General features: G+C 39.8%; 39 protein-coding genes and 9 pseudogenes (2 of these 48 cut by a window edge). 17 read left to right on the forward strand and 31 right to left on the reverse strand.

Annotated elements, in window-relative coordinates; genetic code table 11:
• The 6 genes and pseudogenes from FTU79_RS09660 to FTU79_RS09685 all read right to left on the reverse strand — a co-directional run.
• A protein-coding gene (locus tag FTU79_RS09660) for a Y-family DNA polymerase (RefSeq protein WP_179994477.1) crosses the window boundary here: on the reverse strand, positions 1-57 show its 5' portion. 1,242 nt of this gene lie to the left of the window's left edge; 57 of the gene's 1,299 nt are visible here — the first part of the coding sequence; the start codon lies at positions 55-57; its stop codon lies beyond the left edge, outside the window.
• Positions 54-626, reverse strand: a complete 573-nt coding sequence (locus FTU79_RS09665; protein ID WP_179994476.1) for a LexA family transcriptional regulator — start codon at positions 624-626, stop codon at positions 54-56. Before FTU79_RS09665 ends, FTU79_RS09660 begins: the two co-directional genes overlap by 4 nt.
• 673 nt (positions 627-1,299) lie before the next feature.
• Positions 1,300-1,971, reverse strand: coding sequence for a DUF4145 domain-containing protein (locus tag FTU79_RS09670; RefSeq protein ID WP_180049804.1), 672 nt, complete (start codon positions 1,969-1,971; stop codon positions 1,300-1,302).
• Positions 1,972-2,144: 173 nt separating this feature from the next.
• A pseudogene (locus FTU79_RS09675) lies at positions 2,145-2,549 on the reverse strand (HlyD family efflux transporter periplasmic adaptor subunit); the annotation flags it as partial.
• 13 nt (positions 2,550-2,562) lie between these two features.
• Positions 2,563-3,583, reverse strand: a pseudogene (istA, locus tag FTU79_RS09680) (IS21 family transposase).
• Between the two features lie 209 nt (positions 3,584-3,792).
• Entirely contained in the window at positions 3,793-4,092 is a 300-nt protein-coding gene (locus FTU79_RS09685; RefSeq protein WP_179989178.1) for a hypothetical protein, read from the reverse strand.
• Positions 4,093-4,248: 156 nt separating this feature from the next.
• Between FTU79_RS09685 and FTU79_RS09690 the strand changes: the two genes are divergently transcribed.
• Positions 4,249-5,583, forward strand: a complete 1,335-nt coding sequence (locus tag FTU79_RS09690) for an ISNCY family transposase (protein ID WP_103254392.1) — start codon at positions 4,249-4,251, stop codon at positions 5,581-5,583.
• 354 nt (positions 5,584-5,937) lie between these two features.
• Here FTU79_RS09690 and FTU79_RS09695 read toward each other — a convergent pair.
• Positions 5,938-7,097 (reverse strand): IS3 family transposase gene (locus FTU79_RS09695; RefSeq protein WP_154320140.1). Its coding sequence is split into 2 segments (ribosomal slippage): positions 5,938-6,863 and positions 6,863-7,097, totalling 1,161 coding nucleotides; the frame shifts between segments, so codons are not numbered across the junction.
• 23 nt (positions 7,098-7,120) lie between these two features.
• Positions 7,121-7,567, reverse strand: a complete 447-nt coding sequence (locus FTU79_RS09700; protein WP_228291712.1) for a Wadjet anti-phage system protein JetD domain-containing protein — start codon at positions 7,565-7,567, stop codon at positions 7,121-7,123.
• Between the two features lie 31 nt (positions 7,568-7,598).
• On the opposite strand from FTU79_RS09700, the pseudogene FTU79_RS09705 reads away from it, so the two are divergent.
• Positions 7,599-7,907, forward strand: a pseudogene (locus FTU79_RS09705) (transposase); the annotation flags it as partial.
• A gap of 49 nt (positions 7,908-7,956) precedes the next feature.
• Here the strand turns inward: FTU79_RS09705 and FTU79_RS09710 are convergent.
• The 9 genes from FTU79_RS09710 to FTU79_RS09750 all read right to left on the reverse strand — a co-directional run bounded on the left by FTU79_RS09710 (position 7,957) and on the right by FTU79_RS09750 (position 18,363).
• Positions 7,957-8,481, reverse strand: coding sequence for a hypothetical protein (locus tag FTU79_RS09710; RefSeq protein WP_154320138.1), 525 nt, complete (start codon positions 8,479-8,481; stop codon positions 7,957-7,959).
• Positions 8,482-8,975: 494 nt separating this feature from the next.
• Complete coding sequence (locus FTU79_RS09715; RefSeq protein ID WP_218944576.1) at positions 8,976-12,215, reverse strand: type I restriction endonuclease subunit R; 3,240 nt, start codon at positions 12,213-12,215, stop codon at positions 8,976-8,978.
• An 84-nt stretch (positions 12,216-12,299) separates the two neighbouring features.
• The gene (locus FTU79_RS09720) at positions 12,300-12,776 is read right to left on the reverse strand and encodes a hypothetical protein (RefSeq protein ID WP_070153126.1); all 477 of its coding nucleotides are present in this window, start codon (positions 12,774-12,776) and stop codon (positions 12,300-12,302) included.
• Positions 12,777-12,804: 28 nt separating this feature from the next.
• The gene (locus tag FTU79_RS09725; protein WP_167846516.1) at positions 12,805-13,338 is read right to left on the reverse strand and encodes a DUF2939 domain-containing protein; all 534 of its coding nucleotides are present in this window, start codon (positions 13,336-13,338) and stop codon (positions 12,805-12,807) included.
• A 55-nt stretch (positions 13,339-13,393) separates the two neighbouring features.
• Entirely contained in the window at positions 13,394-14,509 is a 1,116-nt protein-coding gene (locus FTU79_RS09730) for a restriction endonuclease subunit S (protein WP_104915058.1), read from the reverse strand.
• Complete coding sequence (locus FTU79_RS09735) at positions 14,506-16,053, reverse strand: class I SAM-dependent DNA methyltransferase (RefSeq protein WP_154320136.1); 1,548 nt, start codon at positions 16,051-16,053, stop codon at positions 14,506-14,508. Before FTU79_RS09735 ends, FTU79_RS09730 begins: the two co-directional genes overlap by 4 nt.
• 227 nt (positions 16,054-16,280) lie before the next feature.
• Positions 16,281-16,559, reverse strand: a complete 279-nt coding sequence (locus tag FTU79_RS09740) for a hypothetical protein (protein WP_070153138.1) — start codon at positions 16,557-16,559, stop codon at positions 16,281-16,283.
• Positions 16,560-16,664: 105 nt separating this feature from the next.
• Positions 16,665-17,576 carry a ParB/RepB/Spo0J family partition protein gene (locus FTU79_RS09745; RefSeq protein WP_070153141.1) on the reverse strand — a complete coding sequence of 304 codons (912 nt, stop codon included), beginning with the start codon at positions 17,574-17,576 and terminating at the stop codon, positions 16,665-16,667.
• Between the two features lie 13 nt (positions 17,577-17,589).
• Positions 17,590-18,363, reverse strand: a complete 774-nt coding sequence (locus FTU79_RS09750) for a ParA family protein (protein WP_094069344.1) — start codon at positions 18,361-18,363, stop codon at positions 17,590-17,592.
• 856 nt (positions 18,364-19,219) lie between these two features.
• Between FTU79_RS09750 and FTU79_RS09755 the strand changes: the two genes are divergently transcribed.
• Complete coding sequence (locus FTU79_RS09755; protein ID WP_094069347.1) at positions 19,220-20,392, forward strand: replication initiation protein; 1,173 nt, start codon at positions 19,220-19,222, stop codon at positions 20,390-20,392.
• A gap of 485 nt (positions 20,393-20,877) precedes the next feature.
• Here FTU79_RS09755 and FTU79_RS09760 read toward each other — a convergent pair.
• The 5 genes and pseudogenes from FTU79_RS09760 to FTU79_RS09780 all read right to left on the reverse strand — a co-directional run.
• Positions 20,878-21,989, reverse strand: a pseudogene (locus FTU79_RS09760) (IS66 family transposase); the annotation flags it as partial.
• Positions 21,990-22,050: 61 nt separating this feature from the next.
• The gene (gene tnpA / locus FTU79_RS09765) at positions 22,051-22,368 is read right to left on the reverse strand and encodes an IS200/IS605 family transposase (RefSeq protein ID WP_257229519.1); all 318 of its coding nucleotides are present in this window, start codon (positions 22,366-22,368) and stop codon (positions 22,051-22,053) included.
• A gap of 329 nt (positions 22,369-22,697) precedes the next feature.
• Positions 22,698-25,886: a tyrosine-type recombinase/integrase gene (locus tag FTU79_RS09770; protein ID WP_154320135.1), complete on the reverse strand. Its 3,189-nt coding sequence runs from the start codon at positions 25,884-25,886 to the stop codon at positions 22,698-22,700.
• Positions 25,870-28,140, reverse strand: coding sequence for a hypothetical protein (locus FTU79_RS09775; protein WP_070153152.1), 2,271 nt, complete (start codon positions 28,138-28,140; stop codon positions 25,870-25,872). Before FTU79_RS09775 ends, FTU79_RS09770 begins: the two co-directional genes overlap by 17 nt.
• Positions 28,127-28,564, reverse strand: a complete 438-nt coding sequence (locus FTU79_RS09780) for a hypothetical protein (protein WP_070153154.1) — start codon at positions 28,562-28,564, stop codon at positions 28,127-28,129. Before FTU79_RS09780 ends, FTU79_RS09775 begins: the two co-directional genes overlap by 14 nt.
• A 978-nt stretch (positions 28,565-29,542) precedes the next feature.
• Between FTU79_RS09780 and FTU79_RS09785 the strand changes: the two genes are divergently transcribed.
• The 4 genes from FTU79_RS09785 to FTU79_RS09800 are packed head-to-tail and all read left to right on the forward strand — an operon-like array spanning position 29,543 to position 33,324.
• A complete protein-coding gene (locus FTU79_RS09785; protein ID WP_070153163.1) occupies positions 29,543-29,833 on the forward strand; it encodes a helix-turn-helix transcriptional regulator in 291 nt (96 codons plus the stop codon).
• Entirely contained in the window at positions 29,823-31,172 is a 1,350-nt protein-coding gene (locus tag FTU79_RS09790; protein WP_179994267.1) for a type II toxin-antitoxin system HipA family toxin, read from the forward strand. The genes FTU79_RS09785 and FTU79_RS09790 overlap by 11 nt, the downstream gene beginning before the upstream one ends.
• Before the next feature lie 18 nt (positions 31,173-31,190).
• Entirely contained in the window at positions 31,191-32,195 is a 1,005-nt protein-coding gene (locus FTU79_RS09795; RefSeq protein WP_070153169.1) for a YecA family protein, read from the forward strand.
• 10 nt (positions 32,196-32,205) lie between these two features.
• Positions 32,206-33,324, forward strand: a complete 1,119-nt coding sequence (locus FTU79_RS09800) for a hypothetical protein (protein ID WP_179989052.1) — start codon at positions 32,206-32,208, stop codon at positions 33,322-33,324.
• 143 nt (positions 33,325-33,467) lie between these two features.
• On the opposite strand, the gene FTU79_RS09805 is transcribed toward FTU79_RS09800, so the two are convergent.
• Entirely contained in the window at positions 33,468-34,781 is a 1,314-nt protein-coding gene (locus FTU79_RS09805; RefSeq protein WP_070153175.1) for an ATP-binding protein, read from the reverse strand.
• A gap of 237 nt (positions 34,782-35,018) precedes the next feature.
• On the opposite strand from FTU79_RS09805, the pseudogene FTU79_RS16675 reads away from it, so the two are divergent.
• Positions 35,019-35,324, forward strand: a pseudogene (locus FTU79_RS16675) (transcriptional regulator).
• Positions 35,321-36,235: pseudogene (locus tag FTU79_RS09815) on the forward strand (type II toxin-antitoxin system HipA family toxin); the annotation flags it as partial. The pseudogenes FTU79_RS16675 and FTU79_RS09815, both read left to right, overlap by 4 nt.
• A 44-nt stretch (positions 36,236-36,279) precedes the next feature.
• Here FTU79_RS09815 and FTU79_RS09820 read toward each other — a convergent pair.
• From FTU79_RS09820 to FTU79_RS09830, 3 genes are read right to left on the reverse strand one after another with little or no spacing between them, the layout of a single operon-like run.
• Positions 36,280-38,688: a DEAD/DEAH box helicase family protein gene (locus FTU79_RS09820; protein WP_094069352.1), complete on the reverse strand. Its 2,409-nt coding sequence runs from the start codon at positions 38,686-38,688 to the stop codon at positions 36,280-36,282.
• A 25-nt stretch (positions 38,689-38,713) separates the two neighbouring features.
• Positions 38,714-39,085, reverse strand: a complete 372-nt coding sequence (locus tag FTU79_RS09825) for a type II toxin-antitoxin system HigA family antitoxin (protein ID WP_000354814.1) — start codon at positions 39,083-39,085, stop codon at positions 38,714-38,716.
• 31 nt (positions 39,086-39,116) lie between these two features.
• Positions 39,117-39,419, reverse strand: coding sequence for a type II toxin-antitoxin system HigB family toxin (locus tag FTU79_RS09830; RefSeq protein WP_154320130.1), 303 nt, complete (start codon positions 39,417-39,419; stop codon positions 39,117-39,119).
• Between the two features lie 390 nt (positions 39,420-39,809).
• Between FTU79_RS09830 and FTU79_RS09835 the strand changes: the two genes are divergently transcribed.
• A complete protein-coding gene (locus tag FTU79_RS09835) occupies positions 39,810-40,013 on the forward strand; it encodes a hypothetical protein (RefSeq protein WP_094069354.1) in 204 nt (67 codons plus the stop codon).
• Positions 40,014-40,035: 22 nt separating this feature from the next.
• Here FTU79_RS09835 and FTU79_RS09840 read toward each other — a convergent pair whose 3' ends face one another.
• Positions 40,036-40,917 carry a hypothetical protein gene (locus FTU79_RS09840; RefSeq protein WP_094069355.1) on the reverse strand — a complete coding sequence of 294 codons (882 nt, stop codon included), beginning with the start codon at positions 40,915-40,917 and terminating at the stop codon, positions 40,036-40,038.
• Positions 40,918-40,984: 67 nt separating this feature from the next.
• On the reverse strand, positions 40,985-42,538 hold the full coding sequence (locus FTU79_RS09845; RefSeq protein ID WP_167846514.1) for an esterase-like activity of phytase family protein: 1,554 nt from the start codon (positions 42,536-42,538) through the stop codon (positions 40,985-40,987).
• A gap of 474 nt (positions 42,539-43,012) precedes the next feature.
• Between FTU79_RS09845 and FTU79_RS09850 the strand changes: the two are divergent.
• A pseudogene (locus FTU79_RS09850) lies at positions 43,013-43,840 on the forward strand (TonB-dependent receptor domain-containing protein); the annotation flags it as partial.
• 268 nt (positions 43,841-44,108) lie between these two features.
• On the opposite strand, the pseudogene FTU79_RS16680 reads toward FTU79_RS09850, so the two are convergent.
• Together FTU79_RS16680 and FTU79_RS09855 are read right to left on the reverse strand one after the other, a co-directional pair.
• A pseudogene (locus tag FTU79_RS16680) lies at positions 44,109-44,195 on the reverse strand (HNH endonuclease); the annotation flags it as partial.
• Between the two features lie 38 nt (positions 44,196-44,233).
• Positions 44,234-45,466, reverse strand: a complete 1,233-nt coding sequence (locus FTU79_RS09855) for an ATP-binding protein (protein WP_094069408.1) — start codon at positions 45,464-45,466, stop codon at positions 44,234-44,236.
• 335 nt (positions 45,467-45,801) lie between these two features.
• Between FTU79_RS09855 and FTU79_RS09860 the strand changes: the two are divergent.
• Positions 45,802-46,104 (forward strand): annotated as a pseudogene (locus FTU79_RS09860) (transposase); the annotation flags it as partial.
• Here the strand turns inward: FTU79_RS09860 and FTU79_RS09865 are convergent.
• Positions 46,089-46,427 (reverse strand): transposase, encoded by a 339-nt coding sequence (locus FTU79_RS09865; protein ID WP_154320127.1) that lies wholly within the window; start codon positions 46,425-46,427, stop codon positions 46,089-46,091. The pseudogene FTU79_RS09860 and the gene FTU79_RS09865 overlap by 16 nt on opposite strands.
• A gap of 305 nt (positions 46,428-46,732) precedes the next feature.
• Here FTU79_RS09865 and FTU79_RS09870 point away from each other — a divergent pair, with 305 nt between their 5' ends.
• The 5 genes from FTU79_RS09870 to FTU79_RS09890 all read left to right on the forward strand — a co-directional run.
• Positions 46,733-48,490 carry a ShlB/FhaC/HecB family hemolysin secretion/activation protein gene (locus FTU79_RS09870; protein WP_154320126.1) on the forward strand — a complete coding sequence of 586 codons (1,758 nt, stop codon included), beginning with the start codon at positions 46,733-46,735 and terminating at the stop codon, positions 48,488-48,490.
• 86 nt (positions 48,491-48,576) lie between these two features.
• Entirely contained in the window at positions 48,577-55,620 is a 7,044-nt protein-coding gene (locus tag FTU79_RS09875) for a hemagglutinin repeat-containing protein (protein WP_179990510.1), read from the forward strand.
• An 18-nt stretch (positions 55,621-55,638) separates the two neighbouring features.
• Positions 55,639-56,259 carry a hypothetical protein gene (locus tag FTU79_RS09880; RefSeq protein WP_154320123.1) on the forward strand — a complete coding sequence of 207 codons (621 nt, stop codon included), beginning with the start codon at positions 55,639-55,641 and terminating at the stop codon, positions 56,257-56,259.
• Positions 56,260-56,495: 236 nt separating this feature from the next.
• Positions 56,496-57,571, forward strand: a protein-coding gene (locus FTU79_RS09885) for an IS3 family transposase (RefSeq protein ID WP_154320122.1) whose coding sequence is annotated in 2 segments (ribosomal slippage) — positions 56,496-56,748 and positions 56,748-57,571 — 1,077 coding nt in all. Because the reading frame shifts where the segments join, the coding sequence is not laid out codon by codon here.
• Positions 57,572-57,669: 98 nt separating this feature from the next.
• Positions 57,670-57,671, forward strand: partial view of a hypothetical protein gene (locus tag FTU79_RS09890; RefSeq protein ID WP_179990508.1) — a 2-nt sliver only. 853 nt of this gene lie beyond the right edge of the window; a 2-nt sliver of its 855-nt coding sequence is all that appears in the window; the start codon is cut by the window's right edge — 2 of its three bases fall inside, at positions 57,670-57,671; its stop codon lies beyond the right edge, outside the window.

Here is a 57,671-nt window from a genome sequence, read left to right on the forward strand (position 1 = left end):
ACTGACATAGCAGTTGTTAATATCAATCAGGGCATAAATCCGCTCGTAACTGCTCATCTGAACTTCTTGATCACACTGGTAACCACACCCCAAATCAGCATGGTTTGATTATCTTTCAAATGGATATCAGCAAAATCAGGATTAGCCGCCTGTAACCAGCATTGATTACCCTCAATCATCAAACGTTTAATCGTAAAATCATTGTCAATCAATGCCAGAACAATATCCCCATGCTTGGCTTCAATACTACGGTCAACGATTAGCTTGTCATTCAGATCAATCCCTGCATCACGCATGGATAAGGATTCCACTTCAACGATAAAGGTTGCCTGTTGGTTTTGAATAAGAAACTCGTTTAGATCAAGGGTCTTATCGATATAGTCCTGAGCAGGGGAAGGGAAGCCTGCAGCCACTTTTTGCAAAGCAACAGGAATCTCATAATGTGTTTTTGTCTCAAGCAATCTAATAGAGGAAATATCGTTAAACTTTGGAGTGTCATTTTTTTTCAGGTATTTCTTGATTTCCAATACACGAGACTCTGGCACCCGAATGACCTTGGTCGGTTCGTTATAGACAAAAGGACGGCCAGAACCTTTGCGTGCACCACCATGCTTATTTTGCGTCATTTTTATTATCAATCTTGATTATGTAACATAATTAAGATTATAGAAAACTCAGAATATAAAAACAAGATTGTCCGTTCTTTAATAAAGTATTATCCCAAATCTTGGGATTGCCATGATATTAGCAAAGCCACAAGATCAATCAGACGACACAATAAAGATTGTCTAATCCTTGATCGTAGAGACTTTATATTTGAAGCAACAGAAGACCTAAAGGGCTTTACTGGTATCCATTGATTGTTCAGCAACATTAAATAAAACTGTGGAACATTGTTCAGTTATTGATCGTGGAACGTGAACAATCATAAAAAAAGCCCATTCGAGGGTGAATGGGCTATAAAACTAGTATCAACACATGGAATTATAACACAATTTAAAAAGCATTTCGTATAATATTGATTATGTTAAATAGGATATCTAAACACAGCACCCTACAATAATATCGTTGGTGCTGCACTTGACGGTTGCAATAATAAATTATCTTACCGTCAAGTGTATCCCAAGTAACATAACATAAGTTATGCGGAAATCAGACCGCTACTCGACTTGCGTATCAGTCAAACCTACGCAAGTCTGCGTGGCTATGATTTCAATATCTGGAAAATAGATACTCTATTAGTCTCAAATTTGGAACTAGAGTCCACCATTAGATAACGTGGACTCTTTTTTTGTTGTATTAAGAAGCATATTCAAGTAAGAATCTTTCAACATCTCGGATCATATTCTGTACATCGTTATCATTAAATTCCTCAATCTCCCCATGAGCAGCTTTATTTCTTATATGTGCCAAAGTTAAAACTTGCTTATGTTGAAGAGCACTATAGATATTAGCATTTTTTAATTCAGAATTAAGAGCATCAAGTTTTTTAGGTTTAGTAGTACCTTCTTGGCAAATATCAATTCCGTTATTTTTAGCTAATTCTTTAATTGCTGTTTCTAAAACTACACCAGCAGTGACAGCAGAAGCTACTTTATAACCTGAATCAAGGAAATGCTGTGCTTGATCCAACTCACTATCAAAAACCTCTGACTGAATTAGTTTTTTGATTGTGATTGGAAAACCATTTTTTAAATCATCTTCTGCCGCTCTTAAAATTGGAATCACGCGATTTAATATTGCTTTTCTTGTATCCCCCATTCCTGCTTTAAGATTTTTATCAAACTGAGACAAATAATGTGACTTTTCACCACAAGTAATGCTTAATATATTTTTAGATTTCATTTGCCATTCGATAAAAGCTGATTGTAATTCAGGATTATAACCAGATCCAGCGGCTTCACATTTTTGATAGATTGAATCACCTTCTTCTATTAGTGAAGAAAATCGATCTAGTATTTTTTGGGTCATATTTATTCTCAAGTATTAGGTCATTCTGAAGTCGCATAACTTCATTTTATGTTAAATAAGATATCTGAAGATAGCACCCTGCATCGAGCTATGCGGTATTGATAAATATTCAATAAAGTGGAACGTTTTTTTAAAGAACGTTCCACTCAAAGAGTGTGGGGTTCAGCGGACGCTTACCTTTCTCTTAAAGCCTCTTGCGCTTTATTAAATGGTTTTATTAGATAATCTAAGATCGTTTTCTCCCCTGTTTTAATATCGACTGTTGCAACCATGCCAGGAGTAATACTGAATTGTTTGCCTGCTTTATTCATCAATTTTCCTGAATCCGTTCGAATATACACTCGATAATAAAATTGATCTTGCTTAACTTCATCTCTCAAGGTGTCTGGAGAAATAATAGAAACTTTTCCTTTCAACCCACCATAAATAGAATAATCATACGCGGTGATCTTCACCAGTGCATCTTGCCCAGGATGAATAAAAGCAATATCTCGCGGTGAAATACGTGCCTCAACCAAAAGTTGTTCATCCAGCGGAACAATTGTCATCAACTTGCCATTTTGAGAAATCACTCCGCCAATTGCAGATTCATCAGGAAACTCCCAGCAACTGGTCATATACTGATAATGGATGCTGCAAACTCTCGTAGGGCATCACATGCGGTGCCGCTGTAACAGGCACAATGCTGGAAACCGTATTTGATTGCGGTAATGGCGCGAATCTTTGCTGCTCTTGCTGCAGTCGAACAGCTGGTTTTTCTTGCGTGGTTGCATGAATCCGCTGATTGGCGGTTTCATGCAACCACCGACCAATGTGGGCATTAGCAACATCAACATCCAACAATAAGCCTGAAGTCTTAAGGCTTGCTTTCAATTGCACAATAAAGCTTGATTTGAGATATCCATTAAAGCGTTCAACTTTGCCTTTGGTCTGTGCGCGGTAGGGTTTACATACGCGGGAGGCGAAAGCCATATTTCTTGGCACAATCGAGCAGTTTGGGGTTCCATTTGTGCTGCCCCTCCTGATAGGCATCCCGTTCAATCATGATCGTTTTAGCGTTATCAAACAGGATTTCCTGAGGTACGCCCCCAAAGAACTGAAATGCATTTTCCAGACCATCGATCCATGCATCCGTCCGTTCATGATCATAAAATTTCACGAAGGTTGCTCTGGAATAACCTAATGTGGCCACAAAGGCTTTCAAAGTCGTATGGTGACGTCGAATCGTGGTGAAATCAACCTGCATTTGTTGACCAGGTTGGGTTTCAAAACGAATGACGGGTTCTGATTTGGCAACGGGTTTTAATGTTGCAAGATATTCCCTCAATATCCTGATCTTTCCTGGATATCCAAACCCTAAAATCTGCTTATAGAGCACAACGGCAGGAATCCATTCAGGATGAGCTGCATTTACACGTTCAAGCAAATAGGGTTTATATGGATCAAGAATACTTATTCTAGGTTGTGTACGCCGATACTGAGGTGTGGTGTTTTGCCGTAAATATTTACGTACGGTATTCCTGGATACCCCAAGTTCACGACTAATGGCTTTAATGGATTTACCTTGTTGATGAAGAATTTGGATGGTCACTGCTTGCTCCAAAGTTAACATGTTGAGCAGTCCAAAAAGACCGCTATATTAACCAAGGGGGTCAGTTTTAAAATGCCGTTAGAGGGTTATTTTTACACTGCTGCTAACACTTGTTATATTTATGGGACAGCAGTGGCCTTAAGCTCCCATTTTTACTGTATTTTTTTGAAATTTCGTATAACCACCATTATGTTAAATGGTAGGGGATTCTAAGTACGAGATTAGAAAATTTAGTCTTTAAGAGGAGAAATTTGTTCTAGCTTATCTTCAGGATTATTTTCTCTAATATGTATAATTCGATCATAATTTTCTACTCCTCGTAAGTGAGGTGGTGCAAATGCTGGATACTTGTTGAAAAAGTGCATTTTAATATTTAGTGCATGGTCTAAAATAAAAGCGCATTCAATTCCATAGTACTTATCATTAATAAAAAAATTGTCTGTAGTTTCTATTAGTTCTTGGATAGCTAAATCCAATTTTTGAATTTTTTCATTAATATCTTTAGTTTTATCTTCTATCTTTTTGTCCATTGGTATCACCTATAGAATTAAGTTCCCCTAAAATTAACATAATACACCTTATACGAAATCGAAATGTTAGAACCCATTTAAAGTGTCTGTATTCTCACCAATAAAAATGTCTAGTTTATGATGATTTAACCATCATGGACTGGATATGAAATATAGATGCTGATCACTATGTCTGACAAAGAAATTCAACGTCTTGCGGTTCTGCAAGACGTTCGAGATCATCGTATTACCCAAGTCCGTGCTGCTGAAATCCTGAATCTTTCCACCCGTCAAATTACCCGGTTATTGCAGAAGCTCAATCAAGATGGTGTTTCAGGTCTGGCTCATGCCAGTCGTGGTCAACCTGGCCATCGTCGCCATGATGACTTGTTAAAAGCAAAGTGCCTTTCCATTATTTCTGAACATCTGCTGGGCTTTGGGCCCACCTTGGCGCATGAGAAGCTCAGCAGCATGTTTGAGCTGAATATTCCTGTGGAAACAGTTCGTCGCTGGATGACTGCCAATGAGCTCTGGATTCCGCGATCCAAGCGTCTGAAACGTCCATATCAGCCTAGATATAACCGTGATTGCTTCGGTGAACTGATCCAGATTGATGGCTCCTATCATGACTGGTTTGAAGGACGATCCGCCAAATGCTGTTTGCTGGTTTATATCGATGACGCCACTGGAAAGCTGTTGCATCTGCGCTTTTGTGAGGCTGAAACGACCTTCGACTATATGCTTTCCACGAGAGCCTACATTAAGCAATATGGCAAGCCTTTGGCCTTTTATAGCGATAAACACTCAGTATTCCGAGTGAATCAGAAATCGAGCCAAGACAGCAAGATCACGCAATTTGGGCGGATTCTGAATGAGTTAAACATCGATATTATTTTTGCCAACTCACCACAGGCCAAAGGACGTGTGGAACGTGCTAACAGGACACTTCAGGATCGTCTGATCAAAGAGATGCGTCTGGAAGGCATCAGTTCGATTGCTGAAGCCAATGCTTGGCTACCCTGCTTCATTGAGCAGTTCAATCAGAAGTTCGCCAAGTGTGCGCGTAACTCAAAGAATTTACATCGACCATTAACCGAATCTGATCTTGAACTGGATGATATTTTTACCTGGCAGGAACCACGTAAGGTCACCAAGAATCTAACCCTGACGTATGACAAATGTATTTATATGCTTGAACCGACTGAATTGAACCAGAAATTAGTTGGACAATACATTTCATTTCTGGAGTACCCGGATGGCACTGTTGCGATCATGTATGAAGGACGGAAGATCAACTACAGTATCTTCAATAAACTGACTGGACTGCAGCAGAATGAAGTGGTTGAGAATAAACGGTTAGGCGCAGTTCTGGCCCATATCCAACAACAGCATGAAGAGTTGGAAAAACAGAATAAACGTTCCCGTGCCAAGAAAAGTATGCCGAGTCGTAAAGCTCAGAAAGCTAGCAATGAACAAAGAAATTTAAATCCTGTTCTTGACTCTTGCAGTTAAAAACAGGACATTTTAAATGGTTTATCGCATAGACATTTTAATTGGTGAATAACACACAAAAATCAAAAATGGGAGCCTTAAGCTCGCATTTTTATTGTATTTTTTTGAAAATTTCGTATAACGCCCATTATGTTAAATAGAATAGAATTTGAACGATAAAAAATTAACAGTCATACATTATCATTAACAAATAATAGGGGACATTTTTTATGGGTGATAAATTGAAAGAAATACCAGCACTTACTGGGTGTTTTATTGCGGGTACTCTAGTGCGTGTACAGAGGGATCTAAATTTACCACGGAGAATTTGGAAAAAAATCGAAGATATACAGGTAGGTGATCTAGTTTTTGATCCTAGACAGTATCGTGGACAACAAATCCCTCTAAATTCTTGAAATATTTCTGTTCAAAGGCTTCTGGGCTTAAACAGCCGTTTGCAGAATGTCTTCTGATTCGATTGTAATAAATCTCAATATAGTCAAACAAGACAGCATTCGCTTCTTTTCGAGTGGCAAATACACTGCCATGGACCACATGAACTTTCAATGTATGAAAGAAGCTTTCGGTCACTGCATTATCCCAGCAGTTTCCCCTGCGTGACATACTTTGAACGCAGTTATTCGTCAATAATAGCGCCCTAAAATCACGACTACAGTACTGTGAGCCTTGGTCCGAATGTACCATGACACCCATTGGATACCCCTGACGAGCCATTGCATAATGAAACGCATCACATACCAATTGACGGTCTATTCGATAGCTGGTTTGCCAACCGACAATACGACGGCTGAATAGATCCAGCATCACACATAAATACAGCCAACCTTGCTTAGTACGGATATAGGTAATATCTGTTGTCCAGATCTTATTGGGTTCATTGACCGTAAATTGACGATCTAACAAGTTAGGTGCTGTAGGCAAACGATGGTTTGAATCAGTCGTATGCTTGTATTTACGTGCAATCCTGCTACGTAAACCAAGCTTTTTAAGCATTCTTCCAACGGTTCGTTCGCTCATGCTGTAACCTAAATCATGCATGTCATGTACCAATGAAGGTGCACCCAATCGTGCATGATGCTGCCAATATACGGCTTTTAAATCATTATATTTCTGCGCTAGATTGGTCTGGCGCTTTCGCCAGGCATAATAGCCTGAAGTGCTGACACCCAGGCATTTACAGACAGAAGATACAGTGACTTCATTCACATCCAGATCTTGAATTACCGTGTACTTTTCTTGGCATGATCTGTCAGAAAGTACACATGCGCTTTTTTTAAGATGTCATTGACTTCCCTAAGCTGTTTGACTTCTTTCTCTAATTCCAATATCCGCTGTTGTTCTGGTGAAAGTTGACGTTTGCTTGAACCCACTGGATTGGCTTCACGAATCCATTTGTCTAAAGTTGAATAACCCACACCTAATTTCTGGGCGATTGCAGCTGTAGGCTCGTGTGAGTTTGAAAGTGCATAATCAATTGCTTGCTGTTTAAATTTGGGATTAAAACGTTTGGCCATTTCTTGGATCTCCAAAGTTAACGTTACGTTATCTTTAGAGGGAAGTACTGTCCATTATTTTGGCTAGGATCAACATGATGAAATAGCTCTCTTAAAATCAAAGGTTCAGCTTGATCAAATGCAATATCCCTAGTCTGAACGATCTGCTTCAAGAATTTATTCACATTGTTGTCGATATGAGTGACTGTGATCTCCTGCCAGATACTAGGCACAATCAGGGCTAAAGGACGTATTTTATAAAAATGAGAGGCAATATTAATCCCATACGGATCAAGATCACCATAAAATGCCAACAAGCAGTTATCCGATACTTGTTCTAATAATTTAACTACTGTTTTAATGTTGGCCCCATGCCCACGATAGACAAACAGGCTCGACTGCCACTCAAGAGGCAACTGCATATACCAATCAAATACCCTATTCATCATGGCACCATTTTCAATAATAATGATGCGCTGTATCGATTGTATGTCATCCCTGGATGAATTTGGTCAAAAGTGAGACGATAAATATCCTCAAATCAGTAAATCATGGCTTGCCAACTGGTCGAATCTCAACACGTTCTTTGCCTATCCAATGGACATTCGCAAGGCGATTTATACCACCAATGCAATTGAATCCTTGAACAGTGTCATTCGCCATGCCACCAAGAAAAGAAAAATCTTCCCAACCGATGAATCTGTGAAAAAAGTGGTATATTTAGCGATTATGGCAGCAAGCAAAAAATGGACGATGCCCATTCAGAATTGGAAAGCTGCCATGAATCGTTTTAGTATCATGTTTGATGAACGTGTAACCAAGTATTTTTAAAACCACATTTACACAGAATTATTTACACCCTCATTAAATAGTGTAATTATCAGTAGATACCAAATTTACAATCTTCAATGGCTTGCATTTTTTTAGTAGTTGACTCAGCCAACGTTTTACGTTGCTCTTGAATTGCAGGGTCACGAGTAAAAATAGGTAGTTCTTTAACTTTAGTCCGATATTCTGTTTCAATTTCATGACACACTTTAATATTTTCTATTGTTTTATTGACAAAATTTTCATCTACTTTTTTGTACTGATTTTTAGAAATACGTAATGTTTGACCATCATCAGATAAATGTAAGGGCATAGCAGCTAAACCATTATTAACCGCTAAAGTATCATCTTTTTTTTCCAATACGAGAGAACTTCCCTCTTTACCATTCACCACATTACTACGAGCAACCACATTTTCTTTAAGAATATAACTATCTTTACCCTCTTTAAAAATTTGCATAATGCGCTTTCCTTGCACATTTTCTAATTGCCAGTAGCCAACCATTTTGTCATGTTTATTACCACAAGCTGATAAAAAAACCGTCGACATTGATAATAAGATTACTAACTTTTTCATAAGTAAACCTCTGAAAATAATAAAGATTCTTCTAAGCACAACTTTTTATAACTATCACTAGTCGTTTTTAGGTTAAACTGAAATATATCAAAAAATAAATAAAATACATACATTTATTTTTAATTGAATTATTTCAAGTGGAAACTACACCCCAAATTTGCTAAATAGGTTTTCCAGCGTTTCAGTTATACAATGTTTTATGAGATCTGGACTAAATTCAACAGCATCATGAAAAGTTAGAACAACAAAATATCCGAAACTATTCCCAAAAGATGTCAAACAGGAAGCCCATTTGAAACTTTACTTAATGGAAAACGAATTTGGGCTGATAAGAATTTAGCCCAAATTTAACCTGACAGGCACAATAAAAAACGGGGAACTGTCAGATCAGTTTTGAGCTAGTATAAGTGAAGGGTTGTCCTTGTTAGCAGCAGTGTAAAAATGCCCCCTTGGTTATGGTTAATATAGCGGTCTTTTTGAACACTATCTGTACCCTATTCTTTTGAACTGGAAAGCTCTTCAGCCAACTGCTCAGCCTGTTCCAATACAGTTTCTGTAGCCAATAAAGCCATATCAGGTGGATAGCCATACTTCTTCAGCAATCTCTTCACGATGACTCTTAACTTTGCTCTAGCAGCTTCCTTGATCGTCCAATCCAAAGTCACATTCTTACGAATAGAATCAGTGAGTACGACTGCAAGTTCTCTCAATATGTCTTTCTGCATCAATTCTCGAGCACTGTCATTGTCTGCTACTGCTGAGTAGAACGCATATTCGTATTCAGTCAGGTTGAGTTCTTCAGCCAGTTTGTCTGACTCCTGAATTGTCTTAGCTAACTTGATCAGTTCATCAATGACTTCTGCTGCAGTAAGTACCTTGTTCTGATAACCCTTAATTGCTGAACTCAACATATCCATGAGCTTCTTACCTTGGGTGACACTGCGTTGCTCTCGTACCTTAATCTCATCACCAAGTAACTTCTTAAGTGTTTCAAGCGCAATGTTCTTATGCTTATAGTCTTTCATCTCCTGCATAAACTCATCAGAGAGAATCGAGATATCTGGTTTCTGAATCCCTGCAGCATCGAAGATATCTACCACTTGCTCTGTGACTAGAGCTTGGTCAATGGTTTGCTTTACCTTGGCTTCAAGCTCAGCATTACTTAAGCCAGAAATCTTGCCTGTACCATCACTAAACTTAGCAAGACGTGCTTTGACTGCTTGGAAGAATGCCACCACTGGTGCAGCTTCCATAGCATGTGGATGAGGTACAGCTAATGCGAATGCCTGTGACATCGCTGTGACTGCTGTCAGGAAGCGAGTCTTCCCTTCTCCTTGATCTACACCAAGGATATGCTCTTCCGCTTCTAAAATGATGTTGAGCTTACGAGAAGTATCTGCAGTGAAGTACTCTTGGTAGTTGAAGCCATGCAAAATGCCATCAAGCACTTCTAGCTTTTCTTGCAGGATCGTTGCAGCTTCATCCTGCACCAATGCAGGATCACCTTTACCACCTGCTTCTGAGTAAAACGATAAGGCTTCTTTCAAGTCAGATGCGATACCAAGATAGTCCACAACCAAGCCACCAGCCTTGTCTTTGTAGACACGGTTGACTCGTGCAATCGCTTGCATGAGGTTGTGACCTTTCATTGGTTTGTCGATGTAAAGGGTGTGCATACTTGGGGCATCGAAACCAGTCAGCCACATATCACGAACAATAACGAGTTTGAGCTTATCATCATTGTCTTTCATACGATCTGCTAAGCGTTGGCGCTGTTGCTTGGTAGTGTGATGTTTAGCAATCACCTCACCATCTGAAGCTGAGGCAGTCATCACAACTTTGATTACACCATCATTCAGATCATCACTGTGCCACTCTGGTTTGATCTTTACAATCTCGTTGTAAAGGTCTACAGCGATCCTGCGAGACATGCTGACGATCATGCCTTTGCCTTGGTTTGCATTGGCTTTAAGACGCTGCTCAAAGTGTTCTACGATGTCCTTTGCAATGGCTTTGATACGTTCTTTACTGCCGATCAAACCTTCGACTCTTGCCCACTTCGCACGTTCTTTTTGAGTTTGGTTTAAGTCATCTTCAGTAAACTGGTCATCAAAGTCTTCAATCAGCTCTTTGCCTTCCTCACTGATGGCAATCTTAGCTAGGCGGCTTTCATAGAAGATACGAACAGTTGCACCATCCTCCACTGCTTGCGAGATGTCATAGATATCTACATAGTTCCCGAAGACTGCAGGTGTGTTTACATCCGTCTTCTCAATTGGTGTTCCTGTGAAACCAAGGTAAGTAGCATTAGGAAGTGCATCACGCATGTACTTGGCAAAACCATAGACAGTACGTTTACCGACAACCTTGCCATCTTCATCTTTGACATCGACTTCCTTGGCATTAAAGCCATACTGAGAACGATGTGCTTCATCTGCAATCACGACAATGTTGGTTCGGTCTGACAGTTGCTCGTAGACGCTAGTGCCATCATCCGGTTGGAACTTTTGGATGGTGGTGAAGATCACGCCACCTGAACCCACCTTGAGTAACTCTTTGAGTTCTTCTCGGCTGTCTGCTTGTCGTGGTGTTTGTCTAAGGAGTTGGCTTGATGCAGCGAATGTACCAAAGAGCTGATCATCTAGATCATTACGATCTGTGATCACAACGACTGTTGGATTATCCAAAGCCAAGACAATCTTGCCTGTGTAGAAAACCATAGACAAAGACTTACCTGAGCCTTGGGTATGCCATACCACACCGGCTTTCTTGTCACCGACTGCTTGTTGCTGTACCAATTCGAGCTTACTTCTACCTTGATGTTGCATGGCAACTTCTGCTGATTTCGAGTCCGAGTTCACTGCAGACGCACGAATAGTCGAGAGGACTGCTGCATTCACTGCATAGTACTGATGATATGCAGCCATCTTCTTGATGGTCTTAATGGTGATTAAGCCATTGGTATCCTCGTGCTTCGTTGATTCATAGACAATGAAGTGTCGAATCATGTCGAGTAGTGTGACTGGATTCAGTAAACCATGAATCAGGACTTCTAGCTGTGCTTGTGTCTTCTTGGCTTTGGTTTGACCATTGTTTGTCTTCCACGCCATGTAGCGACTGTAGTCTGCTGAGACAGTACCTGCTTTCGCCTCTAAACCATCAGAGATGACGTTGAAAGCATTGTAGGTAAACAAGCTAGGGATTTGGCTTTGATAGGTCTGTATTTGCTTGTATGCGCCTTCTACAGTGGCATTCTCGTCTGTTGCATTCTTGAGTTCAATGACCACCAAGGGTAAGCCATTCACATACAAGATAATGTCTGGTCGTCTTGTCCAGCGATCTTCTTTGATGGTTACTTGATTGACGACAAGGAATTCGTTATTGGTTGGATTCTCAAAGTCAATCAACCAAGCATACTCACCTTGAGTGTTACCCTCTTTGCTCACCTCAATGTTAATGCCCTCAGTGAGCAGTCGGTGGAATGCTTGGTTATTACTGAGTAGATCAGGGGATTGAATATTGGTGACTTGCTTTAGTGCTTCAGTACATTTGTCTTGGCTTAAATGAGGATTTAAGCGTTGTAATGCATCAAGCACTTTGTCTTCCAAGATGACCTGCTTATAGCTTCGTAGAGGGTTAGTGCCCTTCGATTCAATCTCAGGTCCATACACATAGGTATAGCCCAATCCCTCTAGTTGCTCTATCGCCATCAGCTCAATGTCTGATTCGGTCATCTTAGTCACTTGATTATTTCCCCCTAAACTTATCCATATAACCTGGACTCATTAATTTTTTATATGATGTAAAGCTAAGAAACCTTATTCATCGTCCTGCACGTTATAGCCATACTTCTGCACAGCATTCTCAATAGCGCCCTCAAACTTATGGCAAACATATAGATAGAGTTCAGCATCTACCATCAGTACTCCAGGAACACCTAAACCATCATTGAGTGGAATCAGAGTCTTTTGTGAACCAATCTGAACTGTTGGTCGTTGGTATGAGCAATTCACAGTGACTTTATGTGGCGATCTATTCCAGTCAATTTTCTTGGCTTCCCACTCACGACTACCGCCCAGCAAGGTGACTTGAATCTTGGATTCAGTCGCTGTCTTATTCAGTTGTTTGTAAGAGACAAACTTGGCGACTGAACAAGGAGAGTGATAACAGGTTTCTATGACTTTACCTTTTTGTATGCCGCTATGATTGAATTTAGCCGGTGCTGCTTGAACGGTTGCAGCAAAGCTAACTACAGCAATCAAGCCAAATCCCATTTGAATCATGCGCTTTATCATTCTGTTTTTCCTCTTTGTTCTCTTTTACTTAATCCATCGGCACAGCGATCTTATTCACTTTCCAACTCAAACCATCACGAACCATTTTGACAGTGACGGCTTTGGAATCATTTGGATGTTGGATCACAACCTCAAAGTCACTGAATGAGGTATAGCGAGTTTTGTACTCTGCTTGATCTTCTTCTTTGGTTTCTGTTGTTGATGCTCCCTGTGATGAATGTGCTGCATCTTTAAGGTCTTTGCCTTGCATCATCATGGTCATCCCTTCAGGTGTGACAAAACCATCAATCATCTTGTCTACCATGGTAGATGCAAGCATGGCACCTAGTGCTGCGAAACCATCATCTTTATGGGTTGCCATCTCTTTCATCATCATGGCATTCATTTGATCTTTGAAGCTCTGACGCACACTTGGATAGTCGATGTACTTGGACACCTTTTCGCTATCACCTACTTGTGCAGCATTCTTGATGTTATTGATGGCAATGTATGGCGAAGCATACAAGTAGCCACAGATCACTACGACTAAGGCAATGATTGCCCCTATAATTTTTTTATTCAATTCAGCCCCCTGAATGTAAAAAAGGTGAAGCCATCAAATGACTTCACCTCAAATGTTATGCAACTTCTTCTGTTTGGTATTGGACTCTGACTTCGCCGCTCATCAGCTTAGGAAGCAAGGTATCTCGTAGTTGTTCAAGTGTTTGGATTTGCTTCTTGTTAGATGAAACCTTTTGCATCGAAGGAGTAATCAACAGCGAATACTCTTCAAGGTAGTCTAAACTTGGAGTCTTAAAAGAGATATTTAACATATCTTCTGGCTTAACCCTTTGATGACTGCCACTGGTTCCCGAAGCACTCATTGCTAATTCATCAATAACATCTCTTGAATTGAATAAGCTATACAAGAACATTAAATGAGATCCTACTTTAGGCTTCAAATTCTGAAACTCTGTTGAACATACATAATTATCTTTGACATCAGTTAATAACCATATACGAGGCACTCTTGGATTCAGCTTTGAGACTAAAATTGAGTTCTCACATACTCTGTACTTATTACTCAGAATTTCCGCACCCAATTCAATAGTAGGCTTTTCTCCTGAATCAAAAGCAGGCAAACTAAAATGATAGTATGTCTTAAGAGGATCTTTTGATGGGTTCACATTGTCTTTGATATGAGTAGCTATATCACTTACTAGTAAATCATCCCAATCCTCTTTCGCTTCCTCAATAAACCATTGACGAAACAGTGTTTCAGCCATGGCTTCCAAAGTCTTGTTCTGACAGTGCAGTAAGTCGATCTTGTCATCTAATGATGAAAGGATTGAGGCTATGGCTTTTTGTTCAGGGAGAGACGGAAAGCATATCTCTTCTTGATGAACATCATTACGGTTAACTCCAGGCACCGCACTTTTGTCACTAAATTTTTCCCAATCCAATGTTTGCAAAAAGTAGTAGATGAACTTTTTGTCATTCCCCTTAAAGTCGTTTACATAAAGAGATGTGTTTAATGGCCAAAATGGTACATCACTGAAAAAAACTGAACCAATGGTTCCATATCGGCCCGTCACAACACCTGATTCATTTACTTTGGCTTCATTATGAAAATCAGCAAAACCTGAAGAAGCAATGATGGGAACACTACCAGAAACACGAGATTGCTTTGGTAAGTCATAACCACGTTTTAGGGTAAAGAAGCTATCTAATCGCCCAACCTGCCACTCACTCATACAACCACCTTTGCTAAGTTCTCAGCAATGGCTTGGTTTAGCTTGGCTTCCTCAGCAAGCTGTGCTTCAAACTCTGCCTTTAAGCTTGTAAAGCGTACCTTGAAGTCGAACTCATCTTCATCATCAGCTAAACCAACATAACGACCTGGCGTCAGTACATAATCAAGCTCAGCGACTTTCTCAAGTGGTACAGATGCACAGAAGCCTGCAACATCCTCATACTCACCACCCTTGTTACGCCAATTGTGGTAAGTGTCTGTGATGAGCTTAATATCTTCATCAGACAAGACTTTGGTTCTGCGGTTAATCAGATGACCTAGGTTACGAGCATCAATGAACAGAATCTCATTGCTACGATCTTGGTATTGGCTTGAGTTAACACGGTCACGACGCATAAACCATAAAGCAGCAGGAATCTGTGTGTTCAGGAACAGCTTGGCAGGTAGGTTCACAATACAGTCGATGACATTGGCTTCTGAAACCAAGGCTTTACGAATCTCACCTTCACCACTGGTCTTAGAGGTTAATGCACCTTTAGCAAGCACAACGCCTGCCTGACCTTTAGGACTCATGTGATACAAGAAGTGTTGCATCCATGCGAAGTTCGCATTGCCTGCAGGTGGTGTACCTAGAGACCAACGAGCATCACCCACTAACTGCTCACCGCTCCAATCAGAGACGTTGAATGGTGGATTAGCAATGATGTAATCCGCTTTCAGGTCTTTGTGTGCATCATTCAGGAATGAACCCTCAGAGTTCCATTTCACATGCTCTGAGTTAATGCCACGAATGGCTAAGTTCATCTTGGCCAAACGCCAAGTTGTCTGGTTACTTTCTTGACCATAGATGGAGATGTCGTCCACTAAACCCTGATGCGATTCTACGAATTTCTCAGACTGTACGAACATACCACCTGAACCACAGCAAGGATCGAATACACGTCCTTTGTATGGCTCTAGCATTTCAACCAATAAGCTCACGATGGATTTAGGCGTGTAGAACTGCCCACCTTGCTTACCTTCAGCTAAAGCGAACTCACCTAGGAAGTACTCGAATACGTGTCCTAAAACGTCGGCAGAGCGATCTTTTGCATCACCTAGGGCAATGTTACCAATGAGGTCTATCAGCTCACCTAGGCTCGTAGGATCGAGATTTTGACGTGCATAGACTTTAGGTAGTACACCTTTGAGCTGAGGGTTCTCATTCTCAATGGCTTCCATTGCATCGTCTACAATCTTACCAATGGTGACTTGCTTTGCTTGGTTTAACAGGTATGACCAACGTGCGATCTCAGGAACGAAGAAGACGTTGTATGCAGTGTATTCATCACGATCTTCAGGATCAGCTCCTGCAAACTCTCCCTCACCTTCAACCAATAGGTTGTAGTGAGCTTCAAATGAGTCAGAGATGTACTTGAGGAAGATCAAACCAAGGACTACATGCTTGTACTCAGCAGCATCAATGTTCTTACGAAGTTTGTCTGCAGCTTTCCAAAGAATGACCTCAATGGGTTCTTGTTTGGTTTGCTTTGGAGTACGTGCCATGGAATTGTCCTGCAATGAATAGGTTATCTAGTTTTAGTTAAACCAATAGTACCCAATAATACGCTCGTGTGTAAGTATTGATACGTCATTTCTTGTCGTACAATTTAAGTATTAAAAAAGTGTAGCAAGTTGCTACACTTTTCAGACTAATCACAAACCCCACTTTAGCGATCGTTAAAGTGGGGGTATTTTCTAAACTTCTATCGCTTATTCATAGTGATTTATTTTTAAGCGTATTGATGGCTAAAAAATACAATAAAAATTAACTTCGATAAGTGCAAGGCGATTTTCTTCAAGTTTTGTGCTGTAACTGACAGTAAACATTGCTGCGTTACTTGCATAACAGAGACCCTGTAATTATTTTGCAACGGCAAAATTCGTTCAACAGTCTCCTTATCGGGACAATATAGATGCGCGACACGTTCATGAATGATATTGAGATCAATCGCTTTGTCTATTTTACGTATAAGATAATTTTTAGGAATAAACTCTTCTAGCGTAACCATATCAATTTCAGTTTGGGTGGTATAATTTTTCGCATGTGATAATTATAAAAAATTCTCACGTAAGTGTGAGAGTTTTATGAGCAAACTGAAAAGTGTAGCAAGTTGCTACACTTTTTCACTTTTCTGAATAAGCTGTTTTAAAAAATCTTCTAGTTGTAAAAGACTAGCTTCATCAATTTCTGAAATTTTAAGAGAGATATTGAGCTGTTTTTGATTCAGTTTGATATTTCCAGCAACCTTACCATCATATTCGATTTTTCTTACCACTGATGTCGTGGTTACTTTTTCTGGATCTTGACTCAATAGTTTTTCAGCATAAGAAGTAACTTTGCTTTGCTCCAGTTTTTTTTCTTTTAATTTCTCCCAAGCACCGAGTAAAGCTGTTTCCGCCTCCGAAAGTTGCTCTATATGATCCGATAAAAATTTCTTGAACGCTGTTGCAGCAGTACGACCGACTAGACCTGGCTCCAAATCCAGGTCATTCAACATTGCTTTAGGCAGCTTTTCATACGATAGATATTTGTACATATCTTCGCGATTTAAACCCAATGAATTAGCTAAACGTTGCTTGTTCTTCTTCAACTTTTCATCAAGTGAGTTCAAACCAATAAAAATTTCATAATCTGTCAGATCTTGACGCTTTAAATTTTCAGCTAGGGTTAACAAAGATGCTTCTTCATCATTAGCATCAATGATAATGGCTTCAATCACCGACTTGCCGAGTAATTGATGCGCCCGTAAGCGTCGCTCGCCTGCAATCAGTTCATATTTCAGATTATCAAGTTTACGCACTGTAATGGGCTGCAAAAGGCCGATTTCATTAATAGAATCCGCCAGTTCTTTTAATTGAGAATCTTCAAATACTTTACGCGGTTGGTTGGGACTGCGACTGATATCCTCAATAGGAACATTACGTCTAAATTCTTTTAGCTCTTTAATATTGTCTTTCTGTGCTTGCTGATGTTTTTCTGTATTTTGTTTCAATTTTTGAGCTAAAAGCTCTTTAGTGCTTGCCATAATACTCTCAGGTTTAAACTTTCGCTACAATTTCATAAGCAAGGCTTTCAAAAGCCTTACGTACTTTTGAATTTTTTTCTACTTTCAAAAGTGGCTGTTGCAGAATTGCTGCTTGATTAACTTTAGTACTTTGAGGAATGGTAGTTTGTAAAATTTTTCCAACCTGTTTTAAAGCTTCATCCCGAATCAATTTACAAACATTCTGACGTTCATCATGTTTAATCAGTAAAGCGCCTAAAAGCTCTAAATCTGGATTAATACGTTTTATCTTTTCAAGATGGTTTAAAAGATCTGTTACCCCATACAGTCCATATTGTGATCCAGATTCGATAGGGATAATGACATGTGTTGATGATGCTAAGGCATTACTGGTTAATAGTTTAAGACTAGGTGGGCAATCAATTAATATGAAGTCGTAAAGATCTTTTAACAGTTCTAGCTTGATGCTTAATTCTTCTGAAGGACGAGGAGCTTCTTCTTTAAGCTGGTCTTCAGTTTTTCCTAAATTTAATGAGCCATAAATTAATGATACTTTTTCAAAGTTTGTTTCTTCTTGTAATGCATCAGCTAATAATGAAATATCACCAACGAGTAATTCTGCTGAAGTAACAACAATTTCGCTTGGATGTTGGATCCCAATGTGTAAACTTGCGTTTGCTTGAGGATCTAAATCAATGACTAAAACTTTATTGCCAAGATTTGCAAGTTCAGAGGCTAGATGTACAACGGTCGTTGTTTTGCCACATCCACCTTTGTGGTTAGCAACCGTAATAATTTTTGCAGACATACGTGTCAGATGCTTCCGTATTTGAATGTTTAACAATATAAATAACTTTCACTCATCATACTATAGTTTTTAAATTTATAAATCTTATTTATTTAGGTGTAAAACAACTTAAAAAACTAATTTTTAAATAAGCTAGCTTAATTAATAATTAGTATAATTATTTATTTAGCTAATTAATAATTAAGACTGTTTTTTTGCTATATAAAACAAATGCTTATAAGTTTAAAAGTGGAGGGCTTGTCACCGTAAAGTGGAAGGTTTGTCACTCAAAGGTGGAAGGTCTGTCACTCAAAGGTGGAAGGTCTGTCACTCAAAGGTGGAAGGTCTGTCACCGTAAAGTGGAAAGTTTGTCACAAGAGTGGAAGGTTTGTCACTACTATTTTTAAAAAGGTTATATTTTTTAAAAAACTCTTGCAAAAATAAATACTTAATTTGTTGATAAAGTTGGCTAAACAATCTTTAAGGGTGGAAGGTTTGTCACTATGTGTTAGCACCCTGTGGATAAATTTTTTTTATTGGATATTTCCTGATGATTATCTATTCATTTATACCTTTCAAATCTAATGAAAGGTGGAAGCCTTGTCACATCTAGGTTTCTATCTGACATAGCATACCTAAATTTGGAAGAAATAAGTGAAAATGGGTATTTTGAACTGTTAGTTTAGAGCTAAAGGTGGAAGGTCTGTCACTATATGGTGGAAATAATATATTTCATTCCACTTTAAGGACAATAAATCGTCAAAAATGCATATTTCTGATGACAAGCCTTCCACTCTTAGATTCTTGTGGTGAAAGTCTTGAAAGTTTTTCCACTTTTGTATATAAAAATAGAATTAAATATATAAATATCACGGTTATGACAGAATCAGAATCATTGCAAGAAGAATTGAATCATATTCCTTACTGTATAGGCAATATTCGTCATAATGGCGTTGTTAGCACTAGTAACCGCTTAATTCGCCCAATTGAGTTATCAGCCAATGAATATAAGGCGCTCCTATATGCAATGGCTGTTGCAAATTATAGTGAGAAAAATAGGGTAAATGGTGAAATCACAGAACAAACCTATATTTATCTGTATAAGGATGATTTGGCAGATTTACTAGGATTGAATAAACGCAATTCGATTAATGTTGCAATAGACCGGATTTATAAAGAACTTTCATCTAGGGTGGCTCATTTTATTATTGAGGAACCTACTGATGATGGTAAGAGAAAGACTAAAAAAGTACATTCTGTCGTTCCTATTATCCGTGAGTTAAGATGGGAAGATGATTCTAAAAATGCCATTCAGATTCGTTTTACCAGTGAGGTGTTACCGTATTTCACGCAGTTGGCTGGGGGGAATTTCACCACCTATCAATTGAAACATCTGTTTGCCTTGGATTCTGTTGCTAGTATGAGTCTTTATACGTATTTCATTAAAAATGAATTCAAGTACGCAAGCCAAAAGAGTTATGAAGTCCCAATGCTTTTAGAAAACTTGAAAGCTCTGATTGATATTAATGAAACTAAATATGATCGCTGGGTAGATTTTAGACGCTATGTATTAGATAAAATAGTTGCAGAAATTAACGAAAATACAGATCTACAACTAGAGTATGAAACCATAAAAAAAGGGCGCCCAATTGTGGGGGTGAATTTTAAACTGCATCAGCGTATTACTGATAAAACACTAAATGAAACTGCTGTAATTGAAAAAATTTATCTTGATGTTCCATTTGAAGAGAATGCATTAGTAAAAGAATTGGGGGCAAAATTCGATACGAATGTACGTTCCTGGTACATTTTTAATAATGATGAAAAGTATTCGCAGTTCAAGAAGTGGTTTAAAAAAATTGGTTGTCTCACTGACTCTCAAGCAAATATTGTTATTAATGACACTTTATTCCAAATGGATTTTGCTGAAGTTGGTATGAGCTTGAATGACTTTAAACGTAATATGAAGCATAAACTAAAAAATAATCCGGAATTTGTACAAAGTATTCGTGATAGGCTGAATGATATTTTTGGTAAAGAGCTTGTCTAAGGAAAAGTGTAGCAACTTGCTACACATTTTTTAATGTATCACTGAAGAATTCAAGTACTAAGAAAATTGGATACAAAATATCTGTGTGTATAGCTGAATGAAAAATAGTTAAAAGAATAGATATTATTTTTAGATTTTACACTTTTGTTGTTCCTCATATATTTTTGCAGAAAAAAGTTTTTCAGTGCTCAAAAAATGGTGTGGTTAAGATAGGGAGATCAACCAAGTTTTAAGTATATAGAGTAATTTAGATAAAAAATTACTAAATATTTTTATAGCCTTTGTATAAAGCAGCGGATCATGAAAACTATTAAAATAGCCTAAGCTTATTAGCTTTGTTGTAAAAATTTACTCTGAGATGCTTCTTAAGCTAGATATTTGATGCTGTTGCGTCTAGCCACAAATGATAAGCTAAAGACCGTTTTAGCTAAAGATGATGACGATCAACTTGGCGATACCATTGATTTGTAAGTATCCTCTAAACTCTATGCCAATCTTTTAATTTGGATCACTTTGTATGTCGGCAACTTTTGCAGTACACCATTTAAATAGGCATACAGATCTAGACCATTCAACTTTGCTGACTGGATCAATGTCATGATGTTAGCAACTCGCTGACCACTGCGCAGTGATCCAACATACAACCAGTTCTTACGACTTAAAGCCCAAGGGTGCATTTGGTTCTCCACCAAATCATTGTAAATAGATAGATTACCATCATCTGAATAGCGGCTTAAGGCTTGCCAGCGCTTTAGAGTGTAATTGATTGCCTTAGCGGTGGTAGAACTTGATGGCACCATCAGATGATGTTGGTTGAGCAATTCATATAGTTGTTGCATCACTGGTTGACTATGCCGTTGCCGGTATTCGCAGCGTTGTTGCGCTGTACCGTCGGTCTTGTGCCTTAACTCTGCTTCTATCGCATACAATTTCTGAATCAGCACCAGTGCCTGTTCAGCAATCTGACTTTTCCCAGTGATATGCAGTTCATGGAATTTACGACATGCATGTGCCATGCAACCTACTTCAATGATCTGACCTGATTTGAAATGTGCTTTATAACCACTGTAATCATCACAGACCAGATGTCCCTGCCAGCCATTCAGGAATTCTTCTGCATGCAGACCTGAACGGTTTCTTGAAAGTCATAGATCACCCCCTTGCTGCAGCACCACCTGTTTTAAGGCATTGACCAGAGGTTCAAGTGTCTACACCACAGCGACCAATCCAATCTGACAGGGTGGATCTAGATAGATCTACACCTGCGCGCAGAAAGATCTGTCGCTGACGATACAGCGGTAAGTGATCAGCATATTTGGATACCAGCACATGGCTAAGTAACTCAAGTGTCGCAATACATTTATCGATCACATAGGCAGGCATCGTTTGCTGAGTCAGGGTGTCACATTGATCACAAACCCATTTACCACGCACATGCTGTTCTTTATAGAACTGCGCTGGTCTGAAATTCAATTTTTCACTGATATTCGCCGATACGACGCAGTGTGCACCCACAGATGTATTGCGTTGATGCAGATTCATGCTCAATACGTACGGTTGCTAAATGATCTGGGAGTAGTCGACGTTTATGTTTATTTATCCAATGAGCCGTAAAACACCCTCATTTATGGAGGTGATATAAGGCTCGATTTTTAATTCTAATGAGGTGATTGTTGTTGCTCGATGTATTGTTTAATAATTTCTAATGGCGCACCACCGCAACTTGAAGCAAAGTAACTTGGCGACCATAAAGAATCACCCCAAAGTTTGTTTTTAATTTCAGGAAAGTCTTTTCTAAGGTGGCGACTAGATAGACCTTTTAAGCTATTCACTAAATTTGAAATAGCAACTTTTGGTGGGTAATTAATTAATAAATGAACATGATCATCCTCCCCATTAAATTCAATCAATACAGCATCAAAATCCAAAGCCCGATATTGGCAATAGTCACCAACATAATATACATTAAATTGTATAAATTGCTGTGTATATAAGTACAATGAAATAAACAACTTACGTTTTCAAATATTTTTTATTGGAATTAATTTTTATTAAGATCGTTTAATTGTGGTCACATAAGTTTTTAAAAATTTACCAAATTATCACCAACATAATTTTGTGATGATTAATTAGGTAAACCGAATGGTAAAAAATCAGGTTGATGGAATTATATATGGCCAGCCTAGGCTTTTATCAGCATTAATTAACTGTATAACCCCCAAAAAAAATTAAAACAGACACTCACCATTAAAACTTAGGTGTAGCACGAGAGTTAAGCAGTATCCGTTACGATGATTTATTGAAGTCATTTTATTTCTAACTGCAATTGAGCAGGCCTACCAATGCAAGCCAGATGTAAACAAAATTTAAAAGCCGGTAGTGCTTTGCCTTGTTTTAAGGAATATAGCTGTAAGCGTGCATTATTTTCTTTTGTTGTTGGGTAACCTTCTAGTTTCTGATTTGCCTTGGCAAGTTTGAGTAGATTCGGCGTAATTTCTTTGTTTAAAAAATTAACCATATCTATTCCAAGTAAATGCCACATGTTGGCAGGAAACAGATCTTTGGCCGCATAGTAGAATTTTTCCAGATTCTGAATATTTTTCCGCGTTGAATGTAAACCTGTATGTGAAGCAGTTACGTGATTAATAAAGAATTCTAAGACATACCTAATATTTTCAGGTGACTTTTGATAGCAGGCTTGTAGATAGTTAAAAAAATGTGTGACCAATAAAAGGTCCTCATTAGTATCAATCATTGACGGTTTGATGTATTGCAGTTCGGTTATATGAAAAAGTCTTGGATTGTTTTTTCTAGATTTAAGTTGTTTGAGTTGGATTGCATTGTCATACCAATACTTGATGAGCTCATGAGATAGGCAAAGTTCTTGTGCTACGCGCTCCGTATCATATTTGTATAACTCTAATAAGCAGAGTGCCTTATAAAATAGATCAAGATCGATTTTAGATTCTGGAGTCGCGACAAAATAGTCAAAAATACAATGTTCTTGCGTTTGATTTACCTCTAATTCTGCATGTAGTGTGTGAGCATTGCTCGCTATCCATTTTTCTTGATTGTTTAGAAGGAGTTTACAGAGCGTTGTAGCATGCATTTCAAAATTGAATTCAGACTGATCATTGAGCGATTTTAGAAAATGTAACTCTTGTGTTGAATTGCTTATCCCCAGCATTTTCTTAACCAAACCATTGCTTAGTAATGGGCGATATTTGGAAAATTGATAACCTGCAATAAAGTAAGCTACATGAATATAACTTTTAAAGGTCTCGATGGGTTCGAGATGCCCCAAAAGATGTGCGATGATAATCCAATGATTTTGATCAATTGAATTACGTAATAACTCAGCCCTGAGCTGATTATATTCAACTTCCGTATAGTCTGTGAGGCTATCAGACAAAAAATGATAATCACATTTAAAAATTAATGCTAAATGATTTGCTGCAGAATGTCTAAATGAATGAAATGTATAGTGATGTTGCTTGAATAACTGATCCATAAAATTTTTAAAGGGTGCAGTCAGCATGTGCTGGCTGAGTTTCTTATTCTCATTGAACTGACTGAATAAATAATCATTCGGTTTTTTTGTTAACCGCTGTTTGACAACATATTGATGAAATTGTTGATACTCAGATGCTTTGAGTAAGCAATACACGGGCACGCTACGTTGCGCGCTGTCAGTCTTTAATCTGTGTTCATTGCCTATTTTTTCTGACCCATATGGCTTGACCAATAATGATATTCTGTTTAATCCTTCAGTATCTTTGATACGTAAACCAATCATTTCATTAATTCGCATCCCAGTTCTGTAAGCAAGCGTATAAATAAGACTAAGATTTTCATAGTCATGTTGAGAGATGATATTTTGTAGATGTGCTTGTTGAAGTTTTTTGATTAACAGTTGAAATGTGACTGGGCTGATAATACGTGTGCGTGGTCTGGTTTGTTGATCCAGCGTCTCTAAAGTGAATGCTGGGGCATCGAATAGTTGTTCTTGAAATTGATGAAAACGTTTGAGTGTTTTTACAATTTGAGCAGCCGATTTTTTAACAGTATCTTCGAGCAGACTTTCAGCAATACAGTTATTTTGATAAATCTGTGCATATATTTTTTGCAGGCGTGTTTCTTCATCGTCCTCAGAAAATTGATATTGTAAAGAATAGATTAGCCAAGGCTCACCAATTCGAGTGTAGTATGTGTAAATTGAGCTTTTGGCTAACTGGCTATTGTTGGAAATGATTTTAGCAAAAATTGTAGCGCAAAAATCAAATCTCTGAGCTAGCAGATCTATATCTTCTTGAGGTGGTTTAAAGAGACTAATTAACCACAGGGTGATTCGTTTACTGTATTCATTAAAGAGTTTTGCATTCTCCATACAATAATCGATCATGAGTTGATAGATTGGGGCATCTGTTTGGCGAAGACGAATAATTTTTAATAAGTCTTTATGAATTTTTAGTACATCTTTTAGTGCATCTTGCTCATGATGCAAATAAACAGTTTGTGGAGGTAAATTCTTAGACTGATGAATGACTTCAGTAGTGAGCTCATGCTTATATTTAAATTTTGGTTGCACAAAACGCTCAAACTCTTGTTCGGGTAAACCACAACTGAGTAAATTCCCGATGAGGCATTCAGAGAGCGCCGGATCTATATCTACGTTGGGAAGCTGTAACCAGTTGTAGCGAGCATGCTGAAGTAAATGCGATAAGCTATTTTTTTTAAACTTTTTCTTTATTTTTCGAAAGATATACTCAAGATAGCCCTCTACGGGAAGATGAACATGTCGAATATCTCTCAGATTAAAATGTATTAGCCACAGACGTGTGACGGGGTCTGGAATAAAATTTCTAGATTTTCGAACAGTATATTCATCAATAAAAATATCGCCATAATGATTAGAATGGGATTCTAAAAAAAGAATATTAAGGTCTTTATAATGGCGTACTTTTACTGGATTTCTGAGGTGTTCAAGCAAGGCATTAAGTTCAGCTTTTTCATTTAAGCCACCAAATAGAATGGCAGACAATATAATATTGCCCACGATTTCCTCATTTGAGAATGAGTCACAGCTTTCAGCCAATTCCCAATAATTATAAAGCTGTTGTACGAGGTCATTTATTTCATGACCATCGGCATTCCAGCTCATGGTCACGATAGGCTTATCTCTTTTAATATCTAAAACAGCATGAGGCAGCTCTAAATCCAAGCGATGCTGAGCATTTAACTCTTTGATGTAATCTTCAAAAAAATCATATGCAAACTTGATCCACTTTTTACTCGTAGAGTTTTTCTTGATGTGGCTATAAACCTCGCCGTAATCACCTAGCAAATGTGGATTCTGATCAAACTGCTGTTCTGAAAAATATTTGCGGAGTGAAGCATGAACTTCATTTTGAATTTTTTGTTCATTTAATTGTCGAGTAAGTTCTCGTTTCTTTTCGGCAAACAGTTGATCTGCTTTTTTAAGCGATGAGGACATTTAAATTCACTCCAATAATTTCAAAATATTCCTGCATTTCATTTAAATGTGTTGCGAGCGCGCGATATTGGTTCAGAGACAAACTAGAAAATGGATGTGCGGCTTCCTGTTGGAAGGCTTCATGTCCAAAAAGTGCAAGTATTAAAGGCTCGGGGATTTGTTTGTTGGTGAGAAAGGCACGTGTTGTATGGCGGTGCCAGTTGGGATGTGCTAACCCAACTTCAGGATGAAAGTCACGCACATTGGAAGGTGTAAGCGGAGTGAGTGTGCCATTTTGTAAAAGATTTAACAGAGGCTGTTCATTATTAAATATGGCATCAATTTGGGCTGAGATTTCGCGGTTAATCGCCATGTAATGTTGTTGGATATGTTCGAGGAAACGAAGATATTTCTTTAATTCACCGATGAGAAATGCACAAAGTGGAATCAAGCGTCCAAAGCCACGTCTACCACCGACCTCTTTGTCAGACAGCATAATTGTCTGTTGCTGAAAACTTATATTATTCAAAAAACCTGGAAAGTCCCGAACAGGTCGTGCAGCGGTAAACAAAAGTAGGATATGCCACATCCAAATGCTATAAGCATTAAAACTTTCTACCCAGTCGTTATCTGAAGTCGTATAAATTTTGGTGTAAAGATAGAAAAGGATGTCCTTTATGACATTTTTACTTGGTGCTTTTTGGCTACCAAAGCAGATGGACTGATCACTATAGACAATATCACCGTAGTCATTTTCAGCGAGCTGTGTACATAGTTCAGATAAAACTTTGACATAATTTTTTTGTAATTTATTTACATTGTAATGGCAGTAAGAGCTTGAAGAAGAGTGACTTGCATCTACACCAGTGATGATGTCAGCAAGTTGCCTATTGCCTGTTTTTTGCAAAATAACATGATGCAGTAATGAGCTAGTTTTTGATAAGTTCAGCTGAGGAATTTTGACTTCATCTTTTATTATTCTAATTTTTTTCTTTAGCTCATCTTCAGTGATGATTGGTTCTGCTTTGATACGATCAATAAAGTGATTTGGGATAGGGATATCTAAATGAACGGTGTTATTGATCAGTGACTCCGGATATTCAAACGTTGCATCTTCAAAAATGCTGAATTTGGTTGAGAGATAGTATTGGTCACTTTGCAATTTAATGACTTGGCGATGATTTAATCTTTTTACACGCCTTTTTTGAAAATTTAACCAGTCTTTAAAGCCAACGCCTGTGATTAAGCAAAGTAATACAACGAGCACGCTTTTATCATTATGTTTTTTATCATCATGATACAGGTATGTAATTAGGTCAGAAATAGTATAAACACTTGGGAGTAAACAACTTGCAGTGAGCAAATGATCTTGTCGTTGCATATGTTTTGGAATTAACGAAAGTGCCATACGTTGGGCATTTTTAGAATGTCTGGCAAGTGGTGTAATCTGATCTGCTTGAACAATAACAGAGGGGTCTTCTTGCTCGTCAAGGGCTTGCTCATTAGCTAAACCTCTATTACTTTTTTTAGTCTCAATGATTTCGTTAATAGTTCCATCGGTATCCCATGTACGATATTGCAGTTTACTATCTACACTTGATTTGGCAATTTTTGGACGGCTTTTTAGTACATAATTGAATGCAATACGTAATTCATCACAGAAATTTTTCTGAAAATCATTTAGTTCTTGATCTGCTTCAGGTTGAAGAGCAGACTCTACAAATTGCTCTAATGATAGAAATAAAGCAGGGAATTTAAGAGTTAAGAATGCTTGATAATCTAATGCGTGAGCATCTTTTTTTTTTGCAAAAAAAGACTTGTTTGCAACGCGGAAACGCTGAAATAAGCGCTTAATCGTATTGAGATGCTCTGTATGTTGTTTTTCAAATAAATCTGGTTTGATCTGCGGCAATGCTAATAAATATAGTGCTGCTTTAAGGACGAGCACATTCCAGGTGAGTAGTTCCGTGTGCGCATGATAAATGCTGGCAATACTGTTGATGTAATACGTGATTGGGGAATCACCAATTTTAGATTTTCTAGACGCTTGGAGAGTAGCGGGAATGCGAGGTGGTGAACTTGTAGAAATATCAGATTCAATCTCACTGAGAACAAGCCCCTTAAGATAATCTGAGCAGTCATGGTAAACCAATAGATCTGCGATAAAGTTAATATGTGCATGAAGACACAAATCCTCTGCATTAAAAAGCTTTTTTAATAAGTCTGATAATAAAATTTTGGGTTGAGGAAGGGGCTTAGTTTCACTTTCGTGCATATGAACAATTCCAAAAATCTGTTGGATTTGGTGAAAAATCATTTTGATTTAAATAATGATCGACGACTTTTGATTGCTTGCTGACTTCGTCAAGTAGATGCTGGCGACGTGCATGGATTTTTCTGTTTCTATTGTGGAGTTGTGTATGGCTAAAATTGAGTAACTTACCAAGCCCCTCAAGACTGAGCGTTTTATGTGCTTTGAATGAATGTAAGCGATTAAAGTCGAGTAAAACTTCAGTCGAAATATATCGGTTGATCGCTTGCTGAAGATGCTGCGGATTTAAATTGTGTATATCAAAAGTATTTGCTTGCAAAAAACTTAAGAATTCAAAGCTTGCATAGTGTTTGAGTTGTTGTTGTAAGTTGGCATCAGGTGGGAACGTATATACATGTAATTCCTGAGGTGAAGGCGGAAGCTTCATGTGATGCAGGTACAAATCAAAATTATCAGCGATCCAGAAATTGGATATTCCTGCTATAGACCAAACATTGAGTTTGTTTGATGCTAAACGAAAATGAGAAGTTAATCGTAGAGCTCGAAAGGCCATGTGATAGCAGTGATGAATGCCAGCAAAATCTGGATGAGTGTTTAATGCGAGTTTAGAAAGATCTCGCTTGAAGATAATTTTGGGGTTATCAAAATTAAATGAACATTCAGAAGTTACTTGTTTACGCGTTCCACGGCACATATTTAGATTATTAAAATATAACTATGATACATTTCTACTATTTAACTGTTTACTTTTCAAGTAATCTAACGGTATTTATTGTGTAAGTGTAGAAAAGTAGACACAATTTATAGTTTTGGTGTGCATAATTTAATTTGGTTCTATTTTTATTAGTAATATTTTTAAGCTATTACCGAGGTTGGGATTGATTGATTGTATGGCTGTGATTCCTGCTACAAAGTAGTAAAAGTTAGATCATAAAAATACCCCAACCTTGGCAATAGTCACCAACATAATTTACATTAAATTGTATAAATTGCTGTGTATATAAGTACAATAACATCAATAACTTACGTTTTAAAATATTTTTATTGGAATTAATGTTTATTAAGATCGTTTAATTTTGGTCACATAAGTTTTTAAAAATTTACCAAATAATCACCAACATAATTTTGTGATGATTAATTAGGTAAACCGAATGGTAAAAAATCAGGTTGATGGAGTTATATATGGCTGAACCGTACCGGGTTTGTCGGAGACTTTTTTATTTAAGTTAGGCCACCTGACCTAACGGGTTAATCTTATGCTGCTGTTAGGGTCTAAAAATAGCAGTTTTGAAGGGCTTTATCGAGTGATTTTTTCAACACTCTACGCAATTATGGATATCATAGTATCCACTTTATGTTTTATTTCGCTATAATGGATATAACTGTATCCATTTGGTCTTTGCGGATGAATTTTACCTTACTTGATGATACCGATGTAAGCCAAGCTTATGCGGCTTATTTACGTGAGTTACGCAAGCAGGCAAAGCTGTCGCGCGCTGCATTGGCTGAGCGAAGCTGCGTACCTGCGGCCACCATTAAGAAATTTGAGCTGACCGGGCAAATTTCATTTCGTCAATTGCTGTTGCTATGGCAGACACTTGATTCGCTAGATAGGCTTTATCAGCTCACGCAACTTAGCAAAGAACGCGCTGCTATACCCATGAGTATTGATGAGGTGCTAAAAGATGAGTTTTAAACCGATTCAGAAGCTTAATGTTACTCGTACGCTAAGCTCAGGTGAGCAGATATCTGTTGGAGTCTTGGCGCAGAATCGGCAAGGCGTTTTTTTTCAGTATACTGACGACTATTTGCAGCAGTTTGGCAATTTATCACCGTTTACCTTGCAAGCGAATACGCTAGTTCAAGCCGCACCTAAAGCGCCGCACCAAGGTGTACATGGCGTATTTGGGGATTGTTTGCCCGATGGCTGGGGCATGTTGTTACAAGATCGTATTTTCCGGCAAAAGGGCATCCTACCTAATCAATTAACGGCGATGGATAGACTGGCCTTTGTCGGTGATAAAGGCATGGGAGCGCTGTCTTTTGCTCCGGTGTCTGAGTTTTCAGCCACGACATACGCGGACATTGATTTAGCAACCTTGGGCTTAGAAGCACAAACGCTGTTCGATGCTTCAATGTCAGATTATATGGATGATAATCACGATGAGTTAGATGGGCATACGCAACAGGTGTTGGCCGCATTAGTCGCCGGTGGTAGTTCGGGTGGAGCAAGGCCTAAGGCGCAGATTTATATGCCTGCAGGGGAAACTCAGCATTGTCGAACCTTTGCTCAGCCTGGAGATGAGGCTTGGCTGATTAAGTTTACCTCGAAAAATCTCGCGCTCGGGCATGAAGAAGGGTTGTGTGAAGCGGTTTATTTGCAAATGGCCGAGCTTGCCAAGTGCCAACCACCAGTCTGGCAACTCATTGAAGCACCAACTACAAGCGGTGCGTCTGCCTGGTTGGCGCTTAAGCGTTTTGATTATGTCACGGAGCAGGCCCGTTTAAGCGGTAATCGCAGTTCAGGTCGCTTGCATATGCACAGCGCTTGCGGGCTGCTGGATGCAGACTTTCGAACGCCAAGTTTAGATTATATTGACTTGATCAAAGCCAGCCGTCAGTTGTGTAAATCTCCTGCTGCTGGGCAGCTGCAATTTCGCCGTGCCGTTTTTAACCTGCTGTCGTCTAACCAAGACGACCACAGTAAAAACTGGGCGTTTTTGCAAGCGGATGACGGTCAATGGAACCCTGCACCTTTTTACGATGTTACCTACAGCCCACATCCATTCAACGAACACGCCACTGCTTTCGGCGGTTATGGCAAAGTGCCATCGCTTAAGGTGATGCAAAAACTTGCTACTAGTGCTGGCTTTGCGAATTGGAATGATGCAAAGCAAGTTATTGAAGAAGTCGCAGAAGCCATCAGCCAATTTACGTATCTTGCCAAGCAACAAGGGATCAGTAAAACAACAATGTCCGTGATTGCTAAGACATTGGAGCAGCGTAAACAAGAAAATGCAGCGCTTTTTCTATAACAATAAGAAGGGACAGTAATGAAGCTCGGCCGAAACGATCCTTGCCATTGTGGCAGTGGTAAAAAATTTAAACGTTGTTGTATGAGCAGCGTTTCCAAGCAACATGCCCAAGTCTTCGATGATGTTGAAACCATGCTGGCAATGAACCCAAATTTGAGTCTTGATGAACTCAATGCCGCTTTGCAGCACAAAGTGCAAGAACGCAATCATCAACCTCATCCCGATTTTTGTGGCGTAACGCCAACGCAAATGGCCAATTGGCTTTATGCGCCTTTTGATGAATTAAAGTGGGTGACAATTTGCACTCCCGACTCTCTTTCTGCCAGCCCAATAATGCGTTATCTAGCCCTCATTCTTGATGAGGCCATGGCGCAAGAAGGCTCCTTCAAAGCCACGAGTAAAGGCAACTTACCGGCTAAGTTGGTTAAACAGGCCAGTGAGTTATTGCCTGAGTTTGCCGTTGCTCAATTAGAACGTAGTATAAGCATCAGCGAGTTTTCGGGCAGCAATGAAGACAAATTTAATGCCTTGCACTACACCCGAGTGCTTGCCGAAATTAGCGGTATTATTTATCGGCGCAGTGGCCGCTACCATGTAAAAAAATCAGCGCAAAAGCAGTATCAAGCGCTAGGCATACAGGCCTTTTTCAAACCTATGTTAGAGGCCGCTATCAGCAAATATAACTGGGGTTATTTGGACAGTTTCGAATACGATGTCGACTTGCGCACTTTTTGGTTGTTTATGCTGTGGCGTATTCAAAGCCACAACAGTGTGGAGCAGCTTGTGAAAGAGGTGATGACAGCTTTCCCTAATCTATTGCTGGTATTCCCTACGGATGATTACTTCTCGCCAGAAAGAAACTTAAGTATGCTCATCGAATCACGATTTATTGAGCGATTTTTGCAGTTTTGGGGATTTGTAACGATTGACCCAAGACGTTATATAAACGCTGAACAAGTCGCCAGAGTGATTCAGGTACAGCCTTTGTTAAAACAAACTTTTCAATTCACAATAAATAAATAGCAAGGTCACCGTGAGCGAATTTCAATACTATAAATTTGAGCGTCTGGATGGGTATTTAGATGCTAAAGCACGTCAAGCACTCAGAGCCATTTCAAGCCGTGCCGAGATCAGCGCTACGGCCTTTCAGGTGTATTACACCTACAGTGATCTAAAGGCCGAGCCTTTTGAGCTGATGTTAAAATACTTTGATATCGGTTTTTACTATGCCGATTGGGGCTCAATCGATGTATACATCAAGCTACCAGCAGGAACGCTTCCAGATGCGTTACTTGGCTTTTCAAGTGATGGACTTCATGTTCACGAAAACGATGAGTGGCAGTTGCTGATTTTTTCCCTTGAGGAGTGTGATGAGTATTTTGACGATGAGCATGCTGACGACTTTTTCCAGCATTTAGCCGCTTTACGCGGCGGGTTAATGCAAGGGGATTGGCGCCTTGTGTACTTAATGTGGCTCAAAGCGTTTGATTTTAATGATGGCGTTGAGCGAGTGCCGTTAATTCAATTCGATTTTGAGCACCTCAGGGAAGAGGAGCAGTCGTTTGCTGCGCTGTATGATATTCCCTTAGCATTGGTTAAGGCGCTCGCCATGGTGCTGAGCGAACAACCCAGTCACCAAGCCAAACAAACTCAGCTTACGCTTGATGCGTGGATCCATAATCTCTCGCAAGCAGAGAAAGACACGCTATTACGCACGTTGTTTGAGCAAGGCCAGCTAACCCGTCACCAAGCCTTAGCGCTGACGCGAAAAGAACCTGTCAACACAGACGAGATCTATCAATACTGGTTAACTTCCGCCGTCATTTCTCCTTTCATTGAGCAAGCGCAAAGTCAATTACAGCAAGAGCAAGCCGCAGCACTCGCAAAAAAATTAGCTATCGAAAAAGCGGAAAAAGAAAAAGCGTTGACGTATATCTACAATCAACGTGAGCACTACTGGCAGCAATCACAAGAGCAAGCGGATCGAACTTGCGCCAGTGGTTACGATGCGGCATCACGCTATCTGCATCAGCTGTTTGAGGCCTATCAGTTCAAAGCTGATGAAGCGGCGTTTGAACAACGTTTTAAGCGCTTTGTTGTGGCGAATAATAGCCGTAAAGCACTGTTAAATCGCTTGAGTGATTTGCTTTAAACGATGAGGCGATAGGCTGGCCAAATGACGTTAGCAAAAAACCGATTGAGGGTTGGTTGAAAGGTTGTAAGCCCACCAAAGGTCTACAAATTGTTACCTATGAAGTCACTTTGTGTAGACCTCGGGGTCTAAGTAACGCGCTTTTACCATCTCTGTGGTAAATACTGCGTGAAATACAAAGGCATCACGATATTGGTTTGCTCTAATGCGGATGAGCCTTGTGTACCCGTTAACTTAAAGGTTTTACTTGGAGTACATTTTTCAACGTAGGATGCCAACGATTTTGCTCTTGTACGTTTACCACTTTTGACCTCCACAGGGACGATATCGCCTTCATCGGTCGCCAAAATAAATTCGATTTCGGCACGGGCGTCATTCCATGAATAGCTTGGGTCAACGCCAATGGCAGTGAGCTCTTGTTGCACAAAGTTTTCAGCCACATAACCTTTGTATTCATAGTTTTGTTGCTTAATTTCTTTATAACTGCTGCCGAGCATATGATTAAGCAGACCCACATCAAACAAAAACAGTTTCACCATATTTTCTTTTTTATAGGCCGCTAACGGAGATTTCGGCAATCCTTCAATAGGGTAGTTTGGCAAAGCTAGGCGGCAGCAGTTAAGCCAATGGATCGCGGTTTCAAAATCGCTATAACGAGATTTACGCTCATGCACATGCTTAAATTTAAAGCGTTTAACCGACTCATCGCTGACAAGTGATAGCTGGGCTGGAATGCTATTAAATACCGATTCAATCAGTGTGGTGTCGACCTTGCCCGCGTACTTACCAAAATCGCGGCGATAACCTTCCACTAAATCGGCATGAATTTTTGTGACTTTTTCAACACGCTCTAGAATGCTTGAATCCTTATACTGATACCAAGCAGAAACGGCTTCCGGCATACCACCAGTAAAAAAGTAGTCAGTGAGTTTGTCCATCAATTTGGTGTGTACTGCCGGTGTGCTTGCTTGACTATCAAACGCTTTGATCAGCGCTTGCTCGTTGGATGCGTAAATAAATTCTTGGAAGGTCAGTGGTCGTAAATTGTATTGTTCTACCTTGCCCACAGGGAAGGTGTTGAGCAAACCAATATTCGAGCCGCTGGCAGCGACAAAATAGGACGGTGCTTTTTCAGCAAAGTACTTTAGTGAGGTAACGGCACGTTCACATTCGCCAATTTCATCTAATATCAGCAGATCGGTTTCTGGGTTGAACGCTTGGTTGGTTAACAACTCAATATTCATTACTAGCTCGTCAGGTGACAGAGAGCCATCGAACGCTTCTTTGTAGGCAGGGTTTTCAAGGAAGTCGATACGAAGGATGTTGGCAAAGGTATTCCCAAATAACTCTTGTAGCAGATAGGTTTTACCTGTTTGTCTTGCACCATCGATCAATAATGGCTTGCGCACCGGTTGATTTTTCCATGTTATTAGGGCGTTTAGTAAGTTGCGCTGCATTGTCATTTCCCGCCAATTAAGACTGTTAACTGCCTGTAGTATAACTCAGCCTACACTTTTACGCGCAGAAAAGTGCGGAATTTTACATTTTTATGCGCATAAAAGTGTAATTTGATGACCTTTGGCATTCAGGGATTCACATCATCGCCTTGGCCAACGCGCAAGCTAAACCTAAAAGTAGGATATAAATCCAATTATATTGAGTAAAGTGGGAATATAGTCCCTTTGGTTGGTGATATGGCTAAGCGTGACTTACACAATATATTGTTTCCAAAGCAGCGTAAAATCCTGACGCAGTTTGGTGAAGACTTGCTGTTGGCGATGAAAAGACGTGGTTTTACCAAAAAGCTACTGTGTGAACGTACTGGTTTTGATCATAAAACCGTGAATTAAGTCTTAGCCGGTGATCCGGGCGTTGCCATAGGCACTTACTTAAAGGTGATGGCCGTTCTTGGCATGGAAAGCAACTTTGCAGAAATGGCCGCCCATGATGAAGTGGGTATCAAGCTGCAAAACATAAAATTGCTGGAAGGTTCAAGATGAGCCGTGAAATCGTTGAAGTCTATGCCGACTGGCAGCCAATTGAAGCACCTTTGCTAATAGGGCTGCTTTCTTACAGCGATTCAAGCCGAGGTGGCGTGTTTAGTTTTGCCTACGATAAAGCATTTTTAACCTCAGCCTATCGCTTGCAAATTGATCCCATCCTGACCCTCCACTCCGGTGTACTCTAAAACGATGAAGTCGATAAAAGCTTCCGCGCATTTCTTGATTCATCGCCTGATAGATGGGGGCGTATTTTAATGCAGCGGCGTGCGGCGATTGAGGCGCGCAAAGGCATTCGAGCAACAAGTCGATTAAACGAATTGGATTACCTGCTGGGCGTAAATGACTCTTACCGGATGGGTGGTATTCGATTTAAGCGAACAGGCTCGAATGCTTTTTTGGACGACAATTCTGAATTTGCTGCGCCGCCAATGGCTTCTTTGCGAGAGCTAGAGCATGCAGCAATGCAGATTGAAAAAGACGATAACATCGACAGTGACGAGTATTACCGCTGGTTGAAAATGCTGATTTCTCCAGGCTCATCATTAGGTGGTGCAAGGCCCAAAGCTTGTGTCACAGATGAACAAGACCACTTGTGGATTGCTAAGTTTCCCAATTTAAACGATACCCATGATGTGGGCGCGTGGGAGATGGTCTGTTATGAATTGGCGTTAGCGGCAGGTGTTGACATGTTTCCAAGTGAGATGAGGCAATTTTCGTCACAGCACCATACCTTCTTAACAAAACGGTTTGACCGCGACGGTGACAAGCGGCTGCATTTTTCGTCGGCCATGACACAGCTTCAATACTATGATGGTGAACAATCTCAAGGTGCCAGCTACTTAGAGATTGCTGAATTTATTTCCAATTGTGGAGCACAAACCACAGCTGATTTAGCTCAGTTTTGGCGTATGGGGGTAAAGGCATGGGGAAGTGTTTAATGAAGTGCTGCTGTTTATTTTGGCTTGGTATTTGGTGAAGGGATGTTTTCTAATTTCAATGAAGGTTGCTTGTTACTGTTGTCATCAATGTACTCAAGGGCGTACCTCATAGCCTTGTAGCTTTTCTCGCGTTTTTTAAACATGCGTTGCAGCATAGGGAGAGTGCAGTCCACATAGTCGTGAATAGTGACTTGTGTTTTGCCTTCCGATTCACGATGAATACGACCGGCATATTGAGCCAATGTTCCTTTCCATGAGATGGGCATGGCCAAAAACAACGTATCCAGTCTTGGTAGGTCAAACCCTTCGCCTACATATTTTCCTGTTGCGACGACGACTTGAGCCGATTGCAGATGATTGTCAGCGTTCTTGCGTTCCGCAGCTTTCATGGCGCCTTTAAGTACGACAGTGCTTATACCCATTTCGGTAAGTCGTGAGTGTATGGATTCTGCGTGCTCTCTACGCTCTGTAAGGACTAACGGGTGTCCGCCATTTTGAACACACTCGTAGGCGTCTGAGACGATTTTTGAAGTGCGCTGCTCATTATTGACGAGCCAGCGGTAGGCATCGCTTATTTTGGGGCGCTCATCTGTTTTTATAAGCTCTGCTGCTGGTACATCGTAGAGCTGATGAATCATCACGGTTTGAGTAAATTGCTCATCAGGGCTTTGTTTCACTTTGTAGCGAATAGGCCCTGCCGCCATAAAAATGATCTTTTGATGACCATCTTGTCGCTCTGGTGTTGCTGTAAGGCCCAATACATATTTTGCTCTTACCTCGTTGAGTACCATTTCAAACCTTGGTGCAGATAGGTGGTGGCATTCGTCAACAATAATATGGCCGTAGTCTTGAATGAGAGGAGTGATGGAATTGTCTTTTTTATTAACCAAACTTTGGTAGGTGGCTATGTCGATAATGCCACTCGGCTTTCTTTTACCTCCGCCTATACTGCCAATGGTTACTTCGGGTAGGAACGTGCGTAAGCGCTCTTGCCATTGTTCGAGCAGTTGTCGGCTATGAACCAGTATGAGGGTATTTACTTTGCGTTTTACGATCATAGCAATGGCAGTAACCGTTTTTCCAAATGCAGTTGGCGCATGCAAAATACCGAAGTCATGTTTAGATATTGCGGCCACTGCGTCACGCTGGTTCTTTCGCAAAGTGAACTCAGGGGTAAGCTTTAATAATGGTTTACCAATTTCACGCTTATCGTCAAATAGTGGCGAAATGTTTTGCTCTTGTAGCAAAGCAATCGCATCATCGAGGCAGCCTCGCGGTAGTGCTAGATAACCGTTTTCAATACGAGCACAGGAAATAAACCTCGGAATGCCATGGGTTGAAAAGCGCAACGCTTGTGTTTTAAAAAACACAGGATTAGAAAAACTAGCTAATCGCTTTAGTCCGGCCAGTAATGGCCCAGGTAACTCGCTCATCAAAAAGTAGATATGGTTGGCCAAGGTAATGGTCACGTTTTTCGGCAAAGACTCTAATTTTATTGGTGCGGCTTTGGCTGTGATTTCCCAAGGAGGGCGGTTGTCTGTTAGCCCTTGCTCGGACAGTAATAGGGTGTTGGGTGAAATAGTTGTTATGAGTTGGTCAATACTCGACTGAGTGAGCGTTTTAAGCTCAGCAAGGTACCGCCATTGATCATCGATGGCATTCAGGTCACTGTCAACAAAGCAACTACGACCTGAAAGGCGAGCCTCCTTTTGAAGTGGTAACGCAATGAGATTGCCAAACCCGCCTTCAGGAAGTACATCTTGGTTAGGAAAGAGCCTGTCATAGGAGTCAAACGATAGATTTGGAAATATTTCCATGGCTTTATCAAGCAAAGCGAAACCCAGTGCCCGAGCATGGTTCGCTGGGATATTGGTTTCAAAAAATATCCATAAGTGAGCCCCGTTGCCAGAACGCGAGATTTCTATCGCGTGCGGAATATCAAACGCTTGGCACACTTTAGACATTGCTTTGACTTCTTCTTGCCAACAGCCTTTGTCAAAATCGGCTGCCAACAAATAGCACGAATTATCTTTAAGTAGTGGATACAGACCAACCACTTGATGACCGGCAAGGTGCCTGTAAATAATGTGCTCGTTTAATTCGCTAAACTTTCGGTGTGAACAGTCTTGGCATTTAATGCGGGGTTTGTTGCATAGCCCGCTTACCCACTCATTATCACAGGCTACGGAATAGCCACTGCGCCCCTGTTGATTTTGCCAACGATTGGCAAAGATATCCTCTCTTCCACGAAATCGTTGTCTGAATAAGGCGACCTTTTGTTCTGGCGTGAATGTCTGTACTGAACGCTCGATTTGAGCGCTACGCAAAGCCTCTCTTAATGCGAGAAGCTGCTGCTTTTCATTTTCAAGCTCAGCTAGCCTGTTATCAATAGCAGAAATGTTTGGGTAGCGAGCGTCATTCATAACAAACTAATTTTGATTCGCAGCACTATAAAGCGCGAACTTGCGGTGGCTTGATCAGCGACTCTGCTGGAATACCTAACCCTTCATGAAGTTTCCAAATCATTTTTAGCGTGAGTGATCGCTTATGGTTTAGGATTTCATAAACACGATTGCTTTTACCTATCATGGGTTCAAGATCTTTAACGGTTAAGCCTTTGCGCTCCATCTCAAACTTTATTGCCTCAACAGGGTCTGGCAAATCCATTGGAAAATGCTTTGCTTCGTAGGCCTCGACTAACGTAACCAAAATGTCCAGCTTTTCGCCTTCGACGGTATCAGGCTCCGCCATCATTAGGTTTTCGATGTCGTTTAATGCCGCGCGGTAGTCGGCATCTGTTTTAATAGGTCTGATGTCCATTATATTTACCTCTTGTTACTACCTTTTGGCTTCAAATCGTTTGTACATCAATTTTATCGTATTGCGCATGGCTGCCGATAAACCGTATGTAAACCACTTTGTACGCATAATTGATCCAAGCAACTAACCGGTATTTATTACCGGCAATGTTAAACACGACACGCCCATCTTTGAGGATGCTGGCATTTCTAAAGTCCTGTTTCACATCCGCCGGTGCTCCCCAATCAGCGTTTAATGCATGCCTATACCAAGCTAACGTTGGCTCTTTAGCGTCAATGTATTCTGAGCTGTCTTCCCAAAATGTTTTTAAGGTTGATAGTGCGATAATTCTCATAAATAGATATTAGTCCCAATTTGGGACTTTTGCAAGTTTGGTATTCTTGATGCGGTTAGGAGTTGTTACCGCATCCCCAATTGCCCCATTCCTTGGGGCGGTTCACATCCCTCTTATTCACCCTCTTAAGCTCGGCATATCAAGTGTTGCCCCATTGTCCCAACTGCCACGGTAAGTGATCAAATGGGGGGCTTGCTATTTTCGCCTGATGGGCCTTTTCGACATGCGGCTGCGTTTGCCATCGAAGAAGGCCAATACTCTGAACCAATAGAGTGATTCTTCATACCCCAAGCTGTGCGTTGGACGTGCAGGCGGGATGAGCCCCAGTTTGCGTCCTAAACTGACAATCACGTAGAAGCGAACGGAAAATACCTATACGAGCCTGAAACTGTGGCTGAAGTTGAGCATATTCTAGGTGCTGTTGTTGTTCTATTAAGACAGCCGATTTATTCACTCGGTTTAGGCTGTGTGATTAATGTGTTTAGAACAGCCCAAGCTTTAAATATTGGGCTTGAAATTGGGGCAGAGAAGGATAACTTGTATCTCAAACCTGATCTGACAGTTACCCATTTTTTATTGTTTCTATCAGGTTAAATTTTCTAGATGTGTATGAAGGCTAATTGCAGAAATTTGATTGATATTGGTACACAAACTGAGTCTTTGTTGCTGTCGAAGTTGGTGCATTATATTGGGTTAAACCTTTTAAAGCACTGAAGCTTAAAGCAGCACGATCAACTACTTTTCTTGTGAAATTCGCATTGGGATCTGAATATTTAAACGAAATTTCTGCTAAAACAGGTTTTAGACTACCGTAAGGCAATAGGGTATACCATAAACTTAACTCTAAATCTGCATCGAATTCACCTAAATCAATCGTTGCACCACTATATTTTCGTTCATAGATAGTTAGACCACCAACTTGATTCAGGGCTAGACTATTATTAAAATTATAGTCATTTTTGAAGCCAGTAAATAGAATATTGATATCCTCAAAATCGTTAATGGTTCGCGAGGTTGGTACGGTTGTTGACTTGCTTGCAACTACAAGGAAACTCAAGTTATCTTTACGAGTAATGTCATCTTCTAGCTTAGTTTTTGCGCCTGATACATTGCTAGTCAAATCTTTGAAGTCAGCAATATAATGGTCATATCCACGATACTTTAAAGTTACTTCTTTTGTACCATTTTCATTACGCTCTCTGAAGCTGTATCCCATATTTTTTAAAGTACAGCTTCCTTGAGTATCGTAAAAGCGGATTTCTCTTTGTGTATCAAAGATCATAGCACCAGTTACGTCACGACTGATTTTATTTTCAATCGCATTTTTCACCGCTGAAAAATAGCTATTTATGCTGCTTGCTTCATTTCCATAATTAAAATTTATGGGATCTAATAGTACTTTGTATTCGCGAGATGTGACTTTGGGAGATGCATAGCTCAGCGATGGTAGCACTGTAATTGCCAAGAAAGTTATCAAAGCCGATTGAGTTATTCTCATTTTTCTCTCTAGACAAAAGTTGAATTTAAAAAGCCCAAAAGTTTTAGCTTTTGGGCTTCATTCATTGTTATGGGTTGAAAAGATTTAACTTATCGGCAATATATAAGGTAGGTGTATCGACACGCATGCCCACATTATCCAAATACTTTTGCTCTAAACCATTGGTTGTCCAAAGACCCATGTCATCATCATTCACAATGCCAAGAGTTTGTCGGTTAATCAACCATAGACCTTCCATTTTGTCATGCGCATAACTTACACGTTTACCCATATCCAATACCAATGTTTTACTTACTGGCTGAATATTTAGTGCTTGTAATGCTTCCCATTTTTTATCGTTATTGATGAAATATTGCTCGAGGGTTTTACCTGCAATCGTTAAACCAAGTTTAGGATCTTGCACTAGATCGCCCTGAGTTGCGATATCCTCCAAATTGGTAGCATCCTTCAGATCAATACGATAAACATGTTTCATGATATTCGGATCGTCTTTAAGGAATTTGCCATCACGTTCCAGTACTAAAAACTCATGATCATTAATCGCAATAATAGCTGAGTTTGAGTTAGCATCAATTTCTTGACGATAGAGATACTGAGCAACTTTTCCTGTTTCAAGATTGATCGTCACAATACGTGTTAAGGTTGATTTATTAACAGCTTTAGTCGGTAAGTCCATTGTCGATTGCATAATCCCAACCAATGTTTTTTGGTCAGGTGTAATAGTTAAACCTTCCATACCACGGTTGGCACGACGATAACTAAATTCTTGCGGTAAAGTGAAGGTATTGCGCACATCATTTACAAAAGGATTAATACGACCAATTTCTTTTCCATTGGCATCATAGTGCACAATGTGAGGACCATATTCATCACTCACCCAGAATGTACCATCATTCAATGCTGCCAAACCTTCAGAATCGAGACCGTAATCATCAAGTTTGATAGGGTTCGTTATTGGGTCATAAGGCTTTGATGGATCTTTAGCGATGACCTTGCCATGAATATCGTAAGGTGTTTCGCCTGTACCACCTAGTGCAGCAGTATTCGGTAATCCACTAATATTATTTCCATCACGATCTTTTAATAAAATCGTTTTGATGAGTTTGATTGAGCCATCATCTTGTACCTCAAACAACCCAATTTTAGGTATATAGTCTGGCATTGGAAAAATCTTACCAGCACCATTCACGCCATCATTATAGTCAGCATTTGGGCCACGATCTGTGATTGCGTAAAATTGTTTATTGTTCGTAGGATGGGCAGCAACATCAGAGCCAAAGCCACCCTGTCGAAGTGTAAATGCACTCGCAATAGTTGTTCCATTCGCCTTAAAGCTTGTTAAGTTTTGGTAAGGCAATGCAACCCCTTGGGCAAATAAGTTTGGACCACACTGGATGGAGCTTTGCTGGATTTCATTCGCATCCAACTCACCATTTTGATTTTTATCCAAACCACTTTCAATACGTGTTCCAGCACTCCAGCAATCATCATTTCCAAGTACTAAAGGCGTCTGTTGAATCAAACTATTCAATCCATTTTGACCATTGTCCCCATCATCAGTACATGCGGTTAATAAAATTGTCGAAGCTAATAAAGCTAAGGTTAGTGGTTTTTTTTTCATTTTTTTGAAGCATCATGTTTAAAAAGCTTCATCATAAGAAGCAAAAATGACAATTACATGAATGAAATATGATCAATGTAAAATTTTAGCAAATTAAAAATATCAGTAGTTTGTGGGGGTTATATCTAGGTTTTCTTCATTATTTATCAAATGTGGTTTGAGGTAAAATTAAAATAAAACTTTAAACTGCCACAGTATTCTAGATATAAGCAGCCTTATTATGAAGCTGTCTCATAGGGCAGGGTTATACCAATGCTAAGTTTGAAGTGATTGAATCATCCTACTTACTAACGACACAATGTGACGTGTCGAAATTTATGTTTATTGAAAATTCCCCCAAATAATTTAAATTACTGTAATATTTTCCAATAGTTAAAACATTGCTAGTAGCATCATCAACTTAAATGTACTGTGTTGCAGGTAATAGAATTAAGACATCAGAAATAGCTTCAGCACCATGACTAAACCACAGGCAATGGTGATGACAGTGGTTCAACAGATTATCAAAAGTTACTTCCAACTGTCGCTTTAGGCTGGGATATATTACCTGAGCTTTATACTTATGCTAGCTATGGCAAAGGCTTCGAAACACCAACCTTTACCGAGATGGCCTATCTTACAGTAGGGACTTCAGGCATTAACTTTAATTTAAAACCTGCGACCAGTGATACCGTAGAACTTGGCTTAAAATCGCAGAATACCTTAGGGTTATTTACTTTTGCTGTATTTCATACTGAAACTAAAAATGACATTGTGCCTGACGATGCCAATGGCGGGCGAAGCACATTTCGTAATGCAGAAAAAACCTTACGTGAAGGCTTAGAGTTATCGTGGCAAAAACAGCTCTGGCAAGCACTCAATATTCGAACCAGTTATAGTTATTTAGATGCGACTTTTGATGCTGATATTCCAGCGACCACAACCAAACCGCTGATACAAAAAGGAACATATATTCCAGGTATTGCCAAGAATCAAGCTTTTGTAGGCTTGGCATGGCAACCTGAGCAGGGATTTCAGGCAGGCTTAGAAGCACGTTATATGGACAAGATTTATGTCGATGATATCAACTCTGATACTGCACCAAGTTATACGGTCGTTGCGGCAAATGTTGGCTATTTGTGGGTCAATAAAGACTGGAAAGTAAATACTTATGCACGACTAGATAATTTATTAGATCGAAACTATGTGGGTTCCGTGATTGTCAATGATAGTAATAATCGTTTCTTTGAGCCCGCAGATAGACGAAATTTTAATGTTGGACTATCGATAAAAAAATATTCTAACATAGGCTTTGTTGCATAAATACATAACCAACTGATTTTGTTCATTAATTTTTAGGTTGAAATTCATACAAACCTATTTAAATCAGAAGCTTACAAAATCTTTATGCAACAAAGCCGTGGAACAGCCACAAATAAACTCAGTAATAAATTTTTAAACATATTAATCCCCCGTTAAGTAACGGATTATAACAGCCGTAACTATCTAATCACATGCAAAAAGTAGCCGTTTCGCCTTTTCCTGTCCTCACATGATGCAAGCGGACCATACATCTTAATCAGATAGAAATCGAGTCGAGGTAAATCAATCCATCACAAATGGAGCAGAAATTATGCTTGATCACACTCTTGGTTAATGCTGAAAAGTCTTTGAGTTTTAATTAATAAATAAGTGTATCCATGTCTACCCTCAACTTTACTTATTTTCAGATAGCAACCAATCGAGAGCACTCATTTTTACAATACCATTATAATTCGCTTCAGTCCCTATCGTGTCTAAGGTAAGCAAATACTTGGGATACGAATCAGAAATTTTCTGTAATGGACGTAACTCTCGGCTGAGTGTCTCCTCATTGAGCGTTTCTAATGCCACCTGATAATAAGTTAAATTCTGTAAAGTATCGACAGCAACAAAATCAATTTCATATTCATCAACCCGCCCTACATAGACCGTATAACCTCGTCTGACAAGCTCAAGATAAATCACATTTTCTAAGATATGACCTTGATCAGCATTAGCATCAGGCAACATAATCCGGCGCAATCCGACATCAACTAAATAGTATTTTTCAGAGGATTGTAATAACTCACGCCCGCGTACTTTAAATTGTGCGGCACTATAAAATAACAAACTGTCCTGTAAGCCCTGAATATAGCGTTTTACTGTTTCAAATGAAATTTTAACCCCACTTGAAACAAAGGTATTTTTAATTTTATTGATGGAAATAGGTGAGCCTGTCACGCTTGCCAAATATCTTGCGACACGCTCGAGAGAGTTAATATCGGCAGTATTCAAACGGGGAATAACATCTTTAAACATTACACTGGCATAGACTGCTTGCAAGTAATCATAAGTTTCCTGCTGGCTAGTCATGGCAAGCGTATAAGGGAAACTACTGCGCGTATACATGGCATACAAATCACGATTTGATAATTGTTGGATGATCGGATTATTTTCAATATGCCACTGTTTAAATTCTTGGAATGACAGAGGTAGAACATGTTGCTCGATATAGCGTCCTGTAAGTAAAGTCGCAAGTTCTCCACTTAGAAAGAATGCATTTGAGCCTGTAATATATAAATCGATATAATCCCGAACATATAAAGAGTCGACTACTTTCTCAAAATTTGTAACATGTTGTATTTCATCTAAGAAAACATAGTTTTTTTTACTTTTATCAACTTTGGACAATACATAATCATGTAGTTTACGGTAATCGGTGAGTTCTTCAAATTCCATAAATTCGAAGTTGATGGCAATGATGTTTTCGGCTTGTACACCCTGTGCTTTTAGGATTTGTTGAAACATTGCCAATAAGGTGGATTTTCCAGAGCGACGCACACCTGAAAGTACTTTAATGACATCACGGTCTTGCCATGTATTCAGAAATTTTAAGTAGCCATCACGTCGAATATTAGCGCTTCTCATTATTTACACTTGGAATCTAAAGTTTTAATAAATTATATCAAATTTTAGAACGTATATGTAAATATATTTAATTTTAAAAAAAGTTTAAGGTTAAGTGAAACATTCAAAGCTGCTGTTGAAGTATACGGATAGTAAATGTAATAAAAATCCAGATTCTATCTTTTTTGACTCTGTACACGACAAAAAACCTAAATATGCCTAATATCGTATCTGGGTCTACTCCTTAGATGAGCAATGGTGATGCCTTGTTTTCGGATTTGTTGAGACTGTAAATAAAACTATGTAAACGCTTAAACTCCCCCAACGTTGTTGGGGTCAAACAAAAGGTGTTTACCATGAAAGATGAAGCAATGTTGGCACTCGCTAAAGAGTTAGCCAAGAACCTAAAAACCGAACTCGATCTCAATAATTTTAGTCGGGCTTTAAAGAAATTGACTGTTGAAACTGCCCTTAATGCGGAACTCACCGACCATTTAGGTTACGAAAAGAATAGTCCACGAACAGGTAAAAATGCTCGCAATGGTTACACAACGAAGCGTCTACTGACTGATGATGGTGAGTTTGAACTAGATACCCCTAGAGATCGTGAGGGTAAATTTGAGCCACAGCTTATCAAGAAAAATCAGACCCGTATCACAAAGCCAATTTCTGCTTTTGAGTGAGGTAAAGCAATTTGAACCGTTAACATATTAGTAGAAATAGGATCTAATGGTGCAGAGCAGGATAAGGCAATAAATGCAGGTTTATTCGGTGGTGGTGAGCGATCATTCTTTGGTTTACCATCAAATAAGCGAATCCATTTGGATACAAGATTTGCATTCAATCCATGTTGCAAAGCGACCGAAGCAATTGAAACGTCAGGTGCTTTACAAGCCTGAACGATCTGCTGTTTAAATTCAGCACTGTATGTTCTTCGTTTTTTCGCTAGAGATGCGATGGATGTCTGATTATTTGTCGTCATAAATTTAAGTCCCCACTTGTTTTTAAGTGGGGACTAAATTAAGGCTTATAGGATGAATTCATAAGGTGTGTTCAGCGGACGCTTACGAAAAAACAGCCAAGTGCTCATATGGTACAGTTATATCAAGAACAATGGTCAGATTGGCTATCAACGACACATGTGGCAAGTGAAGGTGTCCTGCAGAATGAAAGTTAAGTGTCTATTGAGGGGTACAATCTAATGGGAGAAATTGAAAAATAAAATACCATTGAATATTTGGTCATTATTTGTTAATTTCTGCGCAAAATTTAACATGCAATAAATTTATGTTCAAAAAAAATATAGTATTAAAAAGTATTTTGCTTACTTTGGGTGGTTTTGTTGTTACTCCTTTTGCATTTGCAGAAACATTTGATCCAGCGATAGATGGTTTGATTCGAAACCAGCAGCGCCAAGCAGAACTAGAAAAAATTATACAACCAGAACGTGATGTTAATTTAGATGTCATCCAAAAAAAAGAAGCTGTACAACTTACCGACCTTGAAGATCAGAATTGTTTTGAAATCAAGACAGTTGAACTTGATGGCGAAATGAGTAAGCATTTTGATCAATATGTGCAACAAGCGTTAAAAGATTTAAGTTTTACTCCAGGTTTATGCATGGGTGAGCAGCGAATTAATCTGTTGATGACGCAAACGCAGAACATCATCATTGGCCGAGGCTTTACTACGACACGAATATTGGCTGCACCTCAAAACTTAAGTACAGGCGTATTAAAACTCACCGTCATTCCGGGATTAGTTCGAGAAATCAAACTCGATTTAAGTGATGAGGAAAATACCCGAGCAGGCCGAATTCAATATGCCAAAAATATCTTTCCAATGAAGAGTGGCGATATTCTCAATTTACGTGACTTAGAGCAAGGCTTAGAAAACTTAAAAAGACTGCCTACAGCGGAAGCTGATATTCAAATTATTCCTGCAGATGCGCCCAATCAAAGTGATGTTATCGTCAAATGGAAACAGCGAAAAATTCCAATTCGCGTGACCTTAAGTGCTGATGATGCCGGTAGTCGTCAAACCGGTAAATACCAAGGTAACATCACCGTTTCAGTCGATAACCCTTTATTTAGAAGTGACTTATTTTACGTCACCATGGGCCGTAACTTAGCAGATCAGCAAGAGATTACGGATCAAAATGGAACCACTGTGAAGAGCGGAACCCATAACTATGCCCTTCATTATTCAGTCCCTTATAAAAACTGGCTGATCAGCGCCAATGCGAGTCGATACAATTATGACCAAGCTGTTGCAGGCACCAATAATGTCTATAACTATAATGGAGAAAGTCAGACTCAAGACTTAGGCTTGACCCGATTGCTTTATCGGGATGCCAAGCGTAAAACCTCAGCGACCTTGAAAGGCTGGCATCGAGAATCTAAAAGCTATATTGATGATGCCGAACTGACCATACAGCGCAGAGATGTTGCGGGTTGGCAGTTAAACCTTGATCATCGTGAATATATTCAATTTGCAGTGCTGGATTTGAGTCTAGGGTATAAGCGAGGCACAGGTGCATTCGATTCATTACCAGCAGTTGAGGAAGCGCTGAACGAAGGTACATCACGGATGAAGATCTGGACGCTAGATGCCAATCTGAATGTTCCGTTCCAATTTGAGAACCAGCAATATAGCTACTCAAGTGCCTTTAGAGCGCAATACAATGACACCCCGCTGACCATCCAAGACCGGCTTTCCATTGGTGGAAGGTATACAGTACGCGGTTTTGATGGTGACCTAACCCTAGCAGCAGACCGTGGCTTCTACTGGCGCAATGATTTAGCCATGTCTATTTTTCCCGCACATCAATTCTATATGGCCTTGGATGCTGGGCATGTTGATGGTCAATCTGCCCAATGGCTTTTAGGTAAAACCCTTGTGGGTGGTGCGATGGGGCTACGTGGTCAATTTAAGGTGGGTGGCACTTTTTACTACGATATATTTATCGGTAAACCAATCAAGAAGCCTGAATATTTCCAAAATTATGATTTGAATTATGGTTTTAGTGCCAGTTATTCATTCTGATCTAAAGAAAAGTACAAACTAAAAAATGAGCTCGTAGTATTAAAGCGAAAAAATCTCCCAAATAAAGACACATTGGTAATTGAAAAATGAATAAGAACTGCTATAAAACGATTTTTAGTCAAACCCGTGGTGAAATGATTGCTGTTGCAGAAAATGTCGCAGCTGCAGGACAAGCCTCAACACAGAATAATAAAGCGGTTGATCTTGAAACACCAGTCGTTGCTTCTGAAAAAAGTTTAGCTTTAAAAGTTCTTTCATTTTCATTGATGCTGATTACAGGCACTGCCCTGATCAATGCATCTATTGGTGTATCGCACAGCAATGTTGTTGCAGACTCGAATGCGGCAGGCAATCAGCGTCCAACGATATTGAACAGTGCCAATGGCACAACGCAGGTGAATATTCAAACCCCAAGCAAAGCTGGGGTATCGGTGAATCACTACCAGCAATTTGATGTGAATCAGAACGGTGTCATTTTAAATAACAGCCGCCAAAATACTCAAACGCAGCTTGGGGGTTATATCCAAGCCAATCCGTGGCTTGCAGGCGGTGAAGCCAAAGTCATTGTTAATCAGGTGAACGGCAGCAATCCAAGTCACTTAAATGGCTATGTAGAGGTCGGTGGACGTAAAGCAGATGTGATCATTGCCAACCAAGCTGGGATTAATGTCGATGGTGGCGGTTTTATCAATGCAGGTGGGGTGACTTTAAGTACCGCCAATCCGAATATTCAAAATGGACAAGTGACAGGTTATCAAGTCCGTGACGGGGTGATTAACATCACAGGTCAGGGCTTGGATGCCAGTAAAGCCGACTATACCCAGTTACTCAGCCGTGCTGCACAGATCAATGCGGGGATTTGGGCTAAAGAATTGACGGTGGTTGCTGGACAAAATGATATTGAAGTTAATCCGCAGGCTGGTGCGATACAGGCGGCTTCGGGGTTGGCAGGCACTGTGCCACAGTTTGCCATTGATACCAGTCACTTAGGCGGAATGTATGCGGGCAAAATCAGTTTAATCAGTACCGAACAAGGGGTTGGGATTAACAATGCAGGGCAAGTGTTTGCTTCAGCCGGGCATATTAAAATCAGTGCCAATGGCGAGCTGCAAAATAGCGGTGCAGTAGTTGCAGAAAATAAAGTCGATAGCACCCCAGCGAGTTTAAATCTTCAAGCAAAAGATTTAAACAATAATGGCAAGATATTAAGTCTAGGCGATCAACGCATTCAGGCTGAAAACGTCAACAATACCGGCCTCATTAATAGCCAAGGTTTAACTCGTATTGATGCCAGTCAAGGCATCCAAAACGTGGGTACAGGTCAAATCTATGGTGACCATATTGCCCTGCAAGCCGCGCATCTTCTCAATGCAGAACAGCAAACCAATGGCGATGTCAAAGCAGGCACGATTGCGGCACGTCAACGCTTAGATATTGCAGGCGGAAAAATTGAAAACCGAGAACAAGCCTTAATTGCCAGCGAAGGTGCGCTGACTGTTGGTGGACAACTCAATGCAAACCATATGGCAGAAGGCTCTGCCGCATTATTAGACAATGCCAGTGCACGTATTCAATCCGTGGGTGATATGTACTTAGGCGTGGATATTTTGACCAACCGAAATTTGCATTTCAGTTCAAGTGTCAAAGAAATACCAGAAACCCGCAAAGATGTGACCGCTTATCAAGGTGCTGGAAGCGCTGAAATTCTTGATTCATCGCATATTACAGGTCGTGGCAGTTATGACAGCATTTATCTGGATGGTCAAAAATATGAAGACTATACCCGATATATCTACAACCAGTACGAAACCCAACACTATGTGGATTCCAGTGCACCAGCGGAGATTATTTCAGGTGGCACACTGACGCTAAAAGGCCAAAGCCTGACCAATGACAAGAGCCAAATTCTAGCGACGAAAGGCATTAATATTGAACAAAATGAAGTGAATAATATTGATGCTGAGGGTGAGCATCGTGTGATTAAAACGGGGACATCACAGTATCACTATGTAGGTTGGAATACATTAGGTACAAGTAAACGAAGTAAGTGGAACAGTGTTAAACCCTATAATCCAGCTGATATCGTAACGCCAATAAAACTTGATGTGGTGAAATATGATGGTGCTCACCAAGGCACATTAAATGGTGATACCTCAGAACTCAGCTTACCGCTGCAATCCTTATACAGCGTTAATAAAGAAAATAATAACCGCCCTTTGATTGAAAGCAGCGATGCCTTTACCAATTATAAAAATTGGTTAGGCAGTGATTACATGCTGCAAATGTTCACGACCAACCCACAAAATATGCAAAAACGTTTAGGGGATGGTTATTACGAGCAAAAACTGGTCAATGACCAAATTGCACAACTGACGGGTCAAGTTTATTTAGATGGTTATACGAACTTCGAGGATCAATTCAAAGCCTTGATGGATTCTGGGGTAAGTGCTGCCAAAGATCTTAATTTAAGTGTTGGAGTGAAGCTCTCAGAAGCACAGATTGCTCGATTGACCAGTGATATGGTGTGGCTGGTGACAGAAACCATTACCGTTGATGGCGAAAAAATCCAAGTCTTGGTACCGAAAGTGTATGTTGCGGTACAGTCGGGGGACTTAAACAACAAAGGTGCCTTGATTGCAGGCGAGACGGTCAATTTAAAACTGAGTGGGGATTTAAACAACCAAGGCAGTATTGCTGGACGCCAATTGGTGAGTCTTGAAGCCAATAACATTAATAACGTGGGTGGCTTAATACAAGGTCGAGATGTCTTTGCGACAGCACACACCGATATCAATAATATTGGTGGGACAATGACCGCCAATCAAATCCTTGCCCTTGATGCGGGCCGAGACATTAACAACATCACCACGACGATTAAAACTGAAAATAAGCACGGTTTAAGTGAATTTAGCGCTGAAAACATTGGCCGTGTTGCTGGGCTGTATGTACAAGATGCGGATGGTCAGCTGGTTGCCAATGCCAAGAATAATATCAATCTGACTGCATCAGATCTACAAAGCCAAGGTAGCATTGCGATCCAAGCGGGACAAGACCTGAATCTTTCTACGGTGAATGTCAGTCGCAGTGATTTAAGCTCAGCAGGTGACAAGGATCAGATTCTGAATGCTTCGAGTCGAGATGTAGGGACGCAGATTCAGGCGAAAGGAAATATTTCCCTGCAAAGTGGTGCCAATACTCAGATTAAAGCCAGCACCTTGAACAGTACGTCGGGCAATGTAGTGATTGATGCTGGACAAAATGTCTTGATCGAAAATGGACGAGATGAACGCAGTTCTCAGCTTGCAGCCCAAGAAAAAGGTGGCTTCTCTACAACAGATAAAAAAATCCAATCTTCGACCAGTCAATCGATTGCAACCGACATCCAATCGGGTGGCAATATCCTGATCAATAGCCAAACAGGAGATATTCAAGCCACGCACCTGCAAGCTGGTGCGAAAGACAGCATTCAAATTACGGCAAACCAAGGCAATGTAAAACTTTTGTCAGATATTGATACTGATATAAAGAGCACGGAAACAGCCAAGAAAAATACAATTCAATTTAAAAACCGTCAATCAGGATATATCGACGAAGATGTTGCACAAACACAGCTCAAAGCTGGCAAAAATGTTGATATCAATGCCGGTAAAAATATCGAGCTGCAAGCCAATGATATACAAGCTCAAGACAATATTTATATTGGCAATAAACAATTCGAACGCCAAGCGGATGGCAGTTTAAAATCCAAAGATGGTAATGCCCTGCCCGAAAATGTCAGTCTGACGACATTAGAAACCAATGATCAGCAATGGGATGAAACCCAAAAAGGTTATCGTGGCATTGCCAAAGACTTAATGAAAGTGACTGCTGTTGGCTTAGCGGGTATTGAGGCTTTAGCTCCGGGATTAAAAGCACCGAAGATCACGATCGGAGAATCATCGAGCACACGGACTGAGCAAAGAACACAAACAGGGACCGATCTTGGTGCCAATAATGTCTATGTGGGTTCAGCAGGTCAAACGACACTGACCAGTAGCAACATTGATGCACAGAACACGGTCTTAGCGGGCAAAAAAGTCACGCTCGATGCAGCAGAAGAACAACACAAAACTGTTACGTCAAACAGCAAAGAAACGGTACAAGGTCTTGGGGTTAAGCTGAATAAAGACAGCATTCGAGTGGGCGGCTTTGTACTTGAAGACGCAGAGAATACCGTTAAAACTACAGCCACAACGCATAAGTCAGGCAATATCAATACTGAAAATTTAACAATTCAAGGTGCAGAAGGTGTAGATATCCTCGGCCAAAATATCACAGCGACAGGTGATACGATCATTGATCATGGTCGAGGAAATCTTAACATAGGCGGTTATGAAAATAAAACCACCACAGAAGAAAAGACTCATACTGAAACCATCAGTACAGAAGTCGGCATTCGCAATGCCTATTTAGATGCAATCTTAGCGGTAGAAGCTGTTGCAGATGCAACTAAAGCCTTATCTAAAGCTAAAGATGATTATAGCCAAGCACAACGTGACTATGCAGCGGGTCGAATTACCAAAGGAGCCTTAGATGACAGCAAAGCCAATGTCGCAATGGCAACGGCCAATGTGGCAAGTGCACAGATTGCTGTAGGGGCAGCAGCCGCATCTGCGGCTGCAAGCAGTGCAACCTATGGCTTTACTATTGGTGCCAATGGTGAAAGGATTGAAACTACGACGACCACGAATACAGAACAAAGCCAATGGCAAGGTAGCAACTTAGATTTAAATAACCTTCAGCTTAAATCAGAAGGCCAAGACATCAATATCCAAGGCAGCCGAGTGAATGCAACAGGCACCACGACCTTTGATGGCAGCAAAGACCTCAATGTGACTGCAGGCGTCGAGCATAGTAAACAGGACAGCAATAGTAAAACCAATAGCCAAAGTGTGAGCTATACCTATGGCGGTGGCGGCAGTGCTTCAATAGGCAAGCAAACCAGCCAATCACAAAACGAAAGCCTCACCCACGTAAATAGTGAAGTTGTGCTGAATCGTACTGAAGGTGCAATAGACAAACTGAATATTCAGGGCGGTGAGGTTTCTATCGCTGACCGAGGTAATCTACAAGTAAATCAGATCCATGTAGAAAGCTTGCAGGATACAGAGACTAGCAGTAATAGCAGCAAAGGCGGAAATATTGGCTTAGGTTTTGGTTCTAACGGTAAAGCCAGCAATATCAGCGCTGGCTATAACCAAAGTAAGGGCAGCATTGACAGTGCATGGGTAAATGACACTAGTAAGCTGCTGATTGGCAATGCGCAGAACGATGCTGATCTAGATGCGATGGGTGTTAAAAATATTACCAGTATTGGTGGTGTGATTGCCAATGCGACGAAGAATGAAGACGGCACATTAACGGATCACGGTAAGCTGAACTATTCAGGCGAACTTGCGCTGAAAGACATAGAAGATCATAACTACAACAGTAGCAGTGGTTTTAATGTATCAACGACGATAGGCAAAACCACGAACAACAAAGATGGAGAAAAATCCAAATATCCAAACGGTTCAACCACCATTGGCCTTAACAGCAGTGGACAAGAAACAGAACAATTGACTAAGGCAACGATGGGTCAAGGGACTGTTGCAAATGCCCCAGACAGCACCAATCGGGACATTAATAATACGCAAGAAATTACTCGTGACCAAGTGACGGGCATGCTGGATGGTTCTGTGACGGTTGATCAGCGTTTACTGAGTAAGAGTGGACGGGCGGAGATTATTCAAGAGCAGAAGGAATTACCTGAAAATTTCCGTCAAAGTGCTGAAAATATTGTGAAGCAAATGCCTGAGGGAGAATATAAAGAGAAGGCTTTACAAAGTTTAAATAATATACAAGCAAAACTTTATAGTTTACCAGCAGATTTTGAGGGTTTAGAGGAATATGGGCAGCAAGTTGCAGGGGAGCTATTGAAAAATGGTCTTGAAATTAAAGAGGTCGAAAAGATTATAGATACAGATAATTATTGGTATGCAATTCAAAAATTATCTGCTGTCCAAGAACAATTAGATATTTTGAGTCAGAATGGTAGTGGCATTGAACAGATTCTTAATTCTGAGCTCTCTAAAGAGCAACCAATAGTCAACTCAAACTCCTTAATTAGTATATTAGCTGAAAATACAGATAGTTCTCTTGCTGTAAAAGAAACGGATTTACTAGGTTTTAAATTTTTACATGCGGCAGCAGAAATTAGTAAAAATATAGAAAAAATTTCTGTAGATAGTGGTGTTGACATTGAAAAAATACAACTTGCTGCTAGCGTGTTGTTAGGAGGGCCTGTAAAAGCAACAGCAGGATATATAGTTAATCAATTTAGTGGAGAATATATTGATTATGCTACAAATGCGGTATCAGATCATTTAGTAAAATCACTCTACGGACTTTCAGATGGTCTATATGATGATTGGAGTCGGTCTGAAAAAATTAGTGAGTTGAAACAGCTTGGACTAAGCGATGATGATTTTCAACGAAGTCTTAATTATGCGGAATCACTGCAAAATGCAAAGCTAGGTGCTACTTTTATTGTTGGTATAGCTGCTGAGACACTAATTTCAGGGAAAGGAAAAGCTAAAAATAGTGATGAAATATCAGTAAAACCTACTGTTCCTGATTATGTTACTCGTAATGATCATGATTTTTCTGCTACAGAAAATTATAAAGGTAAACCAAAAGCTTACATAAATGACAAAGGTGATTTGGTTGCTGCAAACCCTGAAGGAACAGGATCTGTTCAATCTCATATTAGAGGTGGTAATTCTGAGAATACACCATACATTTCAACAAGTGATCCAGCAATAGCTATTGATTCTAAAAATTATGGTGGTGAGCAAATTAAGATTGATACGAAGCGATTGCAGGAAGATATTGATGCAGGTAAGATTTCTGGTAGTCAGATTGTGACACATACCGAAGTTAGAAAGGAATTACAATCTAAAGTCGATGCAGCTCAGGCGAAATATGATCGTAATCCTAGTAAAAAAAATCGAGATAAATTAAGAGATGCAAATAAAGATTTGAATCATGCTATTAGAGATGGGGAATGCTTAATCAAAGGTTGTGTTCCATCAGAATACATAAAGAAATAGTTTGTAAGGAGTATAGAGTTGGAACAGAAGATTATAGACTTATTAAATGAGATTCCTGATAGTGTCAATTATACAGATATAGCAGAGGACTTAGATGCTGAAGATATTTCAGTTAGCCGTATAGAACAGTTAAGAGAATTATTAACAAATTCGGATGACTATATTGTATTCCAAGCTGCTAAATTGTTGACATTTTGGGGAGATGATTATGGTTTTAATGCTTTAACTGCATTATTTGAAAACAATAAATTAAATGGTTTTATTGATCATAGGCTAAATGGTTATGATGATACATTGCAACATGTTCTTAGAGCATTTATTCGTTATTGGGCTGATAAATCTGACCATGGTCTAGGTACCTTAACAAGAAAAAAATTGTTTCCATATATTGTCAAAATAATAGAGCTTGCTAATACTCAACCTTTTGGAATAGATTCTTTATTTGGTTTAATAATCGATGAGGACTTCAAAGAATATATTCCATTTTTAAAAGAACATTTAATTTCAATCATTGATCATCCAGAAATACATGGTTGGAAAATTCATGATGTTATTGAGTTATTTTTAAAAATTGAACCTGATTTTGTATATAAATTATTGGATGAAAAAGGAAAGACGTTAAAGGATTTTAATTTTTGAAATTAATGTATCGACCAGTATTGGTATTCCACAAAAGGGAACTAAAGAAGCTTCTACAGCTCCAAAAGGTTCAACGACCATTGGTATCAATAGCAGCGGGCAAGAAACAGAACAACTGACCAAGGCAACCTTAGGTCAAGGTACTGTGACGAATGTGAAAGATACGGTAATCCCCCCTAAAAATAATAGGATCTAAAAGTAGAATTTTCTCTTAAGATACGAGCAGGAGATTCTGCATGAAAACATCTAAATTTACTGATAGTCAGATCATGTCCATCTTGAAACAGGCAGAATCTGGCACACCTGTAGCGACCCTTTGCCGTGTACACGGCATGAGTAATGCTACCTTTTATAAATGGCGTGCCAAATATGGTGGTATGGATACATCATTAATGGCTCGACTGAAAGAGCTAGAAGCCGAAAATACCAGACTTAAAAAGATGTATGCGGAAGAGCGATTAAAGGCCGAAATCATCCAGGAAGCGATGGCAAAAAAGTGGTAAAGCCATCTTGCCGGCGTAAGATGGCACAACAGGCAGTTGCCCAGCATGCCATTAGTATTCGTTTGGCTTGTAAAGCATTTGGCATTAGTGAAACCTGCTACCGCTATCAAGCCAAACTCAGCGATGACAATGCACTCATTGCTGAACAGCTCATTGAACTCACTGAGGAAAATTCCGATTGGGGCTTTGGTTTGTGCTTCTCGTATTTACGGCATGTTGAGAGTTGCTGCTGGAATCACAAGCGGGTTTACCGCATTTACTGTGAGTTGGCACTGAATCTGCGTATTAAACCGAGAAGAAGACTAAAACGGCATGCGCCTGAACCATTGAAAGAACCAATCCGAGAAAATCAGGTTTGGTCATTAGATTTTATGCATGATCAGCTTTCCGATGGTCGCAAGTTTCGATTATTGAATGTGATTGATGATTACCGCCGCGAAGGCCTAGCCATTGAAGCAGGGTTCTCATTGCCCACAATCAGGGTTATTCGTACGTTGAATCAATTGCTGGAGTGGAGAGAAAAACCGTTAGTGATCCGATGCGATAATGGTCCCGAATTTATCAGTCACGAATTTGTGCGCTGGGCTACTGAGCATGGTATTCGTATTGAATATATTCAACCGGGTAAGCCACAGCAGAATGCGTATATTGAACGCTATAATCGGACCATACGTTATAGTTGGCTGAGCAAGCATTTATTTGATACTTTGGATGAAGTACAAGATTATGCAACAAACTGGTTGTGGCATTACAACCATGAAAGACCACATCAAGCTAACAAAGGAAAGCCACCTCTAATGGCTGCTTAACCTCTGCTTTTAACTTCGGTTATTTATGGGAGGATTACCATACCACCAACCGTGATATCAACAATACCCAAGAAATTACTCGTGATCAGACCACAGGTAT

Source organism: Acinetobacter sp. YH12144, from assembly GCF_013418345.1.
GTDB classification, from domain to species: Bacteria; Pseudomonadota; Gammaproteobacteria; order Pseudomonadales; family Moraxellaceae; genus Acinetobacter; species Acinetobacter amyesii.

Coding starts and splice junctions, on each gene's coding strand:
- FTU79_RS09830 (WP_154320130.1), bottom strand. CDS start 39,419: ATGAGAATTATCGCACTATCAACCTTAAAAACATTTTGGGAAGACAGC.
- FTU79_RS09690 (WP_103254392.1), top strand. CDS start 4,249: ATGCTGATCACTATGTCTGACAAAGAAATTCAACGTCTTGCGGTTCTG.
- FTU79_RS09740 (WP_070153138.1), bottom strand. CDS start 16,559: ATGGTTACGCTAGAAGAGTTTATTCCTAAAAATTATCTTATACGTAAA.
- FTU79_RS09865 (WP_154320127.1), bottom strand. CDS start 46,427: ATGACGACAAATAATCAGACATCCATCGCATCTCTAGCGAAAAAACGA.
- FTU79_RS09780 (WP_070153154.1), bottom strand. CDS start 28,564: ATGAAGCTTCCGCCTTCACCTCAGGAATTACATGTATATACGTTCCCA.
- FTU79_RS09665 (WP_179994476.1), bottom strand. CDS start 626: ATGACGCAAAATAAGCATGGTGGTGCACGCAAAGGTTCTGGCCGTCCT.
- FTU79_RS09720 (WP_070153126.1), bottom strand. CDS start 12,776: ATGATAAAGCGCATGATTCAAATGGGATTTGGCTTGATTGCTGTAGTT.
- FTU79_RS09670 (WP_180049804.1), bottom strand. CDS start 1,971: ATGACCCAAAAAATACTAGATCGATTTTCTTCACTAATAGAAGAAGGT.
- FTU79_RS09825 (WP_000354814.1), bottom strand. CDS start 39,085: ATGGACATCAGACCTATTAAAACAGATGCCGACTACCGCGCGGCATTA.
- FTU79_RS09770 (WP_154320135.1), bottom strand. CDS start 25,886: ATGTCCTCATCGCTTAAAAAAGCAGATCAACTGTTTGCCGAAAAGAAA.
- FTU79_RS09840 (WP_094069355.1), bottom strand. CDS start 40,917: ATGAGAATAACTCAATCGGCTTTGATAACTTTCTTGGCAATTACAGTG.
- FTU79_RS09745 (WP_070153141.1), bottom strand. CDS start 17,576: ATGGCAAGCACTAAAGAGCTTTTAGCTCAAAAATTGAAACAAAATACA.
- FTU79_RS09785 (WP_070153163.1), top strand. CDS start 29,543: ATGAATTTTACCTTACTTGATGATACCGATGTAAGCCAAGCTTATGCG.
- FTU79_RS09750 (WP_094069344.1), bottom strand. CDS start 18,363: ATGTCTGCAAAAATTATTACGGTTGCTAACCACAAAGGTGGATGTGGC.
- FTU79_RS09715 (WP_218944576.1), bottom strand. CDS start 12,215: ATGACCGAATCAGACATTGAGCTGATGGCGATAGAGCAACTAGAGGGA.
- FTU79_RS09755 (WP_094069347.1), top strand. CDS start 19,220: ATGACAGAATCAGAATCATTGCAAGAAGAATTGAATCATATTCCTTAC.
- FTU79_RS09775 (WP_070153152.1), bottom strand. CDS start 28,140: ATGCACGAAAGTGAAACTAAGCCCCTTCCTCAACCCAAAATTTTATTA.
- FTU79_RS09730 (WP_104915058.1), bottom strand. CDS start 14,509: ATGAGTGAGTGGCAGGTTGGGCGATTAGATAGCTTCTTTACCCTAAAA.
- FTU79_RS09685 (WP_179989178.1), bottom strand. CDS start 4,092: ATGGACAAAAAGATAGAAGATAAAACTAAAGATATTAATGAAAAAATT.
- FTU79_RS09735 (WP_154320136.1), bottom strand. CDS start 16,053: ATGGCACGTACTCCAAAGCAAACCAAACAAGAACCCATTGAGGTCATT.
- FTU79_RS09790 (WP_179994267.1), top strand. CDS start 29,823: ATGAGTTTTAAACCGATTCAGAAGCTTAATGTTACTCGTACGCTAAGC.
- FTU79_RS09805 (WP_070153175.1), bottom strand. CDS start 34,781: ATGCAGCGCAACTTACTAAACGCCCTAATAACATGGAAAAATCAACCG.
- FTU79_RS09820 (WP_094069352.1), bottom strand. CDS start 38,688: ATGAATGACGCTCGCTACCCAAACATTTCTGCTATTGATAACAGGCTA.
- FTU79_RS09710 (WP_154320138.1), bottom strand. CDS start 8,481: ATGAAAAAGTTAGTAATCTTATTATCAATGTCGACGGTTTTTTTATCA.
- FTU79_RS09875 (WP_179990510.1), top strand. CDS start 48,577: ATGAATAAGAACTGCTATAAAACGATTTTTAGTCAAACCCGTGGTGAA.
- FTU79_RS09855 (WP_094069408.1), bottom strand. CDS start 45,466: ATGAGAAGCGCTAATATTCGACGTGATGGCTACTTAAAATTTCTGAAT.
- FTU79_RS09845 (WP_167846514.1), bottom strand. CDS start 42,538: ATGAAAAAAAAACCACTAACCTTAGCTTTATTAGCTTCGACAATTTTA.
- FTU79_RS09795 (WP_070153169.1), top strand. CDS start 31,191: ATGAAGCTCGGCCGAAACGATCCTTGCCATTGTGGCAGTGGTAAAAAA.
- FTU79_RS09870 (WP_154320126.1), top strand. CDS start 46,733: ATGTTCAAAAAAAATATAGTATTAAAAAGTATTTTGCTTACTTTGGGT.